Origin of the sequence: Phaeobacter sp. S60, assembly GCF_000826845.1 — a bacterium.
Classification (GTDB): Bacteria; Pseudomonadota; Alphaproteobacteria; order Rhodobacterales; family Rhodobacteraceae; genus Phaeobacter; species Phaeobacter piscinae.
Genome location: NZ_JSWJ01000029.1, coordinates 54,421 through 111,317, shown reverse-complemented (window position 1 = coordinate 111,317; position 56,897 = coordinate 54,421). Strand labels below are relative to the sequence as shown.

57 protein-coding genes (2 of these 57 only partly in view) are annotated in these 56,897 nt (G+C 60.1%); 39 read left to right on the top strand and 18 right to left on the bottom strand.

The window, feature by feature from the left end; translation table 11 throughout:
- Both repB and repC read left to right on the top strand, forming a co-directional pair.
- Positions 1-368, top strand: the 3' portion of a protein-coding gene (gene repB, locus OO25_RS21035) for a plasmid partitioning protein RepB (RefSeq protein ID WP_024099295.1). 601 nt of this gene lie to the left of the window's left edge; the window shows 368 of its 969 coding nt (coding positions 602-969); its start codon lies beyond the left edge, outside the window; it ends in the stop codon at positions 366-368.
- 238 nt (positions 369-606) lie between these two features.
- Positions 607-1,662 (top strand): plasmid replication protein RepC, encoded by a 1,056-nt coding sequence (gene repC / locus OO25_RS21030; protein ID WP_024099296.1) that lies wholly within the window; start codon positions 607-609, stop codon positions 1,660-1,662.
- Between the two features lie 212 nt (positions 1,663-1,874).
- Here the strand turns inward: repC and OO25_RS21025 are convergent, their stop codons facing one another.
- Positions 1,875-3,077: a Fic family protein gene (locus OO25_RS21025; RefSeq protein ID WP_024099297.1), complete on the bottom strand. Its 1,203-nt coding sequence runs from the start codon at positions 3,075-3,077 to the stop codon at positions 1,875-1,877.
- Between the two features lie 292 nt (positions 3,078-3,369).
- Between OO25_RS21025 and OO25_RS21020 the strand changes: the two genes are divergently transcribed.
- From OO25_RS21020 to OO25_RS20940, 18 genes are all read left to right on the top strand, one after another.
- A complete protein-coding gene (locus OO25_RS21020) occupies positions 3,370-3,840 on the top strand; it encodes a hypothetical protein (protein WP_024099298.1) in 471 nt (156 codons plus the stop codon).
- Positions 3,841-3,880: 40 nt separating this feature from the next.
- Positions 3,881-4,819 carry an ArdC family protein gene (locus OO25_RS21015; RefSeq protein WP_040182665.1) on the top strand — a complete coding sequence of 313 codons (939 nt, stop codon included), beginning with the start codon at positions 3,881-3,883 and terminating at the stop codon, positions 4,817-4,819.
- A gap of 23 nt (positions 4,820-4,842) precedes the next feature.
- The gene (locus OO25_RS21010; protein ID WP_040182663.1) at positions 4,843-5,052 is read left to right on the top strand and encodes a DUF6330 family protein; all 210 of its coding nucleotides are present in this window, start codon (positions 4,843-4,845) and stop codon (positions 5,050-5,052) included.
- An 86-nt stretch (positions 5,053-5,138) separates the two neighbouring features.
- Positions 5,139-5,528, top strand: coding sequence for a DUF3768 domain-containing protein (locus OO25_RS21005; RefSeq protein WP_024099302.1), 390 nt, complete (start codon positions 5,139-5,141; stop codon positions 5,526-5,528).
- Between the two features lie 156 nt (positions 5,529-5,684).
- Positions 5,685-7,667, top strand: coding sequence for a ParB/RepB/Spo0J family partition protein (locus OO25_RS21000; protein WP_024099303.1), 1,983 nt, complete (start codon positions 5,685-5,687; stop codon positions 7,665-7,667).
- A gap of 72 nt (positions 7,668-7,739) precedes the next feature.
- Positions 7,740-8,333, top strand: coding sequence for a hypothetical protein (locus tag OO25_RS20995; RefSeq protein WP_024099304.1), 594 nt, complete (start codon positions 7,740-7,742; stop codon positions 8,331-8,333).
- Positions 8,333-8,986, top strand: coding sequence for a hypothetical protein (locus OO25_RS20990; RefSeq protein WP_024099305.1), 654 nt, complete (start codon positions 8,333-8,335; stop codon positions 8,984-8,986). Before OO25_RS20995 ends, OO25_RS20990 begins: the two co-directional genes overlap by 1 nt.
- A 124-nt stretch (positions 8,987-9,110) precedes the next feature.
- Complete coding sequence (locus tag OO25_RS20985; RefSeq protein WP_005668772.1) at positions 9,111-9,437, top strand: type II toxin-antitoxin system PrlF family antitoxin; 327 nt, start codon at positions 9,111-9,113, stop codon at positions 9,435-9,437.
- Positions 9,434-9,952 (top strand): type II toxin-antitoxin system YhaV family toxin, encoded by a 519-nt coding sequence (locus OO25_RS20980; protein WP_024099306.1) that lies wholly within the window; start codon positions 9,434-9,436, stop codon positions 9,950-9,952. The genes OO25_RS20985 and OO25_RS20980 overlap by 4 nt, the downstream gene beginning before the upstream one ends.
- Before the next feature lie 94 nt (positions 9,953-10,046).
- The gene (locus tag OO25_RS23055; RefSeq protein WP_009819683.1) at positions 10,047-10,211 is read left to right on the top strand and encodes a hypothetical protein; all 165 of its coding nucleotides are present in this window, start codon (positions 10,047-10,049) and stop codon (positions 10,209-10,211) included.
- Complete coding sequence (locus OO25_RS20975; protein WP_024099307.1) at positions 10,201-10,353, top strand: hypothetical protein; 153 nt, start codon at positions 10,201-10,203, stop codon at positions 10,351-10,353. The genes OO25_RS23055 and OO25_RS20975 overlap by 11 nt, the downstream gene beginning before the upstream one ends.
- 102 nt (positions 10,354-10,455) lie before the next feature.
- Positions 10,456-14,718, top strand: coding sequence for a strawberry notch family protein (locus OO25_RS20970; protein WP_040182659.1), 4,263 nt, complete (start codon positions 10,456-10,458; stop codon positions 14,716-14,718).
- A 121-nt stretch (positions 14,719-14,839) separates the two neighbouring features.
- Positions 14,840-15,226 carry a DUF6878 family protein gene (locus tag OO25_RS20965; protein WP_040182657.1) on the top strand — a complete coding sequence of 129 codons (387 nt, stop codon included), beginning with the start codon at positions 14,840-14,842 and terminating at the stop codon, positions 15,224-15,226.
- Position 15,227: 1 nt separating this feature from the next.
- Positions 15,228-15,689, top strand: coding sequence for a hypothetical protein (locus OO25_RS20960; protein ID WP_040182656.1), 462 nt, complete (start codon positions 15,228-15,230; stop codon positions 15,687-15,689).
- Between the two features lie 99 nt (positions 15,690-15,788).
- Positions 15,789-16,091 carry a hypothetical protein gene (locus tag OO25_RS20955; protein ID WP_040182655.1) on the top strand — a complete coding sequence of 101 codons (303 nt, stop codon included), beginning with the start codon at positions 15,789-15,791 and terminating at the stop codon, positions 16,089-16,091.
- A gap of 123 nt (positions 16,092-16,214) precedes the next feature.
- Positions 16,215-16,943 (top strand): DUF736 family protein, encoded by a 729-nt coding sequence (locus OO25_RS20950; RefSeq protein ID WP_040182653.1) that lies wholly within the window; start codon positions 16,215-16,217, stop codon positions 16,941-16,943.
- Between the two features lie 156 nt (positions 16,944-17,099).
- Positions 17,100-17,636 carry a hypothetical protein gene (locus tag OO25_RS20945; protein ID WP_242407091.1) on the top strand — a complete coding sequence of 179 codons (537 nt, stop codon included), beginning with the start codon at positions 17,100-17,102 and terminating at the stop codon, positions 17,634-17,636.
- 147 nt (positions 17,637-17,783) lie between these two features.
- A complete protein-coding gene (locus OO25_RS20940; protein WP_037240359.1) occupies positions 17,784-18,365 on the top strand; it encodes a rhomboid family intramembrane serine protease in 582 nt (193 codons plus the stop codon).
- A gap of 134 nt (positions 18,366-18,499) precedes the next feature.
- Here the strand turns inward: OO25_RS20940 and OO25_RS20935 are convergent, their stop codons facing one another.
- Entirely contained in the window at positions 18,500-20,830 is a 2,331-nt protein-coding gene (locus tag OO25_RS20935) for a S8 family peptidase (RefSeq protein WP_074940746.1), read from the bottom strand.
- 8 nt (positions 20,831-20,838) lie between these two features.
- Positions 20,839-21,807 (bottom strand): AAA family ATPase, encoded by a 969-nt coding sequence (locus OO25_RS20930; RefSeq protein ID WP_197060313.1) that lies wholly within the window; start codon positions 21,805-21,807, stop codon positions 20,839-20,841.
- Positions 21,808-22,650: 843 nt separating this feature from the next.
- Here OO25_RS20930 and OO25_RS20920 point away from each other — a divergent pair.
- The 6 genes from OO25_RS20920 to OO25_RS20895 all read left to right on the top strand — a co-directional run bounded on the left by OO25_RS20920 (position 22,651) and on the right by OO25_RS20895 (position 34,023).
- Positions 22,651-23,580: a DUF2493 domain-containing protein gene (locus tag OO25_RS20920; protein ID WP_040182650.1), complete on the top strand. Its 930-nt coding sequence runs from the start codon at positions 22,651-22,653 to the stop codon at positions 23,578-23,580.
- 543 nt (positions 23,581-24,123) lie between these two features.
- Positions 24,124-24,330 (top strand): hypothetical protein, encoded by a 207-nt coding sequence (locus tag OO25_RS20915; protein ID WP_007120662.1) that lies wholly within the window; start codon positions 24,124-24,126, stop codon positions 24,328-24,330.
- Positions 24,331-24,894: 564 nt separating this feature from the next.
- Positions 24,895-25,476, top strand: coding sequence for a helix-turn-helix domain-containing protein (locus OO25_RS20910; RefSeq protein WP_040182644.1), 582 nt, complete (start codon positions 24,895-24,897; stop codon positions 25,474-25,476).
- Positions 25,463-27,796 (top strand): relaxase/mobilization nuclease domain-containing protein, encoded by a 2,334-nt coding sequence (locus OO25_RS20905; RefSeq protein ID WP_040182643.1) that lies wholly within the window; start codon positions 25,463-25,465, stop codon positions 27,794-27,796. The genes OO25_RS20910 and OO25_RS20905 overlap by 14 nt, the downstream gene beginning before the upstream one ends.
- 8 nt (positions 27,797-27,804) lie before the next feature.
- Positions 27,805-29,811 carry a type IV secretory system conjugative DNA transfer family protein gene (locus tag OO25_RS20900; RefSeq protein WP_040182642.1) on the top strand — a complete coding sequence of 669 codons (2,007 nt, stop codon included), beginning with the start codon at positions 27,805-27,807 and terminating at the stop codon, positions 29,809-29,811.
- Between the two features lie 252 nt (positions 29,812-30,063).
- Positions 30,064-34,023 carry a hypothetical protein gene (locus tag OO25_RS20895; RefSeq protein ID WP_040182639.1) on the top strand — a complete coding sequence of 1,320 codons (3,960 nt, stop codon included), beginning with the start codon at positions 30,064-30,066 and terminating at the stop codon, positions 34,021-34,023.
- A 282-nt stretch (positions 34,024-34,305) separates the two neighbouring features.
- Here OO25_RS20895 and OO25_RS20890 read toward each other — a convergent pair whose 3' ends face one another.
- Positions 34,306-35,409: a sensor histidine kinase gene (locus OO25_RS20890; protein WP_040182636.1), complete on the bottom strand. Its 1,104-nt coding sequence runs from the start codon at positions 35,407-35,409 to the stop codon at positions 34,306-34,308.
- A 341-nt stretch (positions 35,410-35,750) separates the two neighbouring features.
- Entirely contained in the window at positions 35,751-36,686 is a 936-nt protein-coding gene (locus OO25_RS20885) for a LysR substrate-binding domain-containing protein (RefSeq protein ID WP_040182634.1), read from the bottom strand.
- Positions 36,687-36,795: 109 nt separating this feature from the next.
- Here OO25_RS20885 and OO25_RS20880 point away from each other — a divergent pair, with 109 nt between their 5' ends.
- The 4 genes from OO25_RS20880 to OO25_RS20865 all read left to right on the top strand — a co-directional run bounded on the left by OO25_RS20880 (position 36,796) and on the right by OO25_RS20865 (position 39,925).
- Entirely contained in the window at positions 36,796-37,662 is an 867-nt protein-coding gene (locus tag OO25_RS20880) for a pirin family protein (protein ID WP_040182633.1), read from the top strand.
- Between the two features lie 39 nt (positions 37,663-37,701).
- On the top strand, positions 37,702-38,316 hold the full coding sequence (locus OO25_RS20875; RefSeq protein ID WP_040182630.1) for an isochorismatase family protein: 615 nt from the start codon (positions 37,702-37,704) through the stop codon (positions 38,314-38,316).
- A gap of 229 nt (positions 38,317-38,545) precedes the next feature.
- On the top strand, positions 38,546-39,373 hold the full coding sequence (locus OO25_RS20870; RefSeq protein WP_040182629.1) for an NmrA family NAD(P)-binding protein: 828 nt from the start codon (positions 38,546-38,548) through the stop codon (positions 39,371-39,373).
- A 21-nt stretch (positions 39,374-39,394) separates the two neighbouring features.
- Positions 39,395-39,925, top strand: coding sequence for a DUF1772 domain-containing protein (locus tag OO25_RS20865; protein ID WP_242407090.1), 531 nt, complete (start codon positions 39,395-39,397; stop codon positions 39,923-39,925).
- 377 nt (positions 39,926-40,302) lie between these two features.
- Here OO25_RS20865 and OO25_RS20860 read toward each other — a convergent pair whose 3' ends face one another.
- A complete protein-coding gene (locus OO25_RS20860; protein WP_040182626.1) occupies positions 40,303-40,857 on the bottom strand; it encodes a TetR/AcrR family transcriptional regulator in 555 nt (184 codons plus the stop codon).
- 215 nt (positions 40,858-41,072) lie between these two features.
- Between OO25_RS20860 and OO25_RS20855 the strand changes: the two genes are divergently transcribed.
- The 9 genes from OO25_RS20855 to OO25_RS20815 all read left to right on the top strand — a co-directional run bounded on the left by OO25_RS20855 (position 41,073) and on the right by OO25_RS20815 (position 47,821).
- Positions 41,073-41,669 (top strand): pyridoxamine 5'-phosphate oxidase family protein, encoded by a 597-nt coding sequence (locus OO25_RS20855; protein WP_040182624.1) that lies wholly within the window; start codon positions 41,073-41,075, stop codon positions 41,667-41,669.
- 61 nt (positions 41,670-41,730) lie between these two features.
- Positions 41,731-42,693 (top strand): alpha/beta fold hydrolase, encoded by a 963-nt coding sequence (locus tag OO25_RS20850; protein WP_040182622.1) that lies wholly within the window; start codon positions 41,731-41,733, stop codon positions 42,691-42,693.
- Between the two features lie 56 nt (positions 42,694-42,749).
- Complete coding sequence (locus OO25_RS20845; protein WP_040182620.1) at positions 42,750-43,601, top strand: PhzF family phenazine biosynthesis protein; 852 nt, start codon at positions 42,750-42,752, stop codon at positions 43,599-43,601.
- A gap of 45 nt (positions 43,602-43,646) precedes the next feature.
- Positions 43,647-44,741: an AraC family transcriptional regulator gene (locus tag OO25_RS20840; protein WP_071233298.1), complete on the top strand. Its 1,095-nt coding sequence runs from the start codon at positions 43,647-43,649 to the stop codon at positions 44,739-44,741.
- 89 nt (positions 44,742-44,830) lie between these two features.
- The gene (locus OO25_RS20835) at positions 44,831-45,082 is read left to right on the top strand and encodes a hypothetical protein (RefSeq protein WP_040182619.1); all 252 of its coding nucleotides are present in this window, start codon (positions 44,831-44,833) and stop codon (positions 45,080-45,082) included.
- A gap of 44 nt (positions 45,083-45,126) precedes the next feature.
- Positions 45,127-45,591, top strand: a complete 465-nt coding sequence (locus OO25_RS20830) for a nuclear transport factor 2 family protein (protein ID WP_040182617.1) — start codon at positions 45,127-45,129, stop codon at positions 45,589-45,591.
- Between the two features lie 177 nt (positions 45,592-45,768).
- Positions 45,769-46,632 carry a cysteine hydrolase gene (locus OO25_RS20825; protein ID WP_040182615.1) on the top strand — a complete coding sequence of 288 codons (864 nt, stop codon included), beginning with the start codon at positions 45,769-45,771 and terminating at the stop codon, positions 46,630-46,632.
- Between the two features lie 36 nt (positions 46,633-46,668).
- The gene (locus OO25_RS20820) at positions 46,669-47,178 is read left to right on the top strand and encodes a YHS domain-containing (seleno)protein (protein WP_052465744.1); all 510 of its coding nucleotides are present in this window, start codon (positions 46,669-46,671) and stop codon (positions 47,176-47,178) included.
- Between the two features lie 73 nt (positions 47,179-47,251).
- On the top strand, positions 47,252-47,821 hold the full coding sequence (locus OO25_RS20815) for a carboxymuconolactone decarboxylase family protein (protein WP_040182613.1): 570 nt from the start codon (positions 47,252-47,254) through the stop codon (positions 47,819-47,821).
- A gap of 255 nt (positions 47,822-48,076) precedes the next feature.
- Here the strand turns inward: OO25_RS20815 and OO25_RS20810 are convergent, their stop codons facing one another.
- The 12 genes from OO25_RS20810 to OO25_RS20760 all read right to left on the bottom strand — a co-directional run.
- The gene (locus OO25_RS20810; protein WP_040182612.1) at positions 48,077-48,988 is read right to left on the bottom strand and encodes a homocysteine S-methyltransferase family protein; all 912 of its coding nucleotides are present in this window, start codon (positions 48,986-48,988) and stop codon (positions 48,077-48,079) included.
- A gap of 221 nt (positions 48,989-49,209) precedes the next feature.
- The gene (locus OO25_RS23500) at positions 49,210-49,584 is read right to left on the bottom strand and encodes a DUF1643 domain-containing protein (RefSeq protein WP_369808882.1); all 375 of its coding nucleotides are present in this window, start codon (positions 49,582-49,584) and stop codon (positions 49,210-49,212) included.
- Between the two features lie 305 nt (positions 49,585-49,889).
- On the bottom strand, positions 49,890-50,195 hold the full coding sequence (locus OO25_RS22865; RefSeq protein WP_139044809.1) for a hypothetical protein: 306 nt from the start codon (positions 50,193-50,195) through the stop codon (positions 49,890-49,892).
- A 2-nt stretch (positions 50,196-50,197) separates the two neighbouring features.
- A complete protein-coding gene (locus OO25_RS20800; RefSeq protein WP_040182607.1) occupies positions 50,198-51,274 on the bottom strand; it encodes a type IV secretion system protein in 1,077 nt (358 codons plus the stop codon).
- A 12-nt stretch (positions 51,275-51,286) separates the two neighbouring features.
- A complete protein-coding gene (locus OO25_RS20795; protein ID WP_040182605.1) occupies positions 51,287-51,700 on the bottom strand; it encodes a hypothetical protein in 414 nt (137 codons plus the stop codon).
- Positions 51,697-51,891: a DUF4177 domain-containing protein gene (locus OO25_RS20790; protein ID WP_040182603.1), complete on the bottom strand. Its 195-nt coding sequence runs from the start codon at positions 51,889-51,891 to the stop codon at positions 51,697-51,699. Before OO25_RS20790 ends, OO25_RS20795 begins: the two co-directional genes overlap by 4 nt.
- A complete protein-coding gene (locus OO25_RS20785) occupies positions 51,891-52,874 on the bottom strand; it encodes an ATPase, T2SS/T4P/T4SS family (RefSeq protein ID WP_040182602.1) in 984 nt (327 codons plus the stop codon). The genes OO25_RS20790 and OO25_RS20785 overlap by 1 nt, the downstream gene beginning before the upstream one ends.
- 4 nt (positions 52,875-52,878) lie before the next feature.
- Positions 52,879-54,258 carry a TrbI/VirB10 family protein gene (locus tag OO25_RS20780; RefSeq protein WP_024099333.1) on the bottom strand — a complete coding sequence of 460 codons (1,380 nt, stop codon included), beginning with the start codon at positions 54,256-54,258 and terminating at the stop codon, positions 52,879-52,881.
- Entirely contained in the window at positions 54,255-54,953 is a 699-nt protein-coding gene (locus OO25_RS20775; protein ID WP_024099334.1) for a TrbG/VirB9 family P-type conjugative transfer protein, read from the bottom strand. The genes OO25_RS20780 and OO25_RS20775 overlap by 4 nt, the downstream gene beginning before the upstream one ends.
- 2 nt (positions 54,954-54,955) lie before the next feature.
- Complete coding sequence (locus tag OO25_RS20770) at positions 54,956-55,609, bottom strand: virB8 family protein (RefSeq protein ID WP_024099335.1); 654 nt, start codon at positions 55,607-55,609, stop codon at positions 54,956-54,958.
- 17 nt (positions 55,610-55,626) lie between these two features.
- On the bottom strand, positions 55,627-56,436 hold the full coding sequence (locus OO25_RS20765; RefSeq protein WP_040104422.1) for a type IV secretion system protein: 810 nt from the start codon (positions 56,434-56,436) through the stop codon (positions 55,627-55,629).
- Positions 56,436-56,897, bottom strand: the end of a protein-coding gene (locus tag OO25_RS20760; protein ID WP_024099337.1) for a lytic transglycosylase domain-containing protein. The gene runs 693 nt beyond the window's last position; the window shows 462 of its 1,155 coding nt (coding positions 694-1,155); its start codon lies off the right edge, out of view — the gene reads right to left on this strand; the stop codon is at positions 56,436-56,438. The genes OO25_RS20765 and OO25_RS20760 overlap by 1 nt, the downstream gene beginning before the upstream one ends.

Here is a 56,897-nt window from a genome sequence, read left to right as displayed (position 1 = left end):
TCGGACGACGGCAGTGGGGTGATCTAGCTGCCTTGTCGGTGAAGGTAGATTTGGTGGACATCGCCAAAGAGGCGCTCGCCGCCCTGCCCGACGACACTCCTAGTTCCGAAAAGTTCCAAGCGGTCTATTCGGCTTGCTCGAGCAAAGCACGTAGCGACAAGAAGCCGCCCAATCGTGGGCTGACTTCGGTCATCAATGATGAGAACGGCAGTTCATTGGGCACGCTGACAATCGATGAGAAGGCGATCGCGCTCAAGGTCACCAAGAAGGACAATCCAGAATTCGGCCAATGGCTCGAAGAGCACGCGGAAGCTACGCTTTTGCAACTCTTCGTACAGTGGCGGAATGAGAGAGGCTCTGGGTCCTAACCCAGGCCACACAGAGCAACACGAGCAGAGGAGAAAAGCGAAGACCCGAAAGAAAAGAGCCCCCCAAAGTTTCCCCTGGAGAGCCCTCATCATCTGATTAGCATCTTTGATGTAGCAACCTCCAGCATACCGGTCAAGAGTCACCGATTCGGTGGACTGATATTTTTTGCCTTTTTCCGCGAAAATTCGAGGAAAGAGACGGGGAAGTTGTGGGCCGAACGGTCGTCGTGAACAAGCCATGGCATTTACAAAACTCTCGATCGAAGCCGCAGGTGCTGATGCAACCCGCGGCTCATTTCCCCCATCTGAAACCGACGTCTGGACCATCTTCAGAGCCCTGAGAGATGCACGCAGCGTGTTTGGTCTACGTCCTGGCCACATACAGACACTTCAAGCAATGCTCAGTTTTCTGAAACCTGGCCATGGCGAAACGGTTTTTGCGTCTAACGATTCACTTTGCCAGCGCGTTGGCGGAATCGACGAACGGACACTCCGGAGGCACATCAACCGCTTCGTTGAACTCGGATTCATCAAGCGCAATGACAGCTCGAACCGAAAGCGCTACCGCGTTCGCTCATCCGGCGGGGAGTGCATCAGTTATGGATTGTCTCTCACCCCCCTGCTCCAACGTGCGAGCGAGCTTATAGCCATCGCGCAAGAGATGGAGAATAACCGGCGAGATCGGATATTTGTCCGCAAACAGATCCTTACAAAGCTCGCCCATTTGGAAGAGCACGATCCTAGCAACGCATTCATCAACCACGCACGGAAAGCTCTACGCAGGAAGCTGAGCCTCCCCGAATACCACGCTCTGCTCGCCAATACAGATGCAGAATGCCAGAGTTTGTCTACCCCGGATGACCCGCCTGAAACTATGGAATTGCCCGCCAATGACGGACAAACTGTCCGGCATCAATCTAAGTCTGAAGAAGAAAAAAAAGATTTAGATAGCAACATAGGCCTTGAGGCCCTGAAACCAGACTTGCTGACCTCAGTCTGCGATCAGGCGACATCGTTCTCCACAGAGAGACTTAGAAACTGGTTGGACATTGAAAACCATGCTCGAACACTTGCACCCATGATGGGCATTCACCCAGAGACTTTCGAGAAAGCCAAGAATGCTGTAGGAGCTCAGAAAGCGTCATGCGCGATCTTCATCATGCTACAGCTTGGAAAACGCATCAGGGATTTTGCAGCGTATTTTCACAGTATCACCCTGGGTCAAAGGCAAAACCAATTTGATCCATTAGCTTTGATCAAGCGACTGTCCGAAAACAATGAGCGAACTGTCTAATGTCCACCGCGGTGGACTTCGAACGAGAATCGGCGCTTGTGGCAACCAAAACTGTCCAAACGCACATAGCGGCGCGTGGTGGTTCTTCAGTTTATCTCAGACCAGCAGATGTCCACCGCGGTGGACAAGTGACACATGAGCAAGCCTTGATGAAAATCTGGCCGCCCATGGAAGAAATCGGCGGCCAGGCATTACACCCTAAATGCCTAAAGTTATTGTGGGAGGTCACCGTCTCCAAAGAGGTTTGGAAAGAGCCGCTCTCGATAATCCAACGGAAACGCCAACCGAACCGGCGTCTTCGGCGAGGCGGACCTCAGGTATCCGGCGGCGGTCAGTTTACTCAGCGTGTTGCGAGCAGTACGCTCGGACGTCTTGAGCACAATCTGCGCATCGCCTCGTTCCAGTGCCCCATGCCGAAGAACCGCCGAGATTAGTTCCGGCGCTCGCTTGTCATCGATGGTATCTGCAACAAGACGACGATACCGTTGGTCTAGTCCGCCGAGATCGAACAATCTTGCTGAGAAGGTGATCTGGTCGAGCGTCACCTTTAGGAACCATTCACTAAACGTCTTCAGTGCCGCTTCTGACAGGTTCCCCCGTCCGTCGCGGTCTCCGCGGCGTGGACTGTCGGCCAGATCCATCATCCGTTTGTACTCGCCCCGATCGGTTAGCCCGCGGGCCAGCCCACGTGATACGGACCAGAGCCCTTGGCCACCAATCCCCGCTGTGAGGGCCATGGCATGAGACATCAGTCTGCTGACACGGCCGTTACCATCCGGGAAAGGGTGGATGTAGTTGAGCCGGTGATGCGCAGAGGCGATCGCGATGATCCGTCCGCTCGAAGACCGCGCCGCAATCTGAAATCGTTTGTCGAAATGGTCCATGAATGCCGCGACGCGCGACGATGAAGGAGGTAGGTGGCGCCCGACCGCAACTTCCCGATCATCATCCTGGCGCATGCGTCCCGGAACGATGGGCTCTTGTGTGCCGTCGGGATGTTCGATGACCCGAAACTCATCCGGCATCTCGTCGTAGAAGCTCTTATGGACCCAAGTCAGGAATTCGACGGATGTGGGGCGGGGCAGGGTGCCCTTGCGATGCATCTCGTCGATGGCCCGTTGAACGATGACGTGCGCCCGGGCCTCAAGGGCGAGGGGACGGGTTTCTTCCTCAAGCTCGGCGCCAGCCAGCGCCCTTTCGATGTCGCGGGGGCGCGTGTTGTGTCCTTCGATCAGGTTGGAGTAGTAGCAGTTCATCACACGGACGAGATCGGCAAGTTCGGCTGCGCTGTCAGGATGCAACCCTTGTCCCAGCCCGGTGGCTTCCCTCTGGATGTCGACCGAAAGGTCTGCCAGTTCTGTCGGAATATGCTCCTCGAAGAAGCAGGGTTCGATCCTGGCGGGTGTTTCCAGCATTTTGCCGATCTTCCATGTTTGCAAAGTAATTGAAAAATAAACACATTTTGTACTTTTAAGCAAGGTTTTGCCGATATGCGTTGCCGATCTTGGTTGCCGATCTAGAATTGCTGCATGAAATCAATGGCTTCGGCAGATGTGCCGGGCTTTTCGGTTTTGTTGTGTGCCCAAAGGGGCCGAAAAAAGAGAAAGTGTTCTTCGGGTTTTGTGACTGACGGATGAGGACCTTTGGGGTCCCTCAGATGGGTCCGGGCCGGATTCCGGTCTGTCTTTCCTGATGAAGGGCATTCCCATGCAAACAGGTGTCTTGCGCGTGCTCCGCGCAACCGCTGCCTCGTGGTGGCGGCATAGAGAGTTGCGCCGAACTGGCCAGACGTTGCTGGCACAGCGGCTCGAACGCCAGACCGTCCTGCGTGATCTCGGCTATCTGAAGCAGGCCGCGTCATTACCAAACGCGCATGTGATCTGCGGAGAGGGCGGGACATTCATCCATCTCGGCTGGACCACCGTTTCGACCTTCGCGCTGATCGAGCGCTTTCCCTTGGCCACTCTTGCGGTCGCACGAGGAACCCCGTTCATCGATATCCGACCCATCAGTGACGTCATCGCCTTCGCGAACTTGCCGTGCGTGGCGCGGGACGGATCGGTTGACCCTGAACCTTCGGGTTCCGGCAAGTCCGTCTCGCTGACCACCTACATCGACATGGTCGAAGGGCTCGGCGCGAGGATCCTCAACGATCCGCGGTCCCATCAGTCAGCCTGATCACCACTTACTCTCACCAAAACTCGAAAGGAGGCCAGCCATGGCCCGATCCCGCACGCCCAAATTCGATGCCTCCGAGGTCATCACAAACGAAATCATCCGCATCATCGAGCGCGGCGTCCTGCCGTGGCGCAAGCCATGGACCGCAGGTGGCAGCTCTCGTCCCCTGCGCGTGGGCGGAGAACCCTACCAGGGAGTGAACAACTTCCTGCTGACGATGCGGACCGTGATGGCGGGCCACAGCTCTCCCTTCTGGATGACGCTGCCGCAGGCCAATGCGTTGGACGCAAAGGTCCGCAAGGGCGAGAAGTCCTCTGTCGTCGTTTACTACGGTCAAAGCCGGAGAGACGCCGGCGATGAGCATGTTCACAGCGACGGGGATGATCACTCCGAGGAAGCCCGTATCTTCCGCTTCCAGAAATCCTACCGTGTGTTCAATGCCTGCCAGATCGAGGGCTTGCCCGACAGCTTCTACCCTGACCCGGAGCCCGTGCCCGAGCATGCGCCGTCCGAGCCCATCCCGCACATGCAGACCTTCTTTGATGCGATCGACATCACAACCGTCTTCACGGGCACGGAGGCGTACTATTTGCCGCCCGTGGACAAGGTCTACATGCCGTCCATCACGCGGTTCCAGGACCCGCGCAATTTCTACGGGGTCTGGGCCCATGAGCTGGCCCATGCCACGAAAGCCCCGCATCGGCTGAACCGTGATTTCGGGTTCTCGAAGTTTGGCAACACGTCCTATGCGCGCGAGGAGATCGTCGCGGAATTGACCTCGGTGTTCCTGGGTCAGACGCTCGGCTTCACGGCGCATACGCTCGAGATGAATGCCGCCTACCTCCACAACTGGTTGCGCGTTCTTCGGTCGGACAAGGGTGCGATCTTCAAGCACGCCGCGGATGCGCAGCGCGCCTGTGACTATCTGATCGCACAATCTGAGGCGGGTAGGGCAGGGCGCAGTGCCGAGGCCGCCTGACCACACGGAGAACGGAGACTCGCATGTCACGCAAGGAACCCAAGACGCTGCGGGTGGCCTGCTTCGAAGACGGCCGCCGCAAGATCATCACCTTCAAACGCGGTGCCTATTGGTGGAGCCCGTCCGAGGGCGCTTACCCGCTCTCGGCGGCACTCGAGAGCATCAAGGAACAGGGCGGCTGGATCGAAACCATCCCCAACCCGAACTACAGAGCCAGAGGGCTGTTCGGGTAAGGCGCCTTCTGCTTCGGTCCTTCCGCCAAGCAGAAAAGTGAAAGCGGGCTTTGGGAAGGGTGTTTCAACTTCTCAAAGGAGATCCCATGTCCATGACCGTTCAATCCCAGCCAGACCGTCCGGATCCGACCGTGATCGCGGCGCAAAACGACGCGTTTCGCAAGCTCGCGTGCCTTGGAGTGGCGCCCGCGCAGCCCACCCAGGGCCGAATGCATGTCACCCGCTCGCTTATGGAGGCCGGTGACGGCTTCATGGCCGAGGCGGTGAAGGCCACCGGTGCGTTCGATACATTCGAGCCTGAGAATGATCCCGAGGGATGGCACGATTTTGGCGCGGTCGAGATCCGGGGCGAGACCGTGTTCTGGAAAATCGATCTCTATGAGGCAGATTCGGATTTCCGCTACGGGGCCGAGACCCCGGACAATCCTGCCACAACCATGCGCGTGCTGACCATCATGCTGGCGCGTGACTGGTAGGGTAGGAGGGCTTCCCAAAGTGTCGATCTGAAAACTCAAGGCCCACTGACCCCTCAAAGGGAAAGTGGGCCTTTTGTCTTGGTGATCCCTGAAGCCGGGGATTGGTCACGCGCGTGAGCGCGCGGGCCACACCTCACCCTCCTGGAAGGATATCCCATGACCACAAGCTTTGCTCCCCTTACCGTCGCCATCGGCGATCTGATCCCGCATCCCGCCAATGTGCGCAGCAACGCGCCGGAAACCTATGACCCCGAGAACATCGCGCATCTGAAGGCCAGCATCGCTGTGCTGGGCCTGCTCCAGCCGCTCTTGGTCCAGAAGCTTGACGGCAAATATGCTGTCCTCGCCGGTGGCCGACGCCATGCTGCGCTGAAGGAGCTGGTCGCCGACAAGGCCACCAAGGGGTTCATGGCGAAAACCAAGGTCGACTGTCGCCTTGTCCCAGACGACTGCGACGTCACCACGGCGCTGTCGCTCGCCGAGAACATCACCCAGGCACCGATGAATGCCATCGACGAGTTCGAGGCTTTCGCCCGGATGATGGAGGTCGACAGCCAGACGCCCGAGACGATCGCAAAGACCTTCGGCGCCACGGTGGCGGCCGTGAAAGGCCGGTTGCGTTATGGCCTTATCCACCCCGACATCCGCGCCGCAGCCCGGGGCAAGGTGATCACGCTCGACACGATGAAGGCCTTCGCCGAGCACCCGAGCCAGGAGGCGCAGCGCGAGGTCTTCGAGGCGCTCACGAAAGACGGCGGCTATCTGCAGGCCTACACCGTCCGTCAGGCCCTCAAATCCCGCGGCGTGCAGGTCAGCGATGATATTGGGGCCTTTGTGCGCGCGGACTACGAGGCGCGGGGCGGTGCTGTCGCGGCTGACCTTCTGGAAGAGCATTCCGTGCTTGAGGATGCAGCACTGGTCGAGACCATCCTGCTCGAGAAGCTCGGTGCCGCCGCCGAAGAGGCCCGTATGAGGCTGGGCTTTGCCTGGGCCGATGCGATGGTCCGCTATGATTACGCGACCATGGCGGACTATGGCCGCGTCTATCCCGGCCCGATTGAGCCGGATGAAGCGGCCCAGAAGCGCATCGATGAGATCACCGCAGAACTCGAGAAGCTGCAGCTCGAGATGGAGGATGAGGGGCTCGAGGACGGTGCCTACAATGCCCTTTACGAGCGCGTGGACGCCTTGGAAGAAGAAGTGCGCGATCTGCAGGAGGCCTACAGCGCCGAGGACCTCGCGCGGTCCGGGGTGATCGCGTCGTGGCAGGGTGGGCAGGTCACGCTCCATGTTGGCCTCGTCCGCCCCGAGGACACCGTGAAAGTGGAAGGCGCGCGCGGCTCGTCGGTCAACCCGACGGGGGAAGAGGCACCGGACGCCGGCGAAATCACCTATCCAGCCTCGCTGGCTGAGGACCTCAAGACCGAGCGGGCCATGGCCCTTGGCGCCGCGATGGCGCTGCATCCGGAAGCCACGCTCGATCTGACGCTCTTCAAGCTGGTCAGTGACGTTCTGGCCAGCGGAATGAGTGTCACGCAGGCGATCAAGATCGATGCCCGCAAGGAATACCGCAGCCATGCCAAGATGGACGAGATCGACGAGACCTCGCTCGAGCAGGTGGCGGCGGCGCATGATGCGCTTGATCTCTCCTGGCTCGATGACACCCGCGCGCCCGCCGATCAGTTCGCGGCGTTTCGCGCGCTGGAGGCAGGCGAGAAGGCCAAGCTCGTGGCCTATGCCACCGCCAGCACCACGCAGTCCTGCTTCGCGCGGGATCCTCGGCGCGACAGCCTGATGCATGCGTTCGAGATCGAGATCATGCCCGACATTCGCGCATATTGGACGCCGAATGCGGCGCTCTTCAACCGCTTCAAGAAGGCCTGGCTCCTGAAGATTCTCGGCGAGGATCTGGGTCTCGCCCAAGAGGCGGTGACGCTCGCCTCGTCGAGCAAGAAAGAGATCGTCGCCTTCTGCGACAAGCTCTTCGCCGAGCCTTTCGCCACACTCACGGACGCGCAGCGCGCTGCCGTGGCCACCTGGTGCCCGCCCATGATGCAGACCGCCGGTGTCGCCTGTGATGAGGCGGAGCCCGCTGCGGAAACCCCCGAGCCTGACAGCGAGGTCGCGCAAGCGGCCTGAGTCCTCACGCGACTCGCGCGAGGCATTCCCCGCGCGGGTCGACCCTCCCACACCCAACCGAAAGACATCCTCATGGCTATTCTCAAGTTCTCTGCGTCCGCTGTTGCGGAACAGATCGCCCATGCGCGCGCCTGCAAAACCTTCTTGCCCAACTGGAACGGGCCCGTGGACAGGCCCGCCCTGATCCTCATCGTCGGCAATGGTGTGCATCTGCGCTCAAACGGCATCGATGGCACGACCACCCGTATCGTCACCACCGAACAGGCCGATCCCTCCTTCGCTTTCGCCGACGGCATGAACCCGTTTCGGGACACCGACTGGATGGCGCAGCGCCGCATGGCGTTTCGCGATCTGACCGGCCAGTTCTATACCGACATCCTGGATGACGTGCAGGTGCTCATCGACCGGGGGCGGGGGGCGATCCGGCTCGCCACCGATGGCCACAGCATCCGCGTCTTCGTGCGCCGGGCCTCGGATTATCTCATCGGCGGGACCTACGAGGTGCCGTCAGGCCTCGGCGGCACCTTCCGGGTCATCCTCAAGGATGCCTGCGACACCTTCGCGATCGTACAGAACTGCGGCAATTGCGAGGATTTTGACGCCATGCAGCCCTACCGCGTGCCGCTCGATGCGCTGATGGAAATCGATGACCGGAGGGCGGCGTGATGGGTTGGCTCTTCTACACCGACGGCCGCGTCCAGACCTACGCGGATGAGAAAGCGGAGATTGCTCGGCTGTGCACCTTCGAGGGCGAAAGGCGCAAGACGGAACTGGTCAAAGCCTGCAAGGTGGGTTCGACTTGGTACGCGGCGGCAAAGGTCACAAATATCGACGGCACCCCTGTCGAAGACACGACCTATGTCACCGATGCGGATGGCTCCATCACTTTCGCCGCCGTATTCCTTACCCGATATGATGACGGCTGCTGGGGCTACAAGGACATGGAGGAAAGCGCGGGACCGGTCGAATCCCGCGCGCCACTGAGCCTATTGGCCCTGCTGTCCGAGCTGAAAGACCCAGACAGCTATGCTCATGCCTGGCGCCAGCGCTGCCAGGACTGGGCTGCGATCCCGGACTACGAGGAAGGCGACAAGATCAAGCTCGCCACCCCTGTGACGCTCACCGATGGCAGTACCTGCCAGATTGTCACCGCGACCCACTACAGGCGCGGGCGGCAAAAGCGCCGCTGCTACCGCATCGAGGAAACTGGTGGGCTCGTACGCCTGTCGAAGGCCTCGCTTGCGGGCTCGGAGCTGCTCAGCTCCACGAAAGGTGCGGCTAGCCCGGTGCTGGCGGAGTTCCTGGCGGGGCGAAATTAGGTCCTGCGCCGGACGGTTCATCGACCTGCCCGGCGACAGCAGATGCTGCGGCTTGTCTTGACAAGGCAATGCAAATGCATTACCTATCGCGGGCAGCAAAGCCCCTTTTCTTCAGGAGACTGCCATGACAGCCCTCGCACAAGATGTCTCGAAACTCACGGATCGGTATCAGACGACCGTGCCGGCGGGTGTGCGCAAACAGCTCAAGCTGGGCAAGGGCGACCAGATTCGTTACTGCACCGAGCCGAGTGGCAGGGTCTATATCGAGCCCGTGCGCAGCGACGAGGAAGATCCCGTGCTCGGAGCCTTTCTCGATTTTGTCGAGGCCGATATCAAGGCGCATCCGGACCGCATTCGGGCTTTCGATGGGGCTTTGCATGACCGTCTTGCAGCACTGGTCGGAGACGTTGATGTCGATCTCGATGCGCCGCTATCGCTCGAGGATGAATGAGCGGCGATAGCGTGCCCGCCCAAGCGCCCCTTGTCGTGAATGGATGGTCGATTTATGCGCACCCACTCTTTCTGGACCAGCTCGAAGGGCTGGTCGAGGAGGTAGAGGCGCGTAAGGCTCGCGATCCCAAGACCTGGCACAAGAAAAACCCAACGAAACGGCTGGCCGCCATCTTCAAGCTGGTCACCGAGGCCATACCTGCAGATCCGGGTGCCGCCGCTTTCCGGCAAGGCGGCACACTAGGCGATCACCGCAAGCACTGGTTCCGGGCGAAATTCTTCCAGCAGTATCGGTTGTTCTACCGGTTCAACAGCGATGCGAAGGTCATCGTGGTGGCATGGGTGAACGACGACAAGACCCTGCGCGCCTATGGCAGCAAGACGGATGCCTATGCGACGTTCAAAGGGATGCTGGAAGATGGCAACCCACCTGACAATTTCGACGCGCTCTTGAAAGAAGCTGCAGCGGCAGGCAAGCGGTTCGAGAAATCCCTTGAAGCGGTGCCCGATCGGTAAGTGGGCCAGCTTGCTATGACCCTTTGGCAACATCATTTACGACGCCACGCTCGAAGATGTAGCATCGGCTGATAATGCGGTCGGAGAAAGCACAATGAATGAGACGGAAAAGGATAGGCAGCACCTCGGTCTAGAGGAGCAATGCGCGCCTGACCTGACGGGGCACCGTTTCCCAATTGCTGTGCGCGTTGCAGACATGCCCGATGACCTCGGCAAGCTGCTGGATATCGGGCTCGAGGAGCATTTCCGTGGCCGCTGAAGCGAATTCTTATGACACGTGGTTTTGCGCGCAGGTGCAGGCCACGCTGGAGGATGCACGCTCGGGAACATCTCAGGTTCAGGTGATGCAGGCCGCACAGGCATTGATTGATGCGAAGCGGCAGGTCGAACCCAAGTCCTGACCAAGCCTTGGAGGTCAGCGCGGTCTGACTACGTCACCCTGAAAAGCGAAAGCGGGCTTTTTGTCCTTTGGAACTCAGACCCTGATCCAAAGGAAAATCCCCATGTCCAAACCCAGAACGGCCAACCCGGCTCTCGCAATCTCCGAAGCCGATCTCGCCTCTGCCCTCGCGCAAATCGGCACGGAGGTCGATGACCAGCCCCTGCGCAGTTCAGCGCTCGCGCGTATCATGCGCGAGACGTTTCATGGCAGCGATGCCGGTGGCGCCTGGGACTGGCGCATGGCCTATGACATGATGCAGGCAGCGGCCATCCAGGTGCTTCTGCGTGGGGCCGGTGCCACAGCAGACATCGCCAACGCAAAACTCCTCGCCTCACGTCTCCTTACGGAAACCCGCCGGTCAGAGCAGCAGATCCGTCTGCAGCAGTTTTCCACGCCGCTGGCATTCGCGACCACGGCGGTGCGGGCCGCGGCGATCCGCAAGGGCGAGACCGTTCTGGAGCCCTCGGCGGGCACCGGTGCACTGGCCGCTTTTGCCGCCCGGGCCGGTGCCACGCTTTTGCTCAACGAGATCGACCCCTTTCGCCAGCGCCTCCTGCGCGCGGTTTTCGGCGGCGAGGTGACGGGCCATGACGGCGAGCATATCGATGATCTGCTGCAAACGCCGGTTCTACCCGACGTCGTGGTGATGAACCCGCCCTTCGCCTCCTCGGTCGATCGTTCCCGGGACAAACACATCGCCGCCAAGCATCTCATCGCGTCTGCGAAGCGTCTGGCACCCGGCGGGCGGCTGGTGGCGATCATGCCGCCAGGATTCACGCCCGAACGCGATGCCGCGCATTGGTCGCGGGCCTGCGGTCTTCTGACGCCGCGCTTGGCGCTGACGATGCCGGGGCAGGTCTACCGCAAGCTCGGCACCTCTGTCGAAACCCAGCTGATGGTCTTCGACAAGGTGCAGGACGATGGCGAACTCATCCGCGCCGCGGTTCAGGATCTGGAGGAAGCCTTGGCATATGTCGATGCCGTGGCCGCAACCCGGATCGAGATGCGCCCCGCCCAGCGGGCTGAAGCGATCCCTCAAGCGCGACCGACCGTTCGATCATCTGCCCCGCGCAAGACCGCCGCTTCGCCTGTCGCCGCCTCCAAACCACGGCCCAATACCGTCCGTCCGCTCAGCTTCACAAGCCTTCAGACCCCGCGCGACAACACGCCCATCTCTGACATCTATGCGCGCTACCGGCCGCAGCGGATCGAGATCGCGGGTGCGCAGGAACATCCCACGCCGCTCGTCGAGAGCATCGCCATGGCCTCTGTCGCGCCGCCGGTGCCCTCAGGCGCGGCCAGTGCGGAATTGCGCCTGCCCGCGAAGCTGATCGAGGAGGGTCACGTCTCCGAGGCGCAGCTGGAAACCATCATCATGGCACATGATGCCCATGGGCGTGATCTGCCGGGGCGGTTTATGATCGATGACGACCAAACCAAGCTGACGCGTGCTGATGATGACCCGGACGCATGGGCCTATCGCCTCGGCTATTTCCTCGGCGACGGCACCGGTTGCGGTAAGGGACGCGAATGCGCGGGGCTGATCCTTTTGAACTGGCTTTCCGGGCGCAGGAAGGCGATCTGGGTCTCCAAATCCGCCACGCTTATCGAGGACGCGATCCGCGACTGGACCGATCTCGGCGGCTCGCCCGCCGACATCCAGCCGCTCTCCAAATGGAAACCGGACCAGCCGATCACCGTGACCTGTGGCATCCTCTTCGTCACCTACGCCACGCTGCGGTCTGCGGGCAAATGCGGCACCACGCGACTGAGCCAGATCCTCGACTGGATGGGCGCAGACTTTGACGGCGTTCTTGCCTTCGATGAGGCCCATGCCATGCAGAACGCGGCCGGGTCTGAGCAGGGCAGGGGGGTCAAACCCTCCCAGCAGGGCCTTGCGGGCCTGCGGCTGCAACTGGCAGCACCCCGCGCTCGCGTCTTCTACATCTCGGCCACGGGTGCCACGAGTGTGCACAACCTGGCCTATGCCGCGCGGCTGGGGCTCTGGGGGCAGGGCCCCGAATACCCCTTTCCGAGCCGCGAGAGTTTCGTCTCGGCGATGGAAGCCGGCGGTGTCGCCGCCATGGAGGTGGTCGCGCGCGATCTCAAGACGCTCGGCCTCTACACGGCGCGCGCCCTCAGCTTTGATGGCGTGGAATACGATGTGCTCGAACACGCGCTCACCCCGGCCCAGATCGAGATCTACGACGCATACGCGACTTCGTTTCGGACGATTCATCAAAATCTCGAGGCTGCGTTGACTGCGACCGGCGTCAATGATGCTTCGGGAGAGACCAATGCCTCGGCCGCTCGCGCCTCGGCCAAGTCCCGCTTCGAGAGCACGAAGCAGCGCTTCTTCAACCATCTCCTGATGGGCATGAAAGCCCCGACCATCATCCGTGCGATCAAGGACGACCTGGCGGCAGGCAATGCTTGCGTCATCCAGGTTGTCTCGACAGGCGAGAGCCTGCTGAAGCGTCGGCTTGAGGCGATGGACCCGGAGGATGAACTCGTCGAGGGTGCCTTGACGCCACGCGACTATGTTCTCGCCTACCTCGAACAGACTTTTCCGATCCATGCCCAAAAGCTCGTGGAGATCGACGGCAACATGGTGGCTGAGCCGCTTCGGGATGAAACTGGCGCGCTGGTCGTCTCGCGCGAGGCGCTCGCTCTGCGTGACGCGGCCATGATGGAGTTGATGACGCTGGCGCCGATCCCCTCGGCGCTGGATCAGATCCTCTGGGCCTTTGGCGACGAGGCCGTGGCAGAAGTCACGGGGCGGTCCATCCGGCCCCTCAAGGCCGAGGATGGTCATCTCTTCATCGAAAAGCGCGCCGCCAGCAGCAATTCATCCGAAACCCAAGCCTTCATGGACGGTGATAAGGATATCCTTATCTTCTCCGATGCGGGCGGTACGGGCCGGTCGTATCATGCGGCGCAAACGGCGAAGAACCAGAAACGGCGGCGGCACTACCTGCTGGAGCCCGGCTGGCGCGCCGATGCGGCCATCCAGGGGCTCGGCCGCACGCATCGCTCTGCCCAAGTCAGCGCGCCCTTCTTCCGGGTCTGCACCTCGGATGTGCATGGCGAAAAGCGTTTCACCTCGACTATAGCCAAACGCCTCGACCAGCTGGGGGCCCTGACGAAGGGTCAGCGCGAGACCGGCTCGCAAGGCATGTTCCGGGAGGAGGACAATCTCGAAAGCCCGATCGCGCGGGCCGCACTACGTGGGTATTTCGCCGATCTTGCCGCCGGACGCGCTGAGGCGATGAGCTACGAGAGCTTCACCGACTGGACGGCCCTGCGGCTGATCGACAAGGACTGGGTGCTCCTTGAGGAGCTTCCCCCGATCCAGCGGTTTCTGAACCGGGTTCTGGCCCTTCCCATCCACATGCAGAACGCGCTCTTTGCCGAGTTCATGCGCCGGATCGCTGATCAGTCTGAGCGCGCGCGCGCGGCCGGCACGCTCGATCTCGGCGTGGAAACTCTGCGTGGCGAAAAGATCGAACAGGTCTCCACAGAGGATCTCTGGACCTGCCCGAAATCCGGCGCCGTGACGCGGATCATTGGACTTGAAGTCACCGACCCGGTCCATGTGCTTTCGGCGGATGACGCCCTGTCGCGCAATTTCGATAAGCTGCCGATGGTCAACCGCGCGTCGGGTCGCGCGGCGCTCATCTCGGCGCGGCCAATGCAGATGTATGACGAGGACACTGTCACGCTGATGCGCAAGGCGGTGCGGCCAAACGGGTCGAGCTATCTCGAAGAGGCACGGTTTGAGTCCTCGGCTTGGGAAGAGATCGGCAAGCCTGAGTTCGCATGGCTTTGGGATGCCGAGGCAGCGTCCCTGCCAAAAACCACCACAACCAAGCTCTACCTGCTGACCGGGCTCTTGTTGCCGATCTGGAAGGATATTCCGACCACCAATGAGCGCATCTACCGGGTCACGCCCGATGGGGCGACCGCCATGATCGGGCGCACGCTGAGCGAGGAAGGGGCGGCCGCGCTGCGCGCCCGCTTCCTCGTGTCCAACCCGCAAACACCGCAGGAGATGTTGACCGCCGCCCTCGGCACCACTGCGCCGGTCGATCTGGGCCGGGGTCTCACCCTGACCCGTCGCCGTGTCGCAGGCGAGATGCGCCTTGAGTTGTGCGGCGTTGACAGGGGCATGATTGATGGCCTCAAGGCCCTCGGCTGCTTCACCGAGATCATCGCCTTCCAGCTGCGGGTGTTCCTGCCGCATGGAGACGGGATCGACACGGGCCGCATTCTGGCTCGGATCGTCGGGCAGGGAGCCGCTAGAGCTGCAGAACAAGCCGCCTGAAAAGTCAAAGAAGGCTTTGGGCCGGGCGTCGCGGATCGGGGTTTGCCCGGTCTGCGCGTTCCGGGCGCGCGCTGACCAATGCCAAGCCCGGCCCCCCAATTGCAGACAAGAGGACGGACCCATGACCAATCCCCAGATCGACTATGCCGCACTGGCGGCTCAGTGGCGTGCAGAGCGTGAAACCACCTTGAAGGCATCCCGAGCGGAGCTGATCGCGCAATTGCGCGCGCTTGGCATCAGCGAGGTCACTGCCGAATACGAAGGTTATGGCGACTCCGGCAATGTCGAGGATGTGACGGTGCAGCCTGCAGAGGTCCAACTGCCGGAGCCGCTTGCCACAGAGGTTGGCGACTTCGCCTGGTCGCTCGCCTATCACCATCACCCGGGGTTCGAAAACAACGAGGGCGGTTACGGCACGCTGACCTGGGACTTGCGCAACGACAGCATCACCCTCAATCACGCGGACCGCTATGTCGAATGCTCGCACAGCTATGACGAGGGGCTGTGAGATGGCCCATCCGCTTCATCATGCTGAAAGCTCTGCCCGTAAATTCGGCGGGGTGCCGTCTGACTATCAGGCTGTGCACGATTGGTTCGATTCCTCGAAAGAGCATCTCGCGCTCTTCACGCACCGAGCCATGCGCCACCACGCTCAAGGCCTGTTCGAAGCGGAGCGTGTCTTCGGCCTGACCCTGACCAATAGCGCAGGTCGGGACATTCCTGTGCGCTGGATCGGCGAACAGCATATCCGCGAAGACTGCCAAGGCCGCATCCCGAGCATGGCGGACTGGCTGCGACGGATACAGCCCGAGCCATGGATGGCCAATGGCCACATCGACCGGCATGCCGGCTCCGAGCCCTGCGGTGACCCAAGGGTTGCCTGGGCCTCCGAGGTCGCCGCCGGAAGAACGGTTCTTGGCCTGAAGGATTGGATGGCGGCGCGCGCGACGCAAGCCACGCAAAGCGCCTGACTGCTCTCGGCCGTTGGCCAAACAAATGCTGCATGGAAGCCCGGTCGGAAGATCGGACTTTTGCGTCGTTTCCCCACCATTCTTCTTGAGGAAGTTCACATGACACTCGATGAAATCAAGGCCGCCGTCGATGCCGGCCAGACCGTGCATTGGGCCAATACCGGCTACGTTGTCCACAAGGACCGGGTCGGTCAGTACCTCATCACCTATGTGCCGAATGGTAGCTGCATCGGTCTGACCGACCGGGGCGGGCACCGGTTGAACGGAAAAGAAACGGAGTTCTTCGTCGCGCAATCGAAGGACGCCGCAGAAAATCCGGGCAACCAATCAAGACCAGACGGGCAGGGGAGGGGCGTAGCACCCGGAGGCGCGGGGGCATTCCCACTCGGACGGCAGCTCTGACCAGTGGGCGGGGCTGAAAGGAAAGCAGGCTTTCTGATTTGTGATCCCTCAAGGGGTCGAGAAAGCAATCCCGGATGCGCTGGCAAGGACGTCAGACACCGGCCAATCCAAAGGAACCATCCCATGTTCGCAGGAACCCTCACTCGCAATGTCGAGACCGCAGCCGCTCAGTACACCGGCATGATCCACTCGACGCGCTTTGACATCGCCATCCAGTTGGAGGCGCGGGCCAAGATGTCCGAACGCAGCCCGGATTTTGACGTGACGGCAGTCAACAAATCAGGCCGCAAGGTGCGCATCGGCACAGCCTGGAACGAGACCGGCAATACCAGCGGCAACCCCTACATCTCGATGCAGATCGATGTCGGCTTGGGTCCGTTCCGGGTCAACGCGGTGCAGACGAAAGAAGCGCGCGCGACCCAAAGCGGGGAGTTCGAGATCATCCCGCTGGTCTCGAACGGCCTGATGAAATCCGGCTCGATCTCGGGCGAGCTCACCGCCATGGACGCTGACAACGCCTTCACCGGCTACATCGCCAACATGATGTTCGATCTGGAGTTCATGCTGATTGAGAACAGCTACAAATCCGAGGAGACCCACCCGGATTACCGGATCGAGGTCAGCTCGCCCCGGGGCACACCGATCCGCGTCGGCTCGGCGTGGATGGCCAAAAGCAGCCGCACGGGCAATGACTACCTGTCGCTGCTGATCAACACGCCTGATGGCGACCTGCGCGTCAACGCCGTGCAGAACGAAGAGCAGCGCGGCGGGCAGACCTTCTCGATCATCCCGTTCATCGACAGCGGTGAGCAGCCGCAGGACGCAGGCGCGGGGCTGTCGCTGGTCGCCTAATCGGCGCGCGAGGGCGAGACGATCTGAACCCAAAGGGGAGCCGTGGGATCACGGTTCCCCTTTTTCCATATCTGTTTGCGTGAAGGACGCCACCCGCTTGCGATCTGGTGCAAATGCGATACAATAATATATTAACGCAAAATTGAGGGCGGGCGCGTGGCGGCTAGATCAGGGACGGTTCCATGGTTCGAGAGCTTTAATGTTGAGGCAGAGGTTGAAGATCTCCTCGCCCATATCGAGCGCTGCACCGGATTCGCGCTACCCGCCCGAAAGCGTGAAGTCATCTTGATCCATGAAAGGGCAAAGCTCGACAGGACAAGGCAGGCATATCTGGAGGCCAAGGCGGCGGGAAAGCCGGTGTCCACATCGCGGCGTGCGTATCTGACCGACCTGCAGGACACGATCTTCATGGCGATCCCGGAAGAGAACTTCGCGCGGATGCCGCTGAACGAGCAGGTTCTCAACGACCCGTCATTTTACGCGGACGCCATGCATAACGCCGCTGCGATTAGCGAGGATGAGCTTTTCATGGCGCTGTCCCCTTCGCTGAAAGACATGACGGTCCAAAACGCCCGGGCCTTCGTCTCGCAGCTCTGGCACGGCACGATTGACGGCAATGCCCGCAAATACGCCGAAGCCCTGAAGCGTCCCGAGCGTGAACCGCAGCCCTTTCGTCCGGGAAACACCGTGTAAGATCCGAGCCATTCTCTTGGCTTGAGCCGTACCGAGGTTGGCCGCCCCGAACTCCGTTGCAGGCGGCGGCATCCAGTGCAGCGCGCGAAAACCATTGAAGGCGCTGTGGTGACGTCTACTGTCGCCAACATGATGAACCGGGATCATATGCGCGTCTTCTTCCGGCGCACCGCGGCGCTTGCCGCCTTTGTCGCGCTGCTCTGGGCGGTTCAGGTTGTCAATTGGATCACCGGCTACGGCCTGAACCCGGCCTTCGGCCTGATCCCCAGGCACGGCAGCGGGTTAGATGGTGTCATCGCTATGCCCCTCCTGCATGGGAGCTTCTCGCACCTGATGGCCAATACGCCGCCGCTCCTGGTGATGGGTGGGCTGCTGGTGGCAACAACCACGCGAGGCTTGCTGTCGGTGAATGCCGTGGTGATCGGCCTCGGCGGCGCTCTTGTCTGGCTGTTCGGAAGCTCCGCCATCCATATCGGAGCGTCAGGGCTGGTCTTCGGCTGGTTCGGCTTCCTCATCGCGCGCGGTCTTGTGGATCGCTCCCCGATCACGCTGGGCGCGGCACTGGTGGTCGGTGTCCTCTATGGCTCTATTCTCTGGGGCGTTCTTCCGGGCCAACCCGGCGTGTCGTGGGAGGCGCATCTCTTCGGCGCTATCGCGGGCGCGGGCGCTGCGTTCCTAATCCGGACGCATGTCCATGCGCCGCGCCTCGGCAGCGTCGATCTGGACTGAAGCCGTACACTCGGCCGATTCCGGCCGTTCGATGAGCGCAAAGTTCGCCGCAGCGCGGCTTGCTCGAAGCTGACGTTTGTTAGTCCGAAGATTACCGATAGACGCGCAAAAATTGCTAGAAAATGTCGGGGTCTTCAGGTCCGCAATCTCGGCCGTAGCCTTGCATACAGCTGCACTTGAGCATGGTGCTCCAGTTCGACTACCAGCGCGAAGTTTTGACGGATCTCCTGATCCATAGCCCAGCCACCCACGCAACGTACTACCAGATGATATTCACCGCCATATTGTGTTGTGTCGGCTGAGAACGATATCGAGGCGCTTTGGATTGTGTTTTTGTCGCGAGCGTTCTTCTTGGGCACCAGATCACAATCATATTTTCCCGCCATCTCTGGGGGATCCGTTCCCTCTCCCACCCGAGAGCGAAAATACTCGAAGACGTGATCGACCGGGCAGCCCCGAATAAGGCGAAAATTCATACGCGTGCCGATATACTCTGCGCGGGTTCTTTTCACCGGAGGATCATACGCCAGAGAAACCCGAATAGTGCGTTTTCCTCCTGTCTGAAACTCAATCGGTATTGGCAACCGATAGACTGCGAAATGGTCCAGTTCCAGACTGTCTTCCACGAAGTAAACAACGCGGTGATCATCCGAGTAGGCCGCACGCAAGGTGTCGACGAGGCCAATACCATGGACTCTTGAATGATCACGCGCATCAAGAGCCAACAGTCGTCGAGTGGAAGCCTCTGGAACAGTCGCGGAATTCGCCAGAAGCGCTTTGATCAGATTGGCTGATGCCCCGGGGAAACGTCTGACCAACTGCGCAGCCCTGTTCGCTAACATCGGTGCGGCGAAAGACGTGCCGCTTTTGCTTGTAAGCAATTGACGCAAGAAATCGTGGTTTGTTGTAATCAGGCCTGCCGTCGCCAGATGAGGGGCCGTCTGCAAACGCCTCGCCACGGCATCAAAAACCATTGTCCCGCCATAGTCGACGAAATCAGGTTTGGTCATGCCTCCGGCGCCTGGGCCAGTGCGCGTGAAAGGTGCAGGTTCATCTCGCTCGGTGATGGGCTGAATATGCGCATCAAATTCATGCTGAGGGCCAATGCCGTTTGCATGAGCCAATGCACCAACCGTCACGATGTTCGCGCCTCCAGCAGGTTCACATACACGGTTTGCGACTTCAAGGAGATAGCCCGGATATTGGGTCACGCCTTGCTCAACTGATGTACCGCCACGAGGGGGCCGGTTTCCCGCTGACACAAAGATCAGGACGTTCAACTCACGTGCCAACTCATCCAGCGTCGTTGCCCAAGGACCAACGCGTCCTTGCTCAAAGTTAGCCTTCGTGTCGCCGAGAGAGATCACGAATATCCGGCATCCATGACTTGCATTTAGGCTCTGGATCGTTTGTCTCATCTGGCTCGGCAGCGTCCGACGATCAAAAAACTTCCGCTCGTCCGTTACCACCTTTGCCGAGATAATTCTCGCCACACGTTGCAAAGAGGTTCCGTCGAGCTGCGACCTTAAATCACCAAGCGCGGCAACACCGGCCACTGCCGTCCCGTGTCCGGCAATATCTGCTTCACCGAGCTCGCTGGGAAAGGCCTCGCGCGCGACGATCGCATCCGCGAGGAATGGATGATCGTTCACGCCCGTATCCAACACAGCAATGATTGGCAGATCAGGGTCAAGAGGCGCAACGGGCGGAACATCATCTAGCGCGAACTGGACGATCTGATTGGCTTCGATGTCCGGCTCCGGTGGAAGGTCAATAAAAGCTACTTCAGGAACAGAAAAAATCGGTCTGATAGACTGCCCTGAAGCCTTGACCCGGATCATCGTGATAGATGGCCCAGAATAGTGGTCGTATAGCTCTCCACCCTGCTCCTCAATGAACGCGATGATTTCTTCTGCCTTTCGACGACGCGCAGCCTGCGTCCCGAACTCCCAAAGTTCGACATCGAGTATGTACTCTTGGCCGTCTTGAAGATCAGAAACCTCCGTAAAACCGGCTTCCTTGATCCTGATCCCGAGACGGTCGCGCGGCTCCAGTGTGCTAATACTACCGATACGGTTGATAAAACCGGAGTAGCTCGGATTCTTCTGACCTGCAGGTGTTGGTCCCTCATAGGCATCCAGCCTATTGCGAAAATCGCTCAGTTCATCTGTTGAAGAAAACAAGACGATATTGTTGTCATCGTCTGTATTTAACAACGTGAGTCCAAGCTGTTCCCAGTCTCCCTCCATGGCCAGTCCATGCATGTGGACTTTCAGAATCAGGGATGGATCGACAAATTGGGGAGGGCGGATGGCGCGTTGACGTGCGACCGCATCATCGGCTTCGCGCCGTATTTGCCCTCCGTGACCCTTTCCCGGCTTGGGCGCTGGACCGGGTCTGCCGTCTTTTCGGCGTGCAAAAGGCTCTTTCGCTCTGACCAGTTGCAGATGATCGTATTGTGCCAACAGTGGCCTCACTGGTTGTTCGATAATTTCCTTAATCGCATCCTGCGGCGTTCAGCGTAACGGATGGCATCACGAAAGTCTTTCTTTGAAATGCTTTTTCGGCGATCAAGAAGAGAAATTTTCTTGGCCTGGTTGCAAATTTTTTCAAGCTCGGCATAGGAATAATCAGCTAGGCTCTGAACGAAATCCTCTGCTTCGAACTCCGTTTCGGTGTTTTTCAGCGCATTGGTGAGATACCTGCGGACCATTGCTTCGTCGGGATGGTCAAACCATACTACTTCATCGAAGCGTCGCCATATGGCGGGATCAAGGTGAGCGTCCAGGTTAGTGGCGGCAATCAGAAAACCACCTGGCTGTATCTGATCGATGAAGATCAGAAGACTGTTGACCACGCGTCTCAGTTCACTGTGATCGTTGCCTTCTTCCCGCGACCGCGCAATCGCGTCAAATTCATCGAAAAAAAGTACGCATGGCTGGCGGCGTGCAAACTCAAAGGTCTTGCGAATATTGGTGGCAGTCTCGCCCAAAAATGAAGAGATGAGGCTGTCCAGTTTGACAAAGAAAAACGGCAATCCCAGCTGGCCGGCAAAAACCTCAGCACACAATGTCTTGCCCGTTCCAGGTGGCCCGCAGAACAGTAGTTTGGAACGCACGGGAAGCCCATGGCGCTTGATCGTTTCGGACTTTCGGAATTCATCCAGTAGCCCAGTGAAGAGCTCAATGTTGTCGTGAGTCAGGATAATGTCATCGGGCGTATGAACGGGTTCGATCCGCTGGATGAACTCTCCGGCCTCGTCTGGGAACGGCACCAAAGGAGAAAGACCCTTGGCTTGCGGGCGTGTCGTCAGTCCATCCAGTGCCTTGCGCAGTGACCGTGCTAGCACTCGGTTGTTCTTTTTTTCCTCTTCGGAGATGATCTGTTCGACAACACCACGGAATTCATCGTCGCGCCCGTAGCTCGACAACAGCTTTTTCATCAGTTCTCCGCGTGCCATGCAACCACCTGCTTTTCGTAAAATCGTAGCCGAGTATTGCGACGAGCGCTACCGAATTTGACGCTTGATTTGGATAAAGCCGGGTTGGCATGCCACGGGGTCGAGAAAGGCTGAGGGCGCATCAAATCAGTTCGAAATCTTACGGCAAACGTCCGGTTTTCTTGACCTGCTTCACTTTTTTCGCTGCCGCAGCGAACGTCCGCCCGCCCTTTAAGTCGAATGCCCGGACAAGCAATACCTATAGTCGGCAGCGGCGTCGCCCGCACATCAACCTTGGCCAGAGCCTTGCGGCCTCCCCAGCTCGGCTGCGCGTGTCGCAGGGGAGAACGGCCCTTCGGTCCGTCGCGCATTCGGCCATGCGGCCTCACCGCGGCGTCGTACCCGGCATCCCGGTTTGCCCGCCTCGCGAGCACGTCTCTCCCTGGCCGCTCCGCCGGATTGCGCTCTGGTCTGTTTTGGCCCGAGGCCAAAACGATCCCGCCGCTTCATCCGTCTCCCGCGTCTGGTCGGGCCGTTTGCCTGCTCGGGTCGGGCAAACCTACCGTCAAAACACACACACATGAGCGTGGAAGCATATCCTCCGGATGGCCCCCAAATCAGCCCGCGTCAAGGATCGCAAAACTTTTCGGCGAGGGCGGGGCCTGTGGCGCGGGGCGGTCCCGTGCGTGAGCGCGGGCCTGTGTCAGTTGCTGCGCTCGGAAAACTTTTGCGCCCGGCAAGCCGGCGGCTGCGCCGTCCCTGACCCGGGCAGATTCGGAAACCAGGCATTCGGCCATGCCACCACACTCACGTGGTGGCTCCACAACCGAATACTGGAGACCAGACATGGCTTACGACACTGCAAACACTTACGAGACCATCGAGCTTTTCGGACTGACCGAAAAGGACGCACAGCTGCCGATCCCGGAAGATCACATCCTGACCGACCGCATCATCCGCGAGAGCTTCGAGGCTTTGCTCGGTCAGCTGCGCGGGACCGGGCTTGAAGCAGAGATCGAACCGCTGGCCCATGGGCTCGCGACGATCCTGCAGCGGCGCAAGGTGGCGCTTGGCAAGGAGGTCGACCGCACCGCCGACAAGATCGGTGCGCTGGCAAAATCCCACGACGGGTCGGAGATCGCCGAGACCGCACTCGAAGAGGCGCAGGCGCGCTTTCTGCAGCTGCGCGAGATCGTCGGCGCGATCGAGGTGATGAGCGAGGCCGCAGCGGAATGCTACGAGATCGAAACGGGCCACGCCTTCATCCCGGCAGCCGGGTCGCGGGCGAGCGTCCGGGCGCAAGAGACCGGGGCGGTCTTCGAGGCCCGGCAGCTCCTCGAGCAGCATGATCGTGAAACCGCCGAGAAGTCGAAAGTCGAGGGGGTGCCCCTGATCGTCTCGGGCGCCACCGACTGGACCGATGTCGATGTGATCTTCAACACGCTCGACAAGGTTCGCGACCGGATCAAGCAGAACCGCAATCAGGAGATCTTCCTCTGCCACAAGGGTGGCAAGCACGGTGCGGAGATGATTGCGGCCCGGTGGGCCCGAGCACGCGGGGTCGCGCAAGCGCGCTTCGATCCGCGCTGGTCCGCGCACGGGCGGGCGGCACCGTTCAAGTGCAACGACGAGATGCTGGACGACAAGTTCGCGGCGACGGGGGTTGTTCTCTTCGGTGGCAACGGGGTCGCGCTGAACCTCGGGCAGAAAGCGGAAACGAAAGGCCTGACGGTCATGCGGGTTGCGGACCCGGCGAAGAATACTGCGCAAGATTGAAGAGAGGGGGTCGCGCTTGGCGCGGCCCTTTCGTCATGTCTCATGGCGCGTGCGATTGGTCATGCGTGATCGGCAGTCTGCGGCGGCCAGCACCGTTATCCCTCTACCCGGTCCGACAGTGTTCGGTCCATCCGCATCGGCATCGGTACGGGCTCGGGATGGAGCGCCCCTCACGCACGTCGTCAGCAGCGCAAGACCGAGGGGTGGAAACGTCGCACATGAGGCTGAGACCTGCACAACCCTCGGGGGGTGTTTCGGAACATCGCATCCACGCGGGCGGGCTCCATCAGCACCCCGGCCAGGATCGGCGAGACGAGGACGCGGAGGATGGCGCCAACGTGATGGCAAGGATCATCCGGATCACTCCTTTTTGCTCATAGATGTGGATCGCACGGGGTCGGCCCAATCGTGCCCTCAGCTCACGCTTCGGCAAGCACAAATACGGCTTCCACGGCAGGGCCGCGGACCCTCCGCATTTGCACTTGCGACCGGGCCTCTTGCCCCCGTGCCGGGTGATCCCCATCGCAACAAGGAGTAACCCAAATGACCAACCACTACGTCGCCACCGTCCCAGTCAAGTTCACCGACACCGATGGCCAGGAGCGCACCCGTTTTCAGCGCGTGGGTGCGATGTTCCGCAACACCCGCAACGGGGACGGCTCGGAGTTCTTCAGCCTCAAGCTCGACTTCCCCGTCGCGGTCTCGGAGCTGGTGATGTTCCCGCCGAGCGCGAAGGATCCCCAGGACTGAATCCTCTGACGAGGATGGGCCGCCCCAAGATGATCTTGGGGCGGCCCGATCCCTGTTCCAGGGATGCCGTCACCGGCGCGGGTGATCGCCTACAGCGACCTACTCTTGGTGCCGGTATCCTCGCGCTCAAAGGACGCACTCCCCCCGGAATGATCATGCCGCGACAGACCGGCCAGTCAGCCTCAAGGGGGCCATCCACAAAAACCTATCGGCCAGGGCCTCCCGGTTTTTGCGGCAGAGATTTGGCGGAGCCAAATCTGGCCCTCCTTGACCCTGCCTTTCCGCCCTGTCGGTGGGGTTTGCGCCCGCCCGCGGTTCCGTCCGAACACGCATGTGTTCGGCCAGACCCTCGGGCGGGGCTGGCGGACGGGACCCCTAGGGCAGGTGGGTCGCCCGGTGGTGAGGGCGGCAGAGCCGCTTCCCCCGCGGCCCGCGGGGGAAGCGGACACCAAGGCTGCCTGAGACTGAAGGCAACGTAAGTATATAATTGACAGCTTGGTATATTATCGTAAGGTGGAAGCAGCCTTGGTGGAAGGTGGCAGGAAATAGGGGGTCTTTCTTCGCATGTCGCGCTCAAAACGTCTCACAGATGCGGACCGCATGGAGATCGTTCGCGAAGCTGCGGAAGGCGTTTCCACTTCAGTGCTAGCGGAACGGTTTGGCGTGTCGGTGCGGGCGATTCAGTACACGCTCAAAGCTGATGCCGAGCGACAGACGGATGCCGCAATTCCGGTCTCAGCGGTCAGTGTGAAGGTCACGGCTGCGGAGCTTGCGGCGCTCGACGAGGTGTTGGCGAAGGCGGGGATCGAGAGCCGGGCCGAGGGCCTGCGGCGGCTGATCCAGGCGGCGGGTGGGGTGTTCGTTCCGGACGCTCAATTGGCGGCCGAGATGGCGCGCACCCGCGCCTCGCTGCACGAGGTCGGCAATGGGGTTGCGCAGATCGCCAAGCAGATGACGCTGGCCAATCGGCAAGGGCAGGGGGCTGGCCCGGAGTTTTCGGAACTGCGGCTTGCGCAGATGCGCGGGTTGGCGCGGTTCATCCTCGATTCCGCCGACGAGATCGATCTGCTCCTGCGGCGTCGGCGCGACGCGATGCAGCTCGAGGCCAGTGCCGCGCTAAGGGAGTTTGCCCATGCGGCTGAATGATGCGGTGGACGCTGTCACAGGCGAGGTCTTCCGGGACGGCTGGAGTCGGATCCGGGGCTCGATGCAGGGGCTGCATGTCGCCAAGCAGAGCCAGCTTGTGCGCGCGGCTGCAGGGCACCGGCCAGCGGTCTTCAAGGCGATCCGGGGCGGCGGCACGCATACCAAATCGCAGCTTGCAAACCAGCTTGATTATCTGACCACAAAGTCCACCCATATCGTGGACTCGAGTGGGTTCCTGGATGGCAAGGCAAAGCTTGAGGCAAAGGACATCAAGGATCTGACCGAGCGCTTTGCCAAGCGGTGGGATGCAGGCTTCAAACCCAAGCTTGGCCAGACCACGCACATGCTCATGTCCTTCCCCATCGGCACGCGGGGCGAGGATGTGCGTGACATCGCGACGGATGTGGCCGAGCGGTTCTTCCAGAGTGACGCGGGGCATTTCGACTACATCATCGCGGTGCATGAAGACCGCGATCACCCGCATGCGCATCTGGTGCTGAACCGCCGTTCGCAGGAAGGCGAGTTCTTTTTCCTCGGGCGCAACCATCGCTTCAACTATGACGACTTCCGCCTCGGCATGGTCGAGGAGGCGGAGAAGTACGGCGTGCGCCTGGAGGCCACGCGCCGCGTCGATCGCGGGGTTGTGCATTACCCCGCCCGGACCCGCGAGGTCTATGCTGCCAAGGAAGAGGGGCGCGCGCCCCGCGAGCGCGAACGCGTGGGGCAGGACCTGACCCGGACGCTGGCGGAGATCGCCAATACCAGAACCGTCTACCACTCGCTTGCCGCGGAGGCTTCGCGTGAGGCCCGCGAGGATATTGCCGCAGCCCTCTTCCGCGCGGGCGAGGTGCTGGCGCGCGGCGGGCAGGTGGACCGAACAGGAGATATCTATATGGCCGAGGATCAGAGTTTCGAGGATCTGAGAAGCCTCTATGCGGAGAAGCTGGCGCGGGTGCAGGGCATGATCGCCGAGAAGTCTGACGCGGAACGTCCCGTGCTGGAAAAACGCCTCATCGAGATCCAGACTCAGGTCCAGCACATGCAGCCGCTCGGATTGCGTTCATCCACGCTATCAGACGCCCCCTCGGAGGGTGGGATCTATTCCGAGGCGAACATCGACACCAGTCAGCTGGACCGTCTGGCCGAGCCGGACTTGCGGTCGCGCATAGACACCGCCCTGCGCGGTACCGGGATCAGCACATCGGAAGTGGTGGCGCGGATCGAGACGGGCGCCTCAAATGCAGCGCTCGAACATCAATGGATCGCCGATGATCTCTCCAAGGTGGCCGAGGCGCGCGATCTGAACCTCGAACGCCGCGCCGATCTGGAACAGGCGCGCGACATTCTCAACGATGTGCATGTCAACCTTGGCACGCTTTTGGAACGGGAGAACGTGCTGCGTCGGGACGGTGTCGTGGAAGCGGAAGCGGTCAGCGAGCGGCTCCATTATCATGAGGGCGCGGTCCGGGCGATGGAAGGGACAATCCGTCAGGAGATGCGCGCAGACGGCCTGACAGCGCAGCAGATCGAGGACCGGGACTGGGAGGTTGTCTCAAGGGCGGAGCGCCGGATCGAGACGGAGCAGCGCGCGTATCTCGAGGCGCACCCGGAGCTGCTTGCACGCCCAACCGATGTGATCGACCGGTCTGAACCCTACAGGGAGACCATCACCGATGCGGCCCGCGCCGGCGAAATCGCCCGCGATGTCGACCGGATCATGGAGGGGCGCGACCTCCGCACGCCTGTTACAGATGCGGTCGCCGATGACGTCTCGGAGCGCTATCCGGACATGCCGTCCCATCTCGCCCGTGGGCTCGGCGCGACCTATGCCGCCGTCGTCGAGATACGCGACACGGAGGCCATCAATCAGGTCCGCCGCGAAACCGATATGCGCGACGGGCTCGAGTTGGGCACGCGTGACCAACGTCTAGTAACCCAAGATGAAACGGCGCCGCAGACTGACCGGTCCGACCGCCTCTCAGGCGAGATTGCGCGTGTCCTGGACCATGAGCGGGCGGGGGAGTTGTCCGCGCCCTTCGAGACCGAGGCGGAGCGGGACGCTTTCCGAACCGAGATCGCGCGGGTGCTGGATGACCGTCAATTGGGCCGGCTCACATCCGGGGATGCCGATGCGCTGGACAAGGTTCTCGAGGACCGCCTCGACCGGCTCTATGTCGCCAAGGTCTACCTGCAATCCGATGCAGCGACGGCCAATACGGAGGCCTTGCGCCAGGTGGTCGATGAACTAGCCGACGCGGAATACGAAAAACACCGCGCTACAGACGTGGATGGCGAGACCGAGCGGAGTCAGGTCCATTGAGCGCCGCCATGGGAAAATCGCGGATCGCCACGGGCGTCCTGCTTGTGACGCTGGTGACCGGGGCCATGGGCTATACGATCGCCTCGGCGGTGCTGACCTACCAGGATCTGGGCTTCGGGGCCGAGATCGACTTTGCCTACATCGCGCAGAACTACATGGCGATCCTCGATCGCCGCCCGGAGGACGCCCAACTCATCCATCTGATCATCGGCAGCTTCGCCGCCGCCGGCCTGATGCTGAGCCTCGCCCTCTCGGGCTCCGCCCTCACACGCTTTGGCCAGACCCATTGGCAGAGTGCGCGCGAGATGAAGGCCAATGGGTTCTTCGGGGCGCCCGGGACCGGGTTCATCCTCGGCAAGCTGGGGACGCCGGGCTCCCGCGCCAATTACATTTGCTCCAAGGTTTTTCCGCATGCGCTGATCGTGGCGCCCACGGGCCGCGGCAAGACCACGGGCTTTGTCATTCCAAACCTGCTAACCTGGCAGGGCTCCGCCGTGACGCTAGACGTGAAGGGGGAGTGTTTTGAGGCCACGGCCCGGCATCGCGCCGCCCAAGGCGACAAGGTCTATCGCTTTGCCCCCACCGATTGGGAGGGCAAGCGCACGCATCGCTACAACCCGCTTCTGCGCATCTTCGAACTGAAAGACCCTGCCCGCCAGCAGATGGAACTGCAGCTCCTGGCGACGCTCTTCCTGCAAAGCGACAATGACCGGGTGCAGGGGCTGCTCAAGGGCGGGATCGATCTCTTCGTGGCGGCAGGCCTGTTGGCCTTCCAGCGCAAGCGCCCGACCCTCGGCGAGATCTATCGCATCGCCGCCTCGGGTGGGAACAAGCAGAAGGAATACTTCGCGCGCGGCCACGAAGTCGACAACCGGGCCGCCAAACTGATCTTCACGCGATTGGCCTCGACCAACAACGACACGCTGACGTCTTACGTCTCGCTTCTGATGACCTCGGGGCTGGACCAATGGCAGAACCCGGCGATTGATGAGGCAACGGCGGTCTCGGACTTTGATTTCCGGACGATCCGCAAGAAGCCCTTTTCGGTCTATCTCGTGGTTCAGCCGTTGATGGTGAAACCCCTCGCGCCGCTGATCCGCCTCTTCTTCTCCGATCTTCTGTCGGCCATGCAGGAAAAGGACCCCGGGCCAGATGAGCCTTGGCCCGTGATGATCATGCTCGATGAGTTCAATCGCTTGGGCAAGATGCCCATCGTGGTCGAGAGCATCGAGACCCTGCGCACCTATCGCGGCCATTTGGCCGTGGTCACCCAAACTATCCCCGCCCTCGATGAAATCTACGGCGAGAACACCCGCCGCGCGCTGCAGGGCAACGCCGGCGTAAAGCTCTACCTCACGCCCTCCGATGAAAAGACCGTCGAAGAGCTGAGCAAGGCCGTTGGTAAGACCACCAAGACAGTCGTCACGCGCTCCCAATCCATCGGCAAGAACCCCTTCGAGGGCCGAAGCCAATCCACACGGACCGAAGAAAGCTCGCTGTTGCCGGAAGATGAAGCACGCCGCCTACCGCTCGACGAGATCGTCATGGTCATCGACGCGCAAATGCCGGTCCGTGCGAAGCGGATCCAGTATTTCGACGACCGCCTGTTCAAGGCGATCCACGCGGCTCAGACGGGAGAACTGCCATTTCCGGAGCCGGGGGGAGGGGGGGAGCAGGGCAATCTGCCGTTGAGTATGCGCGCCATGCCGATGACACCGCCGCCGGACGGGCCCAGTGGAACAGAAGCCGATGTGGATATGGAGAGCGCAAGCCAAGTATCTGGTGGTCAGCCGTCAGGGCAAAACGACGGTACGCCAAAGAAGACCGCGCCTGTCGTTCAAGCCGTCGTCGCCGAGGAACAGCGGCAGATGGAGATGGATTTTGGGAGCCAGGTTGCGGATGCCGAGGCAGCGAGCGCCGTTGATGAGGCGCAGATGCGTTCCGCCGTCGATGGCTTGGACGACATGGAAGCAATGTTGAGAGAAGATGGTGGTCAAAAGCTGGTTGCCCGATAGGGTAGCGAAGATGTTATTTCGGTCGAGCGGGCGGAAAGCTGACGTTCTCCGCACCTGCAGCATGCTTAGGCGAAAGCTTGAGAGCGGACATACCTACCGGGCTGGTCCCGAGCACGGCCATGTCATGCACGTCGGGCGGAGTGCGGACTCTTGCTATGCGACCTATCGACGTCGAAACGCCAACCTTGTGCTTCCGATTTCGAAGGGGCCAAGCTACGGTTCGGGTTTGGAGAATACAAAGCCACGAGCAGCATGGTTAACGTCACAAGTGTAAATCTTCCTGCGCCCTCCGACTGGCAGGCATTCGAGCGGCTGACAAGGGATCTGTTCGAAAGCGAATGGCAGACAGACGACGCTCGCGCCAATGGCCGGTCTGGCCAAGAGCAGCATGGTGTCGATGTTTTCGGTACGGATCGGGTTCACAACAAATGGGTTGGCGTCCAGTGTAAAGGCCGCTCTGGAGGCTATGGGAAGGCGCTTAAAGAAAAAGATCTTCGTGAAGAGGTCGAGAAGGCGAAGGCCTTCCGCCCCGCTCTCGACAAGTTCATCCTCGCCACCACAGCCCCCAATGATGCGCGAATACAGGCAGTTGCGCGAGAACTGAATGAGAAGAACCGCAAGGAGCTTCTCTTCGAAGTCGATGTCATGGGCTGGGACGAGATCAAGGCCGTTCTCAATCGCCATCCTCGCGTCGTGGCGATTCATTGCTCAGGCGTATCGCCGATCGCCGACTTGAAGATATCGGAAGCGATGAATGACCTACGCGGTGACATCTCAAGGGATCTGACAGGAGTCACGTCCAGGCTTCTTGATTTCCAGAGGTCAGTCGTAGCGGGCTTGGAGCGAGAGCCGGATGGAGACGCTCTCGGTCAGCGCATCACTGATGCCGCCGATCTCCTGAACGATAGCCCGGCGCAAACCGCGATCACCCGGCTTGAACGACTTCTCGAAAATGAGGGCCGCACTGCCAGCGCTCGAGACCGTTTCCGCATCAAGGCCAACCTTGGGTCCGCCTATTTTGCAAAGGGTGACAAGGATGCCGCCGTAGACTGGTATCGTCAGGCTCACGAAGAGTATCCTGATACATCCGAAGCGCTATCCATACTGGCGGCTGCAGAGTCCATCACGGGCAATCGTGAGAAGGCGGCTGAACTGGCCGCCCGCGCCATGGCGATGCCAGAGCCACAACAGCGGGCAGCTGGAGTGTTCCTGGAGACGGCTCCGGCGGAAACGCCATGGCAAGAGCTTCAGGCCCAGCTTCCGGAACAGTTCCAGCGAATCCCGGAGTTTCTTTTGGCACTCGCGGAGCACGCCCAGAAGGCGGGCCAGCTCAAGGATTGCCGGCGGTTGATCAAGGATGCGGTCAATCGAGACCCTGACAATTGGCGCGTGCGCGCATATGCAGGATACCTCAGGTTCCAGGAAGTCGCCGAGCGAGAAGACATCCGTAGCCTCAGGCTCATGCGGAAAAGCGACATCGAGATCGTCGAGGATGCGAGAGCACATTTTCTCGTTGCCTGGGGCCTTCTGCAGGCAAGCGGATGGGCGCGAGAGGCTGAAACCTGCATCATGAACGCCCTCTCGGCCTCCCTGATGCTTGGGGACGAAGAGAAGGCTGAAGAGCTCATCGAGATAGCCTTCCGGAGACTTGGGGATACGCCGCAACTGCTCCGGTTCCGCGCCGCCCATCAGATGCACAAGGGAGAGGATGCCGCGGTTGCAGATGCGCTGTCGAGGATTCCCGAAAGCGATCGGGATCCGAATGACGAGCTCATGCTTCTCCAGGCGCGCATCAATGAAGGCGATCCAGAAGCAGCCCTCACACGTGCCGACGCTTTGTATCGAGAAGCCGAAGACGCCGGCTTGCGTGTCGCGTTTGGCAACTGCCGTATCCTGGCGGCTGCACAGATCAACCCCGATCTCTTCAAGGAAGTCGCCGATGACGTTCTGACGGAGCATCCAGACTCCGCCCTGCTCTTGGCCTGTTTCGTGTTCAACCATACTGGCGATCTCGACGATCCCGCAGTCATCGATCGCCTTGCCGAATTGTCAGAGCGCGAACCCAACAGCTTCGCTCGTGACCGTGCAGCTCATGCCCTTGCCATGGTCGGCCGGAACTCCGAAGCCGCGGACATCTATCTCGACCTCTGCAGTCCTGACACGGATACGCCGCAACTCAGGATGGCGCTCCAGACACTGGTGAACTGCCGCAGGATCCGCGAGGCCAGGGAACTCTATGGGAAACTCGACGCCAGGATCAAAGATACCGCCAGCATGCGCAGGATCGGCGCTGTCATCTTTCAATGCGCTGGCAACTTGAAGGGCGCCAAAAAGGAACTCGAGCACGTTTTCGGCACAGGGGATGAAACCCTGGAAGACCGCGCTCGCTGGATCGACATCTGCGAGCGCCTGCCGGACATCTCTTCAATCATCCGGTATCTCGACACCGTGCCGGTGGACGTTTCCGGCGATCCCCGGATGCGGATGCACCTTGCGCACAAGCTCGATCACTACACGGACGACTTCCAGAGGGCGCTCGAGATCGGATACCGCGCGTTGCGCGACGGCTATGACGACCCACAGATACATCTCGGCTTCATGGTCGGGTTGATCCTGACAGGCCGTTCTGGGCGACAGGTCGATTTCGACCGCGAGGTCGTTGAGGAGGATACGGTCGTTGTGGTCTCGCGAGATCACGCTGATCCGCTCACGAAGATCATTGAGACAGCTCCCGCCCCGCGGGCGGACCGCGACGAAATTTCCCCTGAAGACCCGTTGGCTCTTCGCCTGATTGGAAAGGCTGTGGGTGACAATTTCCCGATGGATTCCGCTGTCGGGAAGCTGAACGCCACCGTCACAAAGGTCCTGTCCAAGTATGCCCACGCGTATCATCGGTCTCAGAAGGACTTCGAGCGCCTGTTTCCTGAGAGCAAGATATTCGGAGCGCTTCGGATCGATGAAAATGATCTGGAAGGCTGCTTTCGTCCCATCCTCGAAAGCGCCAAGGAGCGTGCGGGGCAGGTCAAGCGCATCGAGGAGGCCTACGAGTCAGGTAAAGCCCCCATAGCTCTGTTGGCCGCCGCAGGTGGAGGCACGGTCTTCGATTTCTGGGATTTCCTGCGGCACCACGGCAGCATCAAAATCAAGATGGCCCTCGGTAATGCCGTAGAACGGAAGGCGGCGACGCAATCGGTTATGGCTGCGCCGGGCGTGATCGTCGATCCAATCACCCTATACGGCGCCCAGACCCTCGGCTTCGCCGACACCCTCCTTCAGGCCTGCCCGGACCTGCATATCACCCAGAGCAGCATCGATCTGCTTCACGAAGCCTATCAGGACAGGGTGGATGCCATCGGGGGAGAAGGACGCCGAGGTAGCTTCGTCGCAGACGAGCACGGGACGCGTATCATCGAGATGTCCCGAGAGATGTCCGACCTTCTCATATCGAACCTCGGACGAACCCTTGACCTGGCGCGAGGCCTGAAAATCGCCATGCCGGAAGAAGGCACCGCCCTTCATCCGGACTTCGAAGCGGTTTTCGAAGATGTGGGCCCGTGCTTCGTAGATACGCTGGTAGTCGCCAAGGAGAGAGGTTGGACCTTGCTGGCGGATGACACCGCCCTCCGGCTGTTTGCGAGTCTGGATGGTGTTTCATCGGCTTGGAGCCAGGTCGCACTGCAGATCGCGCGCAATAAGCGTACGATTTCGCAGGAAGCATATTCTGATGCCCTCGGCGCAATGCTGAAAGGGAATTACCGATACGTCAGCATCGACGGAGACACGACGCAGTTCGAGTGGGAGCGCAAGGATACGTCGATCTGGCTGAACCAATTCCTCGATCATATCGCTCTGCCGACGAACGACCCTTGGAGCATTGCCCAATTGATCGGATCCAGCCTTCTGGAACTCTGGGACGATGCGGACGATGGAGCGCGTTGCGTCGCCTATGCCGCCTTCATGCTCCAAAAGCTCTCATCTCGGTCGGGGGAAGATGGAGCGATCAAGATGTTGGGGGATGCGGTATCCGCCGCGGTGTCGAGGGCGCAGAGAAACGCCCGCATGATCAAACTCCCCCTAATCCTGTCGAGCACTACCAGCCTCGCTTCTCCAGGTTTTCTGGCCATGGAGATCAATCGCGACCATAAAGAAGCCGTCCTGAACACAATAGGTGACTGCGTGAAGTCAGCGCGGAAACTATCTAAGCTGCCTTAAATTGATCTTATGGTTCATGGCGGCGATTGACGTTTTTGCTTTCGTGGCCTCGAAACGACACGAGGGTCCGCTTTCCATGGCCGCCTCGCAGAAAATGAAGGGACGGAGGATGACTGCTTCGGGCCGTCCGCATCGTCGGGATCTAGGCCTGCCAAAATGATGCTGCGGTTGTCCCGATGGCGGTTCTGAGCCCAATTTACCTAATGCTGCAGGATTCATGAGCGTCTGCTTTGGAGCACTGCTACTGGCAAAGCGCTGCAAACTGGCAAGACACCCGTAACTTTATTCTGAAATCTTGCTCGCGAATTCGACGGTCACGTTCAGACCGTCGGATTTCGTGTCCACATCAAGCTTGGCGTCAAGTTCCGCTGAGATAACCGCTGCGATTTGCATTCCAAGCCCGCCGGTCGAAAGGTCAGTATCCTCCGACAGACCAACACCGTCATCCCGGCAGTTAACACGAATGAGGCCATCATCCCCATTGCGGGTCACAACAATGTCAATCTGCCCAAATCGATTATCAGGGAAGGCATGCTTGAAGGCGTTTGCGACGAACTCATTGATCAAAGTTCCAACCGCGACAGCCTCGTTCGAAGTAACCTTCGTCTCGGTTCCCTGAAAATTTAGCGTTACATTGTCCGGCGCGATCTGCCGGAAGTGAGATATCAGATTTTCGAGGTACCGACCAAGCTCGATGACGTGACCGGCGTCAGTGCGATATAGTTCCTCGTGGAGCATTGCGACTGCGTCGATCCTTGAACCTATCGTAGCAAGTGCTTCTATCGTCTCCTCTGCTTGTGCTTTTCGACCTGAGAGGCGCACTAGCGAAGATAACGACTGCAGTGAGTTCTTCACCCGGTGATCTACCTCCTTGCGCAACATCTCGGCGTGTCTGAGCGTCTTTCGGAGGTCGAGTTGCGCCATAACTTGACTGGCCAATACACGGATCGTGTCGCGCTGTAGTGGCGTCAGTTCCTTCGGCTCATAGTCGAGAACGCACAACGTCCCGAGAGGCAGCCCATCCGCGGTCTTCAGAAGCGCGCCAGCGTAGAACCGCAGCCCTGGATCGCCGCAACACAGCGGGTTGTCAGACATTCTCTGGTCCAACAATGTGTCGTGTATCTCGACAAACTCATCCTCCAAAATGACGTGCGAGCAGAGCGAAGTGGCCAAAGGCGTTTCCCTCACGCCGAGGCCGGTCTCGGCCTTGAACCACTGCCGCTCCGCATCGATGAAATTTATCACGGAAATTGCTGTGCCGCAGGAGGCCGCAGCAAGCTGCACGATTTCATCGAATTCGCGTTCCCGCTCGGTTTCGAGAATTTCGTAGTCGTACAACGCCGCTAAGCGTTCAGCTTGCTGAGGATGAAATGAAGCAATAGGCATTTACGGCGACGCTACCAAAATTGTGCACTCTCATGCTTTAGCATGTTTTTGCGTCATAAACAGTCACAGACGTGCGCTGCAAAATGCTCATTGGTCACGCGATCTGGTCATCCACCCATAGTGGCCCCAGCTTGAGCGTCCGGTCCGAAACCAAGCGCAGGCCTAAGACCACGAAGCTGACCTTGGCGCTGCGAACATGGCAGTCGGCTTGGTCCGCAGACCATGAGTTCGAGCTGCCTCCGGCTTTGCACGTGCAGCGAACGGCGGCAATGCGGGCTGCGACCGCAGAATGGCAGCACCGTGACGGGTGACCGCTTTGGGCCGGCTGCCGATAATTGCATTCAATTGACTGTTTCCTGAGCGTTCGCGGGTGTATTGGCAGTCAAAGCGGTCGGCAATTCCTGTTTCATAAAACTTAGGAAGGCCTCGAACGCTGGCAACATGCCTTGGCGAGATGGTATCAGGAGGCTGATCTGGGGATGGCCCGCTGTCCAGCCCGGCAGGACTCGCACGAGTTTTCCAGTATTCACCTCTGATCGGCAAACATAGGCTGGTAGCGCGACCAGCCCAAGAGACAAGGCCGCTGCATTCTTGAGCGTCGACATGTCGTCACTCGCAAGCCTGATTGAGCATGGGACCGATGCACTTTGCCCGTTTTTGTCTGTTAATAGCCATTGGTGTGTGTCGCCCGGTCGGCCAAGAACCAATGCCGGTTGATTGGACAGCGCGACCGGATCGTCGCCATGATCCAAAGTTTCATGGAACTCAGGTGAACAGAAAAGGTGCCATTCGACCCGTGCCAACCGCATCTGGATGAGGCTCGAATCCGGCAGAGAGTCCATATGCCCCCGTATGGCCACGTCGATCCCGCCCTTGATCAAGTCTTCCATCTGATTTGACGCCCGCTGAACCACCGTCACGCCTGGGTTGTCCCGTAAAAAACGCGGCAGGATTTGATCGAGGCCGAATTGAGCCATACCGACCGAACAGGATACCGTGACGGTCCCTTCTATGGTGTTGGTTTTGCGCCGGACGGCGGTCTCGGCGATCTCAAAACGCGCCAATGCGTCCGTGGCGTGACGATAGTATTCCTCGCCAACCTCCGTCGTGGTGACGACGCGCGATGTGCGCTGCAGGAGACGGACATTGAGGTCATCCTCAAGTTGTCGCACACGACGGCTGAGGCGTGATTTCGGGATGTTCAAGGCCCGAGCGGCGGCAGAAAAGCCGCCCTTTTCAACAACCTGAACAAAGTAGAATGCGTCGTTAAGATCCATCCTGCCTCTCCTCATCGTTCTAAAAATAGAACATTAAGTTCCAATATTGACCGATTTTTGTTCGATTGTCCCGCTCATATTTTCAATTCGACAAAAGCGAGAGACTGACATGAACACGCAACATATCGACAAGCTTGCAGGGGCTGCCTGCGAAACCCATGTGCTAAGTGACGGCCGCCCGCTTTCAATCGGCGACGGTTTTGAAGCGCAAAGTTACCAGCATGCGGATTTCCGAGGGCTAATGGACCCGTTAATCATGGTGGACCACTTCACCATGACGAAACCCACATTCGGGACACATGCCCATGCAGGGCTGTCAGCGGTGACGGTCATGTTCGAGGACAGCGAAGGTGCGTTTCACAACCGCGACTCCCTTGGCAATGACTTGGATCTGGCACCCGGTGATCTTTATTGGTTCAAAGCGGCACGCGGGGCCCTTCATAACGAAGCGACCCGCCCCGGTGCCAAAACCCACGCGTTGCAGGTCTTTGTCAACCTCTCGGCAGAGCACCGACATGACGCGCCTGCCGCCTTTCACGTCGCGGCGGCGGACATTCCACAGCTCGCAGGCGACAGGGCCACGGCGCGGCTTGTCCTCGGGGAAGGCACTGGGCTTCAGGGGGCGATTGCGCCGGACAATCCCCTGACGTTGCTTGATATCAACATTCAGGCCGGTGGCCGGTTCAGGCATACTGGCAGCAAGGACCACCATAATTGGATCCTCCCCATAAAAGGCACCTGCCAGGTCACTTGGAACGCAGGTGCCGTCGATCTGCAGCCCGGTAAGGCCATGGCCTTTGCTGATGCCACCGACATCTCATTTTTCTCGGAACTGGGTGCCCATGTCGTCCTGTTCCGGGGCCAACCCCTGCATCAGGCCTTTGTCCAAAGAGGCCCTTACGCCATGGGCACCGCGGAAGAGCTTGACGCAGTCGAGGCCGCCTATCGTTCCGGCCGCCTGGGATCAATTGACTGAAATCAACGCCACCAAATACCGATAGAAAAGGAGAATACCGTGACCAATTTGTACAACCCCGAACCGCTGACTCGTGACAATGCCGCTGTGGTCTTTGTCGACAATCAGGTTGGGCTGATGACTGGTATCCGCGACTATTCGATCGCCGATCTGAAACACAACATCGTCGGGCTGGCGAAGGCTGCGAAGGCGCTTGGATTGCCGATTGTCACGACCACCACCTCGTCCCAGACGCTCTGGGGTCCCGCAATTCCCGAGTTGCAAGAGGCCTTGCCGGGCCAGACCTTTATCGACCGCACAACCGTCAATGCCTGGGATGATCCGCGCGTGGAAGAGGCCATTCGCGCCACCGGGCGGAACAAGCTGATCTTTGCGGGACTGTCCCTTGAAGTCTGTGCTGCGTTCCCTGCCATGCAGGCCGTACGCGAAGGGTTCGAGGCCTATGTCGCCGTCGATGCCAGCGGGACCTTCAATATGACCAAGCGCGAAACTGCACTTGTCCGTCTGACCCAAGCCGGCGTGGTTGTCGCAGATGGTGCCAGCCTGATGATCGAAATCCTTGCCGACAATGCGAACAACCAAGCCGGAGACGTCTATGGCGCGCTTGGCATGGATTGGTCGATCCTTGTCAGCCAGGTCCGCGAGAGCGCGTAGCCATGCCATGCGCCGCCCAAAAGCCGCACCATACGGGGCTGACACTCAAAGTACGTCCCCATGCGGGATCAGCGTGTCCAGCTTTATCTGATCTACGGCTCCTCGCTGTTCTTCCTGATGGCGTCGGGCTGGGCTGCAAGCTTGTTTCATTGACAACGGGTTGCCCGGCATCGGGCACCCCACTGACCGGCGCCATGAAAGCGCCTGACATTCACCATCGGAGATTGCTATGACCAACCAACCTATCCTTGTCATCGGCGCCACCGGCAAAACCGGTTCGCGCGTCGCCGCGAAACTCGAAGCGAAAGGCATAACCGTCCGACGCGGTGCGCGCCATTCCGAAACGCCCTTCGACTGGGAGGACCCTGCCACATGGGCTCCGGTTCTGACCGGGGTATCCAAAGCCTACGTCACCTATTTCCCGGATCTGGCCTTCCCCGGCGCAATCGAGAAGCTGGACGCCTTCACCAAATTGGCTTTGGAAACCGGTTTGCAGCACATCGTGTTGCTCTCGGGCCGGGGCGAGCATTTTGCCAGCTTGGGGGAAGAGGTGATCCGCAACTCCGGCATCGGGTTTACCATCGTGCGGTCTGCGTGGTTCGCACAGAACTTCTCCGAAGGATATCTGCGCGACCCGATCCTTGACGGCGTGCTGCCCATGCCCGGCGGGGACATAGCGGAGCCGATCATCGACATTGATGATATCGCCGATGTTGTCGTGGCTGCCCTGACCGAAGACGGACACCTTGGCGAACGCTACGAAGTCACCGGCCCGCGCCTGATGACTTTTGGCGAGATGGCCGAAGTCCTGACCACCACGCTGGGCCGCCCAATTCAGCACATCCCGATCAGTTTTGAGGACTTCCATGCCAATGTTGCCGCCTCTGGCGATTCCTTTGTGGCGGACGTGTTCACCGCAATCGCACGAGAAACACTTGACGGGCGCAACGCCCATACCACTGACGGGGTTGAGCGCGCGTTGGGCCGCAAGCCACGTGACTTCGCGGCCTTTGCACGCACCGCTATGACTGCCGGGGCCTGGCCCAAAGCGGCCTGAACTCATCCGATGATTGGGCGGGTGCCACGCAGCTTCCGCCCCCCTGCAAAGGAAGTTAGCGACATGTCCACGATCATCTTTTTCCTGATTCAATGCTCCATTCTCGCCTATGCTTTCATCGGCGGCGTCTTTCTCGCGTTCGCCGACTTCATCATGAGGTCACTGGTGAGAACCAGCGGTCATGGCGGCGTTGAGGCAATGCAAGTTATCAACCGTGAGGTCTTTCGCTGGGTCTTCATGGCGCTGTTTCTTGGCATGGCAGCGGTGTCATTGGTCATTGCAGCCTACGGTGCGTTCGCGCTGACCGACACGGCCGGAACGCTGATCATGCTGGCCGGTTTGTGCTATCTGGTTGGCTGTTTCGGCGTCACGGTGTTTTTCAACGTGCCGATGAACGAGACCCTGGCCGTTATGGAAACATCAGATGCGCAAACGCGGACCTATTGGTTAGACATATATGTCCCGCGCTGGACTTTCTGGAACTGGGTCCGCACAACGGCCTGCGCTGTTTCGGCTGCACTACTTCTATTCGGATTTGTGCGTATGAACTAAGGCGGAATTGTGTGACACAAGGCATCTGAAGCGTCGGCTGGCCACTTGGAACGGATTGTCGTCCCAAGCTTACGCTACTGGCTCTTTTCAGTGAGAAGAAGGTGTTCACAGTCTTCGTTCGATCCGAAATGCCAATGACGACAATGTTCCACACTTTTCCCATTCGCCGACCTCGGGATTTCGTAATCGCAGCGAATTGCTGCAACGACAGAAGCCGGGGTCAACGCAGTAGGGCAGGTCTGGGCCGGATCTGAAGTGCCAATCCGTCGAGTAAAAGCGGACACTACGGCGTCACTTAAGCCTTTTAAGGGGGCCAAGCCATTTGGCCGACTTCGCAAGGCCCAGTAAGGCCTTGCCGACGCCTGAGCGAAAATCGATCAGGACGTCAATAGCTGGGTTGCTACAGATTTGGCTTCGCGTGCGGCTTCTGCCGAATGTGACATCGCCGCGATAACAATGGCTCCCTCTTTCAACAAAAGAAGCTGCCTTGCCAGTGCATGAGGATCATTCGCCTCCGCTTGCGTCGCCAGCGCTTCGAAATGGTCCACCAGCAGGCGTTTGTGCGCGTATGATTGTACGTTTATTGCGTCATTGGGATTCTGATATTCCGCGCTCGCCTTGATGAACATGCAGCCCTTGAAGCCATCTTCATGGAACCACTCCTCAAGTGCGTCAAACATGGCCAGCAGTCGGCCTTGGGGGGTACTAGCCATCTCCTCCATCCGCCGGAACAGCCAGTTCCGGAAATTCTCATCCCGCAGACGGAGTACCGCGAGGATCAACTCCTCCTTGGTGCGGAAATGCTTGTAGATCGACGTTTTTGATACGCCGGTTTCCTTGGCAACCAGATCCATGCCGGTGGCGTGAAACCCGTTTCGGTAGAACAGAAGAAGCGCTTTTCGAATCAGTTCTGCGCGCTTGTTTTGGCTCATCTCGGCACCCTAGATTAACTGATCTGTTAGTACATTCAGGCCGGCGAGCGGTCAAGAATACACAGATATCTTAGCGACTTATCGTAGATCAACTTGGTGTGAGCACCAGAAGTGATGATGTTCATCACTAAATTTGACTTGAATACATTAACCGATCAGTTCACGTTAGGTGCAACATTAACTGATCGGTTCACCTTGAGTCGTGGAGAAACAACATGGCCTATGCCTTTGCCAAAATCGCATTCACCCCTTCCGTCCGGCATCAACAGGACAGGAACGGCTCGGGGGCCTATGCTGCTTTCCTGACCGACGCGCGGTCTGGCGGCGACATCCTGTCAGATCGCGAACGCGCGTTCATTCAGGAGTGCGATGGTTTCTATCAGGCGACGGTTTCGGAAACCGGCTGGCCCTATGTCCAGTTTCGTGGTGGTGCGCCAGGTTTCCTGCGGGCCGAGGGAGACAACACGATCACCTATGCCGACCTGCGGGGCAATCGCCAGTACATCAGCCTTGGCAACCTGACAGCAGACAATCGCATCGCCCTGATCATCATGAACTATGCCCGTGCGGAGCGGTTGAAGATCTGGGGCCGGGTGGTGGTGGAAGACAGACCTTCCAACCCCGCGACTGGCTGGCCGGATAGGGCCGAAAGGCGCATCCTCATCACTGTCGAAGCCTTTGACTGGAACTGTCCCCAACATATCCCCCGCCGTCTGACCGAAGCGGAATTCGGCGGCGAGATGGCCCTGCTGCGTGCCGAGAACCAGCAGTTGCGCAAGCAGATCAACGAATTTCAGGCGCGTTCCGGCTGAGCCGCCTGTTCTCCGCCGCCACATGGCGGCTCCCTCCCAACCCCTGAAAAGGACTGAACCCATGAAAAACACCATTGTCAGCACCACTTTGGCCAGCTTGCTGGCAGGCACCGCCCTGCTCACAGGCACATTGCCTTCAGGAACAGAGGCCGCGGAAAGCCCTTTTGCCGTCGCCATGAAAAAGATGGAAATCGATGGTGTGAACATCGCCTACCGCGAAGCGGGCAATCCCGACAATCCGACGGTCCTGCTGCTGCATGGCTTCCCGACCTCGTCGCATATGTTCCGTGACCTCATCCCCGAACTGGCGGAGGACTACCACGTCATCGCGCCGGACTATCCCGGTTTCGGTGCGTCCGACATGCCGGATGCGGCGAGCTATGACTACAGCTTTGCCAACGCGGCCGAGATCGTCACCCAACTGATAGACGCCAAGGGGGTCGACGGCTATACGGTCTATCTGATGGATTACGGTGCGCCAGTTGGCTACCGCATGTTCGCCGAACACCCCGAGCGGGTGAGCGGGTTCATCATCCAGAACGGCAACGCCTATGAAGAGGGGCTGCGCGAATTCTGGGACCCGATCAAAGCCTATTGGGCCGATCCCTCCGCCAAGCACGGCGATGCCCTGCGGGGTTTCCTGACCATGGAGGCGACGGTCTGGCAGTTCACCCATGGCGTCGGCGATGTGTCGAAGGTCAGCCCGGACAATTTCTGGCATGTTCAGTATCTGCTGGATCGTCCCGGCAACCAGGAGGTGCAGCTTGAGATGTTCCTCGACTACGGCACCAACGTGGATGAATACGCCAGGTGGCAGGCGCTGTTTCGCGAACATCAGCCGCCTACGCTGATCGTCTGGGGCAAGAATGACCACATCTTTCCGGCTGAGGGCGCCCATCCTTATCTGAACGATCTGGACGATGTGGAATTCCACCTGCTGGATACCGGCCATTTCGCGCTTGAGGAATATGGCGAGGTCATCTCGGCTGAAATCCGAGATTTCCTCCCCCGGACTCAGAAGTAACCCGTTCCCTGCCCGGCGACGCCCGGGCAGGGACGATCCATGCAAGGAACATTCCGATGACCTTTACCGACACAACACAAGTCCACCGGATCGCCGCCTTTTCCGAAGCCGACGCAGGTGGAAATCCCGCGGGCGTTCTGGTTGCCGACAGCCTGCCCGGTGATACGGAAATGCAGGCCATTGCCGAGGCGGTTGGATATTCCGAAACTGCCTTCGCCGCTCCCGAAGGGGATCACTGGCGGGTGCGCTACTTTGCGCCACAAAGCGAGGTTGATTTTTGCGGCCACGCCACCATCGCGCTTGGCGCGGTCCTGACGGAACTGAACGGGCCTGGCAGGTATGATTTGCGGATCAACCCAGGGGAAATCAGCGTTGAGGGGCGGATCGACAGCGACGGGCAATCCAAGGTCGAATTGTTGTCTCCATCAACGCACAGTCGTCCTGTTGACGCCGCGCTACTTGAACTGGCGCTGGCGATGTTTAGCCTGCACCGCGACGATCTTGACCCGCAAATCCCGCCTGCGGTCGCGAATGCAGGCAACGATCACCTTGTCCTGGCCCTGCGGGAGCACGGGCGGCTGGCAAAAATGGCCTATGACCTGGAAACCGGTCGGCGGCTGATGGCCCAACATGGGCTGACGACCATCGCGCTGATCTGGGCCGAAACCCCGCGTCAGTTTCACGCGCGGAACGCCTTTGCGATCGGCGGCGTGCTGGAAGACCCCGCTACCGGTGCCGCAGCCGCAGCACTTGCCGGATACCTCCGCGATCTTGGCTGGCCCCATGGGGGCAGCATCGACATTGCCCAGGGTGTCGACATGGGAATGCCTTCCAGACTGAAGGTCACCATCCCCGAAGAGCCCGGTTCGCCTGTGCTTGTGGGCGGTGCGTCGCGCAATATCAGCTAGGCGAGGAAGAATAGCGGGCCGTCGGCCCGAGAGGGGGGAAACACAATGGCAACTGCCGCATCAATCTTTGCAACCACGTTGGTCCGGGCCGCCGGGCTTCATCTGACTTCAGACGGAAGGGTGATGGGGGACGGCAGAACCCTTTTCCACCTGAGCAGTCCCGCTGATGATCCGATCCCTGATGGCGCTTACTTTGGCCTGATTGATTGGCTGCGCATCCGGACAGGGGATGATGCCGCGCTTGTGTTCAGCTATGCGCGGGAAATCCGCAGCAACGACCTGGGTGCGCTGGGGCTGGCCGCAAAGTCCGCGCCAACGCTGAGGAATAGTCTGCTGCGCCTTGAGCGCTATTTCCGACTCCTGACCGATACGGCAGTCTACCGCTTGACGGAAGAGGCCGATCCCGCCCTTCTTGTTCTGGAGGCCCGCACCCCGGATCACCCGGCGCTCAAACTGCGGGATGAATGCGCGCTTGCGGCTGTGGCGGAGAACATCAAGGCCTTTGCCCGAGATCCGGTTGAACTTGACCACGTTGCCTTTGCGCACGAATGCCGCAACGACCCGGCGCAATTCGAAGCCTTCTTCGGCTGCAAGGTCCGGTTCGGGGCTAGCCAAAGCGCAATTGCACTCGCCCCCGAAACCCTGAACCAACCAAACAAGCTGGGGGATCGGGGGATCTCTGATTTCCTCACGCAGCACCTTGAATCCGAGATCGCGCGCCTGCCTGATCCATCTTCGTTGAAGGATGAGGTCAGGCACCATCTGGCATCCCTGCTCAGCGACGGGGTGCCGCAAGCCTCGGACGTGGCCATCTCCATGGGCATGAGCGAACGGACGTTCTACCGCCGCCTCGCGGAAGAGAACCTGTCTTTCAGGGACGTGCTGCGGGATGCGCAGCAGTCTTTGGCACAGGATTTGCTGGCCGACAGCAACTGCTCCATTGCCGAGGTCGCGTTTCTGACCGGATTTTCCGAGCAAAGCACCTTCAGCAGGGCATTCAAACGCTGGGTAGGCACGGCACCCGCGCAGTTTCGCAGGCTTTCGCAGGGTGAGGACGATATCTCCCGCAGGTATTGGCAGACAGTGCCAAAACCTTGGCAGGATCGGCCAATACCCGGCGAGGTACAGCGCCTAAATTGAGGGTATCAGCCCCCCGAGGGACGCCAGGGCATAGAGGTCGGAACGGTCCCCGACCAGACCGCGGCAACCCTCCAAACGGAGAAGCAGGAATGACTTATCCAGACCAGACAACCCGCAGCCACTGGCTCCCGTTGCCAGATATGGCTTGTCTCCCCGGCCAAGGTGCGGACTGCCGGTCTGGCCGCATTCCCGCTTCTCCGTCCGTCCTGATGCGACGGACGCGCAATGCCCTGCCGACCGAGAGAAAACTCGCATTGGTACTGACCCTGACCGTTTGGACCCTCCTCGCCTCAATCGCCGAAATCATCCGGCTGGCCGCGCCTCTCACGCTGAATGTGTGAACAGGAACCCGATCCAACCACCCCGCCCACCGAAGGACACCGACATGACCCGCCCGCCGCTGCCGCCGTTCACGCATGAGACCGCTTCCCAGAAGGTCCGGATGGCCGAGGACGGCTGGAACTCCAAAGACCCCGAAAAGGTGGCGCTTGCCTATACGCCGGGCAGCGTCTGGCGAAACCGCTCCAAATTTATCACCGGAAGAGCCGAGATCATCGCCTTTTTGACCGACAAATGGGCACGCGAACTGGACTACCGCCTGATCAAGGAGCTTTGGACCTTCTCCGACAACCGCATCGCGGTGCGCTTTGCCTATGAATGGCACAATGGTGCGGGGCAATGGTTTCGGTCCTACGGCAACGAGAACTGGGAGTTTGACGAGGACGGCCTGATGCGCTGGCGCATCGCCTCGATCAATGACCTGGCCATTGATGAAGAACAACGTCTGTTCCATTGGACGGACAAGGTACGACCGGAGGACCACAAGGGTCTGACGGAACTGGGTCTTTAGGCGATCTGAAGACCTGACACCTCCGACGCCATATTGCGCGTCGGTCCTGCAGGATAGCGGACAGTCAATTCCCGCAACGCGGCCATACCGGCTGCGAACGGGAAAGCCTTGTCCGGTTGCCTGCGCCCCCAACGCAGCGCCCGGTGGCCTGCACAACCGGAGACAAGGAGAATTTTGATGAAACATCACCATGAACATGGCGACAACTGCGGCTGCGGACATACGCCCGAAAGCGTCGATCTTGCCCGCCGCCGCGTGCTGGCGGGAGTGGCTGCTGCCAGTGCGGCAGGTGCCGCATCTGTCCTCGGCAGTTCGGCCGAGGCCGCAACCGATGCGGCCAGGGCGGCCTACGCGGACCCGGACAATCCCGGCCTGCCGCAGATCGACATGACGATTGATCCCGGCCGCACGGCCCTTGTCGTCACCGATCCGCAGATCGACTTTCTGTCAGAGGACGGCGTCACATGGGGCGTGGTGGGCGAGAGCGTCACCGAACAGGGCACCGTGGACAACATCGAACGCCTGTTCGTCGCGGCCAAGGCCGCAGGCATGCCGGTCTTCATCTCGCCCCACTACTATTACCCGCATGACCACAAGTGGCAGTTCGAAGGCACGCTTGAGGCGACCATGCACGCGATCGGCATGTTTGACCGGCTGGGGCCGCTGAACCTCGACAACTTCGAAGGCTCCGGGGCCGACTGGATGCCGCAGTACAAGAAGTACATCGAGGATGGCGAAACCATCGTCTGCTCGCCCCACAAGGTCTACAGCCCGGCGCAGAACGATCTGAACCTGCAACTGCGCAAGCGCGGGATCGACAAGGTGATCCTCGCAGGCATGTCCGCCAACCTCTGCACCCAGGCGCATCTCTATGAGTTGCTGGAACTGGGTTACGAGGTGGCCGTGGTACGCGATGCGACCGCCGGGGCAAAAGTGCCCGAAGGCGACGGTTACCTCGCCGCAATCATCAACTTCCGCATGGTGGCAAACGGCGTCTGGTGGACGGACGATGCCGTCAAGCGGATCGCGAACGGCGTGTGACGCCAAAACCTCTCAACTGAACTACGGAGAAAAGAAATGACCTTGAAACCTCTGAAATCCGCCCGCCGCTGGACCAGTGCGCTTGTCCTGTCATCGGTCGCGACCCTGTCCCTCGCAAACCTTGCCACGGCCGCGGACGAATACAACGTCACCAACAGCCTGACCCTGACGGGCCAGCCGCTGGGCATGCACGGGATCGACCCGGTGTCGATGTTCCACGGCGACAAACCCGCCCTGGGCAACGCCGAATACACCTCAGCTCATGACGGGGTGGACTACTACTTTGCCTCCGCCGCCGCCCAGGCAGAATTCGACGCCGATCCTTCTGCACATCTGCCGCAATTCGGCGGGTTCTGCGCCTTTGGCGTCTTTGTCGGCAAGAAGCTCGACGGCGATGTGCGCTATGCCGATATTGTCGATGGCAAGCTCTATCTCTTCGTGAATGCCGCGATTTTCGAGAAGTACCTCAAAGACAAGACCGCGGTGATCGAAGGGGCCCATGCCAAGTGGCCCGGCATCGTCAACACACCTGTCAGCGACCTCTGATCCCACCCCAGGCACGCGGCGGCTGAGGCCTAGACAAGGCTCGCCGCGTGACGGCTCATTCTAGGAACATCACATGATAGACTTTGAAAAACACACCATCGAAACCGCACCCGCAACGGCCAAGCCAATCCTGCAAAATGCTCTGAAAAGCTACGGTTTTGTGCCAAATCTCTATGCCGCAATGGCGGAGGCTCCGACAATCCTCGAAGGCTACATGAGCCTTACTTCCATCTTCGGAAGATCAGATTTGTCCGAGACCGAGCGACAGATCATTCTGATGACCAACAACCGCCTCAACGGGTGCAAATACTGCATGGCGGCTCATACCACTCTGTCACAAATGGCGGGTGTGGACAGTGACATTATCGAAGCACTTCGCAACGACACGCCGATTGCCGACACCCGGCTTGAGGCCCTCCGCCAGTTTGCCATCGCCGTGAACGAAAGCCGTGGCTGGCCGAGCGATGCACAGTTAGATGCTTTTCTGGCGGCCGGCTACACCCGGCAGACAGTGCTGGAGGTGATCTTGGGCACCGCGCTCAAGGTTCTGTCAAACTACACCAATCACGTTGCTGACACGGGCCTCGACGATGCGTTCACGGCAAACGCTTGGAACAGTCCAAGGCCAGTCGCCGCGGAATAGGTGCCCAAGTCGATTGGATTGTTCTCAGTTCAACAATCTGCTTGCTCACGGCACTACACCCAATGTGCCAACGGCTGGGCGCCATTGTGGACCAACCGTTGGTACTGAAACAGCGAAAGCAGGTTTTGCCCTGGACATCGCCGGTGCGAGTGGTCCTGCGTTTTGCGACCGCGGCGAATGACCGGAAAGCGGGCTGCGGCTGCAGCATCTCTCGCTCGAGACGGACGGCAGCTAAGGGCCGTGGAAGTAGGTTAGCTACGCAAGCTCGCTGGCAATCATTTTCAGATGGCGCATGTCGGTTCCGCAGCACCCTCCGAATACTTGGACCGACGGATTGCTCCGAGCAATCTTGGCAATCTGCTTACCAAGTTCAACGGGATCGCCTTCGTCCAGTTCATCTGCTTCGTCAAGTTCTGCATGAGAGCAACTTGAAGCGTTCGCCACTACACCTTTCAGCCTCGGGTTGATGCCAAGAGATCCGGCGAAATGGGTCGGATGAGCGCAATTGACCATAAAAAACATTGCCGCCGAGTCCGATTCCCCATCGATCTGGTCAATTGCGTCCACAAGTTTGGTTCCGTCCGCTAGACACCCATCTGTCTCAACCACCAGAGACATGATGATCGGCAGACCAGCATCTCGGGCGGCGAGGATGCATCCTGATGCCTCACTTGGACGGTTGAATGTATAAGCGGTAACCAGGTCGACAGTTGTGCCTTTCAGGCTGTGCATTTGAGCGGTATGGTATTGCCGTGCATCTTCGACGGATATCGGCGGGATGTCGGCGTAAGGATCAAAGCGTGGGCCTATACAGGCCGATACCAATACATCTTCGCGAGCGGCGGCCCGGCGCACGTCTTCCACTAGACTGACTGCATCTTTGTTCACCTCTACAAGCCGTTTTGCATCGTACCCCAACGGTGCCGCCCGGTCGGCATTCGCCATCCATGTGGGCGCATCAAGAATACATCCGACATTCATTTCGCTGGCGAGATCGACTAGAGCCTGCATCTGACCGGCAAGTATCGCTCTAGTGTCAGGCTGTTCGAGCAATGGAAACGAGGCAAATCCGGGTAGCTCAAGTCCATGATTGAATATCAGGTCGGTGCCAGTACCGGCATAAACCAGAAAGGTCTTGTCACCTTCGTCTAGGAGCTGTCGTGCCATCCTGATCTACGCCCTTTTCTCTTTCTGTTTACAAGAAACCTACATTTTCTCGGGTCTCCTGTGAACCTTGGGGCGGCGAAGTACTTTCCGTATGCATGCCCTAATCTGTCCGAGCAGCTCGCAAACACAGCGAATGTCTGGAAAGCAGGCTGCAGTTGCAGCAACCTAAGGGCATTCCGAGTGGCCGGTATGGGCCGCCAACTCAAGAAATAGAGATGCAATTAGCATTGCAACTCGAAATCCGCAGGAAACCTACGTGGATGCCGAGGGGAACCATCTTGATTGGTGGCGACACGGCACAAGGCTGCTCCATGGCAAGCCTGAAGAGCATCGTTTGCAAATTCGATCCATTCGAGTTTTCGCCGAAGCCCTCCGTAGGCGAGGACCACACAATCGGCGTGGCGAGCGCAACGTCTTATTTCGTCGAGGTTCCCCTCAGATCTCTCCTCGCCTTCTGGAAGCTGAGCTGGGTCGGTTGCTCGGTAGTCCATAACGTTGAGAAGAAAAAGCTTGCCAAAGCCAAGGCGGCGTGAATGACGCGTGAGTTTTCGTGAGGTTGCATCATCTGAGACATGGGTAGCTGATGATGGGTTCATGCAAAGCCATAGTATTGTCGGGCCTGGATGCCAGCTTCGACTGAGGTACGGACGATAGTTTCCGCAATCAGAGAATTTGGCGGAACCTCGAACTTCATGGTCCAAATCGAACGTGCGGCCCAATTGACGCTGGATCTCGGGGTTTCCTCTCAGCATCGCAGATCTTTCACAGGCTGTAGTTGGATCGAGCTTACCGGGAAGGTCCGCATTCAGGAAGCTGCAATGCAGCATCGTCGGCATGTCTCAGTGTCAGCAAAGGGCCGTTGGCGGTCATTAGTTTGGAACCCAATTGGTGATCGATCCCGCTAGTTCTCGGGAAGACCATCAATTTCGGGATGATTTGGTAGGGGAGGAACCATGCACCAATGACTTGGCTCAATACTTTCTTGCATGAATTGACCTGGAGCCGTTAGGCGCAGGGCATTGCTGTAAACTTCAATAGCCCAAGTTCCGGCATCATCATCCCAAGAAAGCTTCCCAAAGTAATCTGTTGTGACCTTTCCAGCAAGATCTCGAATTCGAAAGTATCCAACGAGCCTATCGGTCTGGATTTCTTCATTGGTTGGCGATCGTTGTTCGAATTTGATCCACGATGTTGCAGGATCTGTCATATTTACCTCCGCCCCAACCTTCCAAGCCTAGCCAGTTGCGCCAGCACTTGAGACCCCGCCCCCGGTGACCCTGTGCCGCTCAACTGACCCGTCTGCCCCATGCCTTGCCGCACTGGCATCGGCTGCACACCGAAGAACTGCCGCGCCCTGAGGGCTGCGTACTCCGCGCCACTTGCACCGCCGATCAAGTATCGGTTGTAGGCTTGTTGGCTGCCCATGGCGGCGCGGGCGAAGCTGTAGCCGCCGCCTAGACCGCCGGAGAGGGCGGGCATCATGATGTTGCCGGAGATCGCGCGGACGATGAAGGGGGTGGCGATGATGAAGCCCTTTGCCATGAGAACCATCATGAAGAAGGGGATGAGCGCGCCGATGTTTGAGGCGCCTTCCGGGTCGCCGAGCTCGCCGATGAGTGCGGAGGAAACGCCGGTGATTGTCGCGAACACGCCGGCCACGACGATCGGGTAAAGCGCGAAGGAGACCAGGGCGGACAGCCAGCGTGCGAAGTAGTCTTTGGTCACTTCGAAGAGGGTCAGGAAGATCATGACCGGGGCAATCCCGATCAGAAGAGCGATCATCAGTCGAGAAGCCACGAGGATGAAGGCGGCCAGCCCGCCGAGGATTGAGAGCAGAAGCACCCCGACGATGTCGAGCATGGCCCCGGCCATCCAGTTCAGCTCTGATCCGGCTGCATTGAGGTAGTCGCCGAGTTCCGCGATCAGCCGGTCAAACTCTTCGGCAAAGGTCCCAGAGGGACCGGGGGTGCCGCCACCGACCGAAGCCACGAGCGCCCCTGCAATGCTGTCGATCCCGGACAGGATGGCGGCGGAAAGCGCGTTGAACTGGACCCAGTTGGTCGCGAATATTCCGATTAGTCCGATCTTGACCGCGAGCCAGAAGGCCGTGCGTCCGTCCATCGCCTTGTACTGGTAGATCATGTTCAGGAAGACGAGGATCACCACGAGCGTTGTTCCCAGCACTAGGAGTGTGCCGACTGTTGCCGCGACCGATCCGAACTGGGTTTCGGCGGCGGTGTCGAGATAGCCCTGGGAGGTTTCAACGAAGTAGGTGACGACGCTCATCGGGGATCAGCCTTACCAGTTGCCCGCGGCTTCGCAGATGGCCTGCGCGGCAGGGCGGGCGGCGTTGGCTCGGCGGTTGTAGGCGTCCGATGCCTGCAGCATCTCCCATCGTTCGTCACTCGCGTGGACCTCCCGAAACACGGCCTCGGCCGCGTCCCAGGACGGGAACCGGGTCTCGCAATGGCAGCTGCCGGTCTCGACAATCCGCTCGAGGTTCTGGGCGCGGTAAATGTCTTGAACCAACACGCGCTGATAGGCTTGGCGCAGGGGGATCTCCTGCATCCAGCTGGGTTCAGCGGGGCGGTCCAGACAGACGGTGAAGTTGCGCTCGAGGGTCGGCACGAGATTGCGCTCAGCGAAGCCGGGTGCCGACGTTAGGCTCAAGACCAGCGCAGTCAGTACGAGGGTACAGCCCGCCTGCCTCATGCCGTGGCTCCAGCGGGTGTGGTCTCACGCTTCAGGAAGACCGTGTGCCCGACATTGGCGAATTCCGAGGAGCTGATCGACACCACCTCCCAGCCTTCCGCACCTTTGGCATTCAGGCTGGCCTGCATGTCGGCAAGGCTGGTTTTGCGGGTCATGGGAAAGGACAGGATATCGTATTCAAAGGTCTTCATTAGGAAGTTCCAATCTCGGTTGCGCCGGGGAGGTAGAATTCGGTGATGCCGCGCCGGCCGTCGTGGCGACCGGCCTGGATGATCACGTCGATGGAATTATCGATGTACTGGATCATGTCGGCATAGGTCATCGGGATCTCGGTCTTGAGTGCTGCGATCGCGAGGCGTTGCACGGCAAGTTGCGGTGTTTCGGCGTGCAGCGTGGTCATGGACCCGCCATGGCCGGTGTTGATCGCCTCAAGGAAGGTCATGGCCTCCTTGCCGCGAACTTCGCCGAGGATGATCCGGTCAGGTCGCATGCGCAGCGTGGCGGTGAGAAGCACATCGGCGGTCTGGAATTCCGCATCGCGATTGGCGATCAGGGTCACAGCATTGGGCTGCGTCGGTAGAAGCTCGGCGGCTTCTTCGATGGTGACGATGCGTTCCTCAGACGGGACATGGGAGAGGATCTTTCGCGCAGCGACGGTCTTGCCGGTCGAGGTGCCGCCCGAGACGATCATGTTGAGCTTGTTCTCGACACAGAAGGCGAGGGCGTCATCGATCAAACCGGAGGCCACGACCTCGCGCAGCTCGCGCGTTTTCTCGAGGCGCAGTTCTTCGAGCTTGCGTTCCTTACCGAAGAGAAAGTCGAGTTCGATGCCCTTGAGCGGCAGGCTGGAAAAGAACCGCAGGCTGATCGACGAGGCCGAGAGCACGGCGGGCGGGGTGATGACCTGTGCGCGGATCGGGCGCCCCTTGTAGGTGATCGAGACCGAGACGATGGGGCGGTCCTTGCTCATCGTGGTATTGGCCGAGGAGGCGATCTGGTTGCCGAGGTCCCTGACCTGAACGCCCGTCAGCCTTTGATCCAGCGCGCGCATGAAGTGATCGCCCTGGAATTCGCCCCAACAGGTCCCGTCGGGGTTGATACAGATCTCGATGACATCGTCGCGGGCGGCGGCGTCGATCCGGTCAAGGGATGTCTCGAGATAGCTGAGCGACATCGGGCTAGAAGATCTCCAGATCGCGGTCGACCATGACGGTGACGCGCGCGCCTTGGTCGACATAGATGACGGGGCCGATGGAGAGGTAATCGCCAATGACGCTGTCCGTGGCATCTGCCAGATCATCGCCAACGTCTTCGAGAACGTCGGCGGCAGTCTCATCCTGGACCTCGGAGGCGGCGGCACTTGGCGCGGCCGAAATCAGCGAGATCAGGGCGGCCGACCCGAAACGCTCGGCAAAACGCGTGTCCACGAAACCCGTGACGCCGGAGCGGCCAAGTTCATCGCCCCCGAAGGAGCTGATCTGGACGGTTTGGCCCGCGGGCAGGATGATCCGGTCCCAAGCGATCGTGACGCGGCGCTGCGCAATATCGACGCCAGCGCGGTAGCGCCCGACGAGACGGGATCCGCGGGGGATCAAGAGGCGCGCGCCATCGACGCTGTAGACATCCTCGGACACCACGGCACGGGTCTGGCCGGGCAGTGAGCTGTCGAGGGCGGTTTCCATGACGGCCTGGATCATGGTGCCCTGGATGATGGTGTTGGAAGGATTGGCGATCACCTCGGCCTGCGTCACGGTGGAGGGCAGCGCACCGTTCAGCACGAAATCCGTCACCTCGCCGAAGGTGCGTTCGGTCAGAGCCGTTTCATTCGCTCCTGAGGCACCGCCAAACGCGATGGTGGGCGAGGCGATGCGCCGCTCCTGGAAGGCGCGTTCCTCCGCGGCCCGGCGCTCCAGCTCGGCCATGCGCCGGGCTTCTTCCTCGCGGCGCAGTCGCTCTTGCTCGCGTGCGCGCAGCTCATCTTCCGTGGGGCCCGCTGGTGCGGGTTGCGGTCGGCTGGCCTCGAGTTGGGCCAATTCCAGATCCATGCGGAGTTGTTCAAGACTTCGATCCCGCGCCGTCAGTTCGTCCTGAAATCGTTGCTGTGCTGCTTCCGAGGCGGCTTGTAGCGCCGCGATCTGAGCAGTCAGCGCGTCAATTGCCTCTGCGGCGGCGGTGTCTTCCTCGACAACTGGTTCAGGGGCGTTGCGCAACTCCTCGATCTGGGCCTGCAGGGCGGTGATCTGCGCCAGAAGCTCCGCGTTGGGCTCGACGGGGTCTGGTCCGACGAACACAACCTCGGGCTCGGGCGGGGGCAAGGTCTCGATAGCGCCAAAGCCGTCCCCTTCGTTTTGGAAGACGTCCGGGGTGGCCGTCGGTAAGGCTTCCTCTTCGTCGGGCTGTGAGAGGAGATAAAGCAGGGCACCACCCACGCCGATGACGAGGATCACGATCAGCGCGAGAAGGGGCGACCGGCGCTGCGCCGCCGTGGGGGCGCGGGCACTGCCTTTCTCAAGGGCGGCGAGGCGTTTTTCCAGCTCGGTGTTCCCGGTATCGCTCATGAGGTGGCCTCCGCGGGCGCGATCGCCTCGATGCAGACCACCTCTTCGCCAAGTCGCAGGATCCATTGGCGGTTCACGCCGCTGACGCGGATCACGCCGTCTTCAGGGGTTTGCGTGTTGACCGTGCGTTCACGGCCGCCCGCGTAGCGGAAGATCGCTGGCACAGGTGCGTTTCTCGGAAACGCGAAATACGTGAACGTCCCGTCATCCCAGATGCGCGTTGGCGTGAACTCGGTCCGCGCGCTGGCGCCGTAATTGTAGTTTGGTGCTTGGGCGGCGATGGCCCGGGTCGGGCGCGCAGCGTCATCAGGATAGCGGAACTGCACCACGTAGAAGGTTGGGCTGCGGACCTCCTCGACGTTGAAGTAGTAGCTCCGGCGGTTCGTATAGACTGTCACATTGGTATGCACCCCGCGCGCGACGGGCTTGATCGCGAAGGCCTGACCGCCCGGGACGCCGTCGATCTCGAAGCCCTCGGTGTCGCCCGCGATGATCGAGCGGATGCTTTCGCCGATCCCGAACTCGATGGTGGTCACATGGGTGAGTGACACGCTGAGACGGTAGACCTGACCCTCCTGGTAGGTGGCCAAGCGCACCCGGCTGTCGTTGGGACCGCCACGCGGGATGGCTTCGGCGGCGACCAACCCCGGCAACAAAACGATAAGGACAACAAATGCAATTCGTACGGGAAACAAGATCAGTTCTCCAATCTGTCGGAGCGGATGGAATATTCGAGGACGGTGAAGCCGAATGGATTGGTCCAGACCTCATCGATGGAGCGGCGGGTCTCCGGGCGGAACTCGAAGAGAAGCGTCGCAGTGAAGAGGCCGGTCTGGGTGCCGTTAATGGACGTCAGGCGCTTGCGCAGGCGGACCGTCGCGCGGTTGGTTCCGATCCGGTTGATGCTGAGGATTTCCACGTCGAGCCGAGCATTGGGGCCATAGACGGTCGGCGGATAGTTTTCATTTGCGCTGTTCCAGATCTGGCGCAGCCCGCTCTCGGCAGCTCCGTCCGAGCGGCGCAGGACGCTGCGGATGCGCAGATCGTTGTCGAGCTGGTTATAGACCTCCCGGTCGGCCACATAGCGGAACACCTCCGCCTCGATGATCGCCTGGTTGGCGGTCACCGAGGAGGCGCCCACCGAGGCTTCGGGGAGTGCAAAGCCGGTGGCGGGATCATAGGGGACAACGACGGGGGGCGGATCGACATCGAGGATCGCGACTGCTGCTGCGCTCAGACAGCCGATGATGCCGAAGACAAGACCTGCCAGACCAAGGCGTTGCCAGAGCCGTTCGCGGCGCAAGGCACCGTAGACCAGTTCTTCCTCGATGATTTCTTGTTCAGTCGCCACCCGTCATGCCCTCGCGATCACTCGGCCCGGAGGTCCGGTAACGTGAAATCCATGAAGCGCTGCTCTTCGGCGATGGTGGCGGCATCGATCACGCCGCCTGTGCCATCGCCTACGGTCTGGATGGCTTCGAGTTGCCACATGGCGACCAGCGCAATGGCGAGCTCCGCGGTCACGCGCGTGTTGAGATCGATGCTTTGCTTGAGCTCTTCCATGTCGTCGATGAGCCCGACAAGGCGGTCTACCCGCTCGAGCGACTGGCCGGCATCTTCATAGCTGTTCTGGGCGGCGGCTGAGACGAGTGCGCCGGTTGTTGCCTGCGTGGCCACACGGTTGGCCCCGGGATTGCCGCTGGTGGCCATTTCCGAGAGCGTGTCTTCATCGAAGCCGAGATCGGCCAGCACCCGGTCCATCTGGGTTTCGATCTCGCCTGCACCGGAGCCCGACAGACCTGAGAAGTCACCCGTCTTGATGGCCTCGATGGTGGCGAGGATGTCTCCGAACTCCTGGTCGAGCAGTCCGTTCAACTCGTCTTCCATTTCCGTGCGGATGATTTCTGGAAGCTCGGCAAGTCGGGTGAGCGCTTCATAGGTTCTTTGCAGCTCCGCGAGTTGATCCGTGAGAAGGCCGAGCTGTTCGCGGAGCTGCGTCAGCTGCTCGTTTTGCAGGATCTCGTCTTCGATCATCTGCCGGAGCTGCTGGATGTTTTGCGCGATGTTCTGGGTGTCGACGACGGGCACGCCCTGCGCCGCGGCAGGGGAGAGGGCTCCCAGATGCAGGCCAATCCCAAGCGTTGCGGCCAAGGCCGCTCTCAGAAACTTCCGTCCCATCATTCAATCTCCCTGATCGTAAAATCCATGAACGCGCCTTCGGCCATGCGGGCGCTGGCCTGGGCCAGCTCCTCGGCAGAGAGGACTCGGGTGCGGGCCGCCTGAAGCCGGATGCGTGCAGCGACGAGGCGCACGAGTTCGGCGCGGGCATAGGTGTTGAGCGCGATGCTTTCTTGCACGTCTTCCGTCTCGGAAATCCGCTCGACGATGTCCGCAATACGGAAGGCGGCTTGCCTGATCGCGGCGGGTGAGTTGTTACCATAGAAGGCCGCGCCGTGCCCGGTGATTGAGAGGTTGGCATTGGCCAGAAGCGCGGGGTCGATCGTGCCAAGCGCTTCGATCCCGCCGATACGGCTCAGGTAGAGATTGTAGCGTTCGGGAATGACCTGAACGTAATGCTGGGTTTCGGCAAAGGGCGGCACGCCGCCATACTCGAACACCCGGCCGGGTCCGGCGTTATA

What these genes read in the sequence shown, in the direction of transcription:
- OO25_RS20890 (WP_040182636.1), bottom strand. Translation starts at nt 35,409, where the DNA reads ATGCCTATTGCTTCATTTCATCCTCAGCAAGCTGAACGCTTAGCGGCG.
- OO25_RS20860 (WP_040182626.1), bottom strand. Translation starts at nt 40,857, where the DNA reads ATGAGCCAAAACAAGCGCGCAGAACTGATTCGAAAAGCGCTTCTTCTG.
- OO25_RS20950 (WP_040182653.1), top strand. Translation starts at nt 16,215, where the DNA reads ATGTTCGCAGGAACCCTCACTCGCAATGTCGAGACCGCAGCCGCTCAG.
- repC (WP_024099296.1), top strand. Translation starts at nt 607, where the DNA reads ATGGCATTTACAAAACTCTCGATCGAAGCCGCAGGTGCTGATGCAACC.
- OO25_RS22865 (WP_139044809.1), bottom strand. Translation starts at nt 50,195, where the DNA reads ATGACAGATCCTGCAACATCGTGGATCAAATTCGAACAACGATCGCCA.
- OO25_RS20780 (WP_024099333.1), bottom strand. Translation starts at nt 54,258, where the DNA reads ATGAGCGATACCGGGAACACCGAGCTGGAAAAACGCCTCGCCGCCCTT.
- OO25_RS20930 (WP_197060313.1), bottom strand. Translation starts at nt 21,807, where the DNA reads ATGAAAAAGCTGTTGTCGAGCTACGGGCGCGACGATGAATTCCGTGGT.
- OO25_RS20915 (WP_007120662.1), top strand. Translation starts at nt 24,124, where the DNA reads ATGACCAACCACTACGTCGCCACCGTCCCAGTCAAGTTCACCGACACC.
- OO25_RS20995 (WP_024099304.1), top strand. Translation starts at nt 7,740, where the DNA reads ATGGCTATTCTCAAGTTCTCTGCGTCCGCTGTTGCGGAACAGATCGCC.
- OO25_RS20870 (WP_040182629.1), top strand. Translation starts at nt 38,546, where the DNA reads ATGACCAACCAACCTATCCTTGTCATCGGCGCCACCGGCAAAACCGGT.
- OO25_RS20980 (WP_024099306.1), top strand. Translation starts at nt 9,434, where the DNA reads ATGAGCGGCGATAGCGTGCCCGCCCAAGCGCCCCTTGTCGTGAATGGA.
- OO25_RS20940 (WP_037240359.1), top strand. Translation starts at nt 17,784, where the DNA reads ATGCGCGTCTTCTTCCGGCGCACCGCGGCGCTTGCCGCCTTTGTCGCG.
- OO25_RS20825 (WP_040182615.1), top strand. Translation starts at nt 45,769, where the DNA reads ATGAAACATCACCATGAACATGGCGACAACTGCGGCTGCGGACATACG.
- OO25_RS20985 (WP_005668772.1), top strand. Translation starts at nt 9,111, where the DNA reads ATGACAGCCCTCGCACAAGATGTCTCGAAACTCACGGATCGGTATCAG.
- OO25_RS20970 (WP_040182659.1), top strand. Translation starts at nt 10,456, where the DNA reads ATGTCCAAACCCAGAACGGCCAACCCGGCTCTCGCAATCTCCGAAGCC.
- OO25_RS21005 (WP_024099302.1), top strand. Translation starts at nt 5,139, where the DNA reads ATGTCCATGACCGTTCAATCCCAGCCAGACCGTCCGGATCCGACCGTG.
- OO25_RS20960 (WP_040182656.1), top strand. Translation starts at nt 15,228, where the DNA reads ATGGCCCATCCGCTTCATCATGCTGAAAGCTCTGCCCGTAAATTCGGC.
- OO25_RS23500 (WP_369808882.1), bottom strand. Translation starts at nt 49,584, where the DNA reads ATGAACCCATCATCAGCTACCCATGTCTCAGATGATGCAACCTCACGA.
- OO25_RS20880 (WP_040182633.1), top strand. Translation starts at nt 36,796, where the DNA reads ATGAACACGCAACATATCGACAAGCTTGCAGGGGCTGCCTGCGAAACC.
- OO25_RS20785 (WP_040182602.1), bottom strand. Translation starts at nt 52,874, where the DNA reads ATGTCGCTCAGCTATCTCGAGACATCCCTTGACCGGATCGACGCCGCC.
- OO25_RS20820 (WP_052465744.1), top strand. Translation starts at nt 46,669, where the DNA reads ATGACCTTGAAACCTCTGAAATCCGCCCGCCGCTGGACCAGTGCGCTT.
- OO25_RS20955 (WP_040182655.1), top strand. Translation starts at nt 15,789, where the DNA reads ATGACACTCGATGAAATCAAGGCCGCCGTCGATGCCGGCCAGACCGTG.
- OO25_RS21020 (WP_024099298.1), top strand. Translation starts at nt 3,370, where the DNA reads ATGCAAACAGGTGTCTTGCGCGTGCTCCGCGCAACCGCTGCCTCGTGG.
- OO25_RS20900 (WP_040182642.1), top strand. Translation starts at nt 27,805, where the DNA reads ATGGGAAAATCGCGGATCGCCACGGGCGTCCTGCTTGTGACGCTGGTG.
- OO25_RS20845 (WP_040182620.1), top strand. Translation starts at nt 42,750, where the DNA reads ATGACCTTTACCGACACAACACAAGTCCACCGGATCGCCGCCTTTTCC.
- OO25_RS20910 (WP_040182644.1), top strand. Translation starts at nt 24,895, where the DNA reads ATGTCGCGCTCAAAACGTCTCACAGATGCGGACCGCATGGAGATCGTT.
- OO25_RS20815 (WP_040182613.1), top strand. Translation starts at nt 47,252, where the DNA reads ATGATAGACTTTGAAAAACACACCATCGAAACCGCACCCGCAACGGCC.
- OO25_RS20855 (WP_040182624.1), top strand. Translation starts at nt 41,073, where the DNA reads ATGGCCTATGCCTTTGCCAAAATCGCATTCACCCCTTCCGTCCGGCAT.
- OO25_RS20840 (WP_071233298.1), top strand. Translation starts at nt 43,647, where the DNA reads ATGGCAACTGCCGCATCAATCTTTGCAACCACGTTGGTCCGGGCCGCC.
- OO25_RS23055 (WP_009819683.1), top strand. Translation starts at nt 10,047, where the DNA reads ATGAATGAGACGGAAAAGGATAGGCAGCACCTCGGTCTAGAGGAGCAA.
- OO25_RS20885 (WP_040182634.1), bottom strand. Translation starts at nt 36,686, where the DNA reads ATGGATCTTAACGACGCATTCTACTTTGTTCAGGTTGTTGAAAAGGGC.
- OO25_RS20965 (WP_040182657.1), top strand. Translation starts at nt 14,840, where the DNA reads ATGACCAATCCCCAGATCGACTATGCCGCACTGGCGGCTCAGTGGCGT.
- OO25_RS20895 (WP_040182639.1), top strand. Translation starts at nt 30,064, where the DNA reads ATGGTTAACGTCACAAGTGTAAATCTTCCTGCGCCCTCCGACTGGCAG.
- OO25_RS20795 (WP_040182605.1), bottom strand. Translation starts at nt 51,700, where the DNA reads ATGAGGCAGGCGGGCTGTACCCTCGTACTGACTGCGCTGGTCTTGAGC.
- OO25_RS20765 (WP_040104422.1), bottom strand. Translation starts at nt 56,436, where the DNA reads ATGGGACGGAAGTTTCTGAGAGCGGCCTTGGCCGCAACGCTTGGGATT.
- OO25_RS20835 (WP_040182619.1), top strand. Translation starts at nt 44,831, where the DNA reads ATGACTTATCCAGACCAGACAACCCGCAGCCACTGGCTCCCGTTGCCA.
- OO25_RS21000 (WP_024099303.1), top strand. Translation starts at nt 5,685, where the DNA reads ATGACCACAAGCTTTGCTCCCCTTACCGTCGCCATCGGCGATCTGATC.
- OO25_RS20790 (WP_040182603.1), bottom strand. Translation starts at nt 51,891, where the DNA reads ATGAAGACCTTTGAATACGATATCCTGTCCTTTCCCATGACCCGCAAA.
- OO25_RS20800 (WP_040182607.1), bottom strand. Translation starts at nt 51,274, where the DNA reads ATGAGCGTCGTCACCTACTTCGTTGAAACCTCCCAGGGCTATCTCGAC.
- OO25_RS20905 (WP_040182643.1), top strand. Translation starts at nt 25,463, where the DNA reads ATGCGGCTGAATGATGCGGTGGACGCTGTCACAGGCGAGGTCTTCCGG.
- OO25_RS20830 (WP_040182617.1), top strand. Translation starts at nt 45,127, where the DNA reads ATGACCCGCCCGCCGCTGCCGCCGTTCACGCATGAGACCGCTTCCCAG.
- OO25_RS20850 (WP_040182622.1), top strand. Translation starts at nt 41,731, where the DNA reads ATGAAAAACACCATTGTCAGCACCACTTTGGCCAGCTTGCTGGCAGGC.
- OO25_RS20920 (WP_040182650.1), top strand. Translation starts at nt 22,651, where the DNA reads ATGGCTTACGACACTGCAAACACTTACGAGACCATCGAGCTTTTCGGA.
- OO25_RS20990 (WP_024099305.1), top strand. Translation starts at nt 8,333, where the DNA reads ATGGGTTGGCTCTTCTACACCGACGGCCGCGTCCAGACCTACGCGGAT.
- OO25_RS21010 (WP_040182663.1), top strand. Translation starts at nt 4,843, where the DNA reads ATGTCACGCAAGGAACCCAAGACGCTGCGGGTGGCCTGCTTCGAAGAC.
- OO25_RS21025 (WP_024099297.1), bottom strand. Translation starts at nt 3,077, where the DNA reads ATGCTGGAAACACCCGCCAGGATCGAACCCTGCTTCTTCGAGGAGCAT.
- OO25_RS21015 (WP_040182665.1), top strand. Translation starts at nt 3,881, where the DNA reads ATGGCCCGATCCCGCACGCCCAAATTCGATGCCTCCGAGGTCATCACA.
- OO25_RS20810 (WP_040182612.1), bottom strand. Translation starts at nt 48,988, where the DNA reads ATGGCACGACAGCTCCTAGACGAAGGTGACAAGACCTTTCTGGTTTAT.